The sequence below is a fragment of the Stenotrophomonas sp. FR012 genome (assembly GCF_047520565.2).
In the GTDB taxonomy this organism is placed as follows: Bacteria; Pseudomonadota; Gammaproteobacteria; order Xanthomonadales; family Xanthomonadaceae; genus Stenotrophomonas; species Stenotrophomonas sepilia.
This window is the reverse complement of sequence record NZ_JAXBQL020000006.1, coordinates 263552-309755: the sequence shown is the minus strand read 5'-3', so window position 1 is coordinate 309755 and position 46204 is coordinate 263552. Positions and strand designations below refer to the sequence as shown.

The following is a 46204-nucleotide window of genomic DNA, read 5'->3' as shown; positions in this document are numbered from 1 at the left end:
GGGGGCGCGCGCCGACAGGCGCAGGGATCAGGTGGAATGCGCGACCAAATTAAAAGCAAAAGGCCAGATCTTTCGATCTGGCCTTTTGCTTTTAATTTGGCTGCCCCGGATGGATTCGAACCACCGAATGCCTGAGTCAGAGTCAGGTGCCTTACCGCTTGGCGACGGGGCAAAACGTGCAACTATTTTCTCACTTTTCACACTGAAAAACAACTTGATTTTCAGTGTGGTGGCTATGGGTGGACTCGAACCACCGACCCCAGCATTATGAGTGCTGTGCTCTAACCGGCTGAGCTACATAGCCTTGGTGAGCCCGCTATTCTGCGGATGTGTATCGGCCCTGTCAACACTTTTGTGCCGTGCTTGTGGGCCGACAGAGGGCATGGGATAGTCCCGACCAGTAGATTTTCTTAGGAGTCCGCATCGTGATCGATCCGGACGGCTATCGACCGAACGTCGGCATCGTGCTGATGCGGCAGGACGGCCAGGTGTTCTGGGCACGACGCGTGCGCCGGGACGGCTGGCAGTTCCCGCAGGGTGGCATGAACACCGACGAGACGCCTGTCGAGGCCATGTATCGTGAACTGCAGGAAGAGACCGGCCTGCTGCCTGAGCACGTGGAAGTGCTCGGGGCGACGCCCGGCTGGCTGCGCTACAAGCTTCCGGCGCGGGCCATCCGCCGCAATGAACGGCAGGTCTGCATCGGGCAGAAGCAGGTCTGGTTCCTGCTGCGCCTGACCGGCGATGAATCGCATGTGCAGCTGGACCATACCGACTCGCCCGAGTTCGACCACTGGCGGTGGGTGGACTTCTGGTACCCGGTGGAGCACGTGGTGATGTTCAAGCGTGGCGTCTATGCGCGCGCGCTGCGACACCTGGCGCCGTTGGCGCGTGGGGTGGCCGGGCAGGGCGTCAGCGCCATGCCCAAGAGTGCCGCCGAGGCCTGGATGCCGGGCCACGCGGCCGGCCATGACAGGCCCCGGAAGCGCACGCCCAAGCGCGGCGGCTACTGGCCGCGCAAGGCCAAGGGGGAGTCCGGGGCGGTTTGAATGGGAGGCCACGCAGGCTGCGGGCCGATCCGTCACAACGCGTCCCCGCCGGCTGTTTCCAGCAGGACCGGGCTGTCCGGCGGGCCGGCCAATCCGACTGTGAACGGTATCGAGAATGGTTCAGGTCTCTGATTGACAACCATTCTCGTTTCCATTGGAATAGGCAACAGGCCGCTTCTGGCCTGCCAGCCCGGTTCCCCCTGTGTACGTCTGCATCTGCAACGGAGTCACCGACCACCAGATCCGCGAAGCCGCCCACCATGGTGTCAGCACGGTGGCCGAACTGACCATGCGTACCGGTTGCGGTGCCACCTGCGGTTCCTGCCTGGACATGGCCGGCGACCTGCTGGCCAAGGCACGCGCGACGCACGATCTGCCGCTGCCGGTATTGGGCCTGGCCCAGGTTGCCTGATCGTTTCCTCGCGGCCTGTTGACGCCGCGCTTTCGCGTCCTTCACCTGCAACCGCGCAGGCCAATGCGCACGATTCGCGTTCCTTCACCACCGCACGCAAGGCGTTACAGTGCCTGCGTTTTCAGCGTGCAGGAGCATCCCCATGAAGGGCGACACCAAGGTCATCGAATTCCTCAACAAGGTCCTCTACAACGAGCTGACCGCGATCAACCAGTACTTCCTGCACGCCAAGATGCTGAAGAACTGGGGCATCAAGGAACTGGCCGAACACGAGTACAAGGAATCGATCGACGAGATGAAGCATGCCGACATGCTCGCCGACCGCATCCTGTTCCTCGAAGGCCTGCCGAACTTCCAGGCGCTCGGGAAGCTGCGCATCGGCGAGAACCCGACTGAAATCCTGCAGTGCGACCTGTCGCTGGAACGCGATGGCGTGGTCACCCTGCGCGAGGCGGTGGCCTATTCCGATTCGGTTGGCGACTATGTCAGCCGCCAGCTGTTCGTGAAGATCCTCGACTCGGAGGAAGAGCACATCGACTGGCTGGAAACCCAGCTCGACCTGATCGAGCGCATCGGCGAGCCGAAGTACCTGCTGAGCAAGCTGGAAGAGTGAATCAGCGGTCCTGGCCGGCGCGATGCTGTGCCAGGTAGCCCGTCAGTGCAACGCGCGCCCGGGCGAATTCCGCAACCAGCAGCGCCACCGCGACTGCGGGGCGCTGCAGGCTGCCACTACGGGCCTCGTGCTCGATCCGCTGCGCGATCGCCGACAGCGACAATGCCCCCACGTTCGCGCTTGATGATTTCAGGCTGTGCGCGACGGCCTGCATGCGCGGTTCATCGCTGTTCCGCGCGGCCAGCTGCAACTGCTGCACCATCGCCGGCGCATCTTCAAGAAATACCGTGACGATCTGGGTGGCAGCATCGCCGATCACCGCGTGCAGTTCATCCAGTACATCGCGGTCGAGCACCGGTTGTGCTGCTGGCGCCACCTGCTTTTCCGGATTCGGTAGAGCCGAGCCATGCTCGGCTGATGGCGTGCGACTGCAATTGGCCGTCAGCCGAGCATGGCCCGGCTCTACAGAAGGCCGTGCAGGTGCTGCGGCTTTACCGCCACCCCAGCGCTGCAGCAGCGCATGCAGCGTGGCGCGTGCGATCGGCTTGGACAGGTAATCGTCCATGCCAGCCTGCAGGCAGCGCTCGCGGTCGCCGGCCATCGCATTGGCGGTCATCGCGATGATCGGCAATCGCGCATGCCCGGTTTCCGCTTCTTCGGCGCGCCAGCGGCGCGTGGCGGCGTAGCCGTCCAGCACTGGCATCTGGCAATCCATCAGCACGATGTCCAGCCCGCCTTCGCGGAGGGCGGCCAGGGCCTGTTCGCCATCGGCGACGTTGCGCACCTCGCACTGGAACACCCGCAGCAGCTGCTCGGCCACCATCCTGTTCACCGTATTGTCCTCCACCACCAGCACGCGCAGATGCAGCGGCGGCAGCGTGGCAGCCGGTTGCTCGTGTTCCGCGCTGGCCAGCAGCGCAGCGGGGCGGGCAGAGGCGACCGGTGCTGCCAGCAGTGCATGCAGGGCGGCGTCGTCGAAGTGGGAGGGCAGCTGGCGCTGGCGGGGGCGTTGCGCAATCGCATCCTCCTGCAGCCACAGTACCTGCAGTGCATCGTCGTCGCCGCGTTCCCCCAGTGCGAGCTGCAGCGTGGCCTCGCCGTTGCGGCGTGCGCGCGCATCGACCAGCAGCCAGGCGGGTGCCGGTTTTCCGGGCCGCGCGGGAGCGCGCAGGCGCTCGACCACGCTGTCCAGTTGCGCCAGCACCTCCACCTGCAGTCCATGGTGGGCAGCGATGCGCTCGATGCGTGCCTGCAGCGTTGCATCGGCACTGAACAGCAGCAGCGGTGCCGGCGCGCGCGTCATCGCCGGCAGGTCGCCAGGAACCTTCAGCAGCGGGATCTCGAACCAGAACGTAGCACCCTGGCCGGGCGTGGACTGCACACCAATACGCCCATGCATCAGGTCGATGATGCGTTTGCAGATGGCCAGGCCCAGGCCGGTGCCGCCGTAGATGCGCGTGGTGGATGCGTCGGCCTGGCTGAAAGACTGGAACAGGCGTGCCTGCAGCGCGTCGTCGATGCCGATGCCGGTATCGATGATCTCGAAGCGCAGCTGGTGCTGCGCGGCACCTTCGCCCAGGCGCAGCACGCGCAGCTGCACCTGGCCGCGGGCGGTGAACTTGATCGCATTGGCCAGCAGGTTGCTCAGCACCTGGCGCAGGCGCACCGGGTCGCCGCGCACCGGCAGGCGCACCGATGGATCCAGCTGCAGGCCCAGTGCCAGGCCCTTGGCGTCGGCGGCGCGCTGCATCAGCTGCACCACGCCATCGAGCAGATCGCGCAGGTTGAAGCTGGTGATTTCCAGCTCCAGCGCCTGTGCTTCCAGCCGGGAGTAGTCGAGGATGTCGTCGACGATGCGCAGCAGCTGCTGCGAGCTGGCCGAGGCGGTGGCCAGCATCTGCCGCTGGTCCTCGCTCAGTGGCCCGCGTGCGATCAGCTCCAGCATCGGCAGGATGCCATTGAGCGGGGTGCGGATCTCATGGCTCATCGTGGCCAGGAACTCGCCCTTGGCCAGCACGGCCGCCTCGGCGGCCTGCTTGGCCTGCAGCAGCTGTTGTTCCAGCTGGCCCTGGCGTTCAGTGGTATGGCGTAGCTGGTCCCGTTCAGCGGCCAGCGCTCCGTGCGTGCGCTGCAGCTGCGCCAGCGCACGGTCGCGCGCGCGAAGCCGCAGGCCCAGCACCATCAGCGCGATGGTGGCCGCGGCGAGGGCAACCAGCAGCACGCCCCACAGCGGCACGTCAGAGCACCGCGTTGTGGAAGTCGAAGTTCAGGTCGCTGCCGGCCGACTGCACCATGTTGCCCTGGATGTAGTCGACGCCGCCGACCCACATCGCCGCCGCAGCCTGCGGATCCTCGATCTGCTGGCCGATGATCTGCAGCCCGGCGGCATGGGCCTGATCGATCGCCTTGCGCAGCTCCTCGCGCGTGGCCGGATTGGCATGGCTGCTGGAAAAGCGCGCAGCCATGCGCACGAACGACAGCGGCAGCTGGTTCAGCAGGGCATCGGCCTCGCCGCTGGGTTCGAACTGGCTCAGGCAGAAGCGCACCCCGGCACTGGCCATGCGCTGGCAGAACTGCTGCAGCGGCACGGTGTGGATCAGTGCGTCCGGCAGGCGCACGTCGATCACCAGTGCACTGCCCGGCAGGTCGCGCTGCTGCAGTGATTCCAGCAGCCAGTCGGCGAAGGCGTCGCGCTGCAGGGTGCGCAGCGACTGCGAGACGAACAGGTTCAGTGGCTGCGTCGCGTGGCGGTACAGGTCCAGCAGCCCCAGCGCGTGATCCATCACCTGCTGGTCGAGATCGGCAATGCGGCCTGCGGCTTCCGCTGCCGGGATCACCTGCCCGGCCGCCAGCACGGTGCCGTCGGCCTGGCGAAGGCGCAGCAGCAACTGGTACTGCGCGGTGTTGCCGCCGGCAACAGCGACGATCGGCTGATAGGCCAGTTCCAGCTGTCCTTCCAGCAGCGCCAGGTGTTCCTGTTCGGTGACTGCCTGGCGGTGCACATGGCCGGCCACCCCGGCGCTGAGCAGGCGCGCCTGCAGGGTGGTGCGCTCGACGGCTTCCAACGCACTGTTGGCATCCTCGAAGCCCGGTGACAGCGGTGCATAGCCAACTACGCCGCGCAGGTGCACGGATTCGTCGTCGCGGATCACGAAGGCACGTGCCGACAGCTGCTCGCGCAGGCTGGCAGCGATGCTTTCAAGGGCGTCCTCGTCGGCGCTGCGGGCCAGCAGCAGGAAGCTGTTGTCGTTCAGGCGTGCCAGCAGGTGCGGATGGCCGGCTTCGGCCAGGCGCTGCCCGGCCTGCACCATCAGCCGTTCAAACGCGGCATAGCCATAGCGTTCGCGCAGGCCCAGCGCGCTGGCCACTTCGATGAAGAACACGCCGCCCTGATCGCGGTGGGCGAGTGCGGTGTTGAGCTGCTGCAGCACGTGGTGGCGCGTCGGCAGGCCGGTTTCCGGATTGCTGGTGGCCGGTGCGCCGGTGGCGCCGGGCAGGGTCGCGGCCTGGGCTCGTGCGCGGCGGATGCGGTTGGCCACCGCTGCGATCAGGTGGCGGGGCCGGATCGGTTTGCTCAGGTAGTCGTCCGCGCCGCTGTCGAGGACTTCGAACTGGCGCTCCGGATCCGGATCACCGCTGAGGAACACGATCGGAAGCAGCTGCAGGCCGGGCTGCTGGCGGATCAGCGCGGTCAGGCGCATGCCGTCCAGGCCGGGAAGGTGAAGATCCATCAGGATCAGGTCGGGGCGATGCTCCTTAATGGCCTGCAGCGCGGCATCGGCATCGTTGTGGACGATCGCCTGCATGCCGGCGCCGTGCAGCACGCTCTGCGCGAACAGGGCCTGCGCCCGATCGTCTTCAACGATCAGCACGCGGTAGGGCGAGTCCGATGGCGACGGGGCCAGATCGTTGTTGCCGGCGTCGGCCAGTGCGATCGGGCCGGGCAGCGGCGGCGGCGCGCTGTTGGCCGGCGTGGACGCATCGGCCGCGACAGGGGATGGGGTCGCCGCCATCGGTGGGTCCACGGCCGGAGGTGCCGTCTCGGGGGCCCAGCGTTGCCAATGGTCGGCCGGAGGGGTTTCAGCGCGTCCCGGGCGGGCGCCCGCGGGGGATTCGTTTGCGGCCATCGGTGCTCCTGGTGTTCGCGTCCATTATGCGACAAGCCCGGTGCTCAGCCGGTACCGGTGTGCCCTGGCGGTGCTGCCGATGCACCGCGCGCCAGCCAGCGCACGCCCTTCCACAGGGCGCGCCAGACCAGCCACACCAGCAGCGCACCGGCCAGGCTGCAGGCCAGTACCACGATCAGCGCGATCCACGGGTGTGCCAGGGCGAGGGCCAGGCCACCGATCACGACGGTGTCTTCGGCCGCAGAGGCGACCCAGTTGCTGGCCGGTTCCGGCGAGGTGTTGAGCAGGGCGCGGGTACCGGCCTTCAGGCCATGGCTGGCCAGGGCGACGCCGGCGCCGGCGGCGAGCGCACCGGTGCCCAGCTGGCCATCCGGCGACAGCGTGGCCGCCGCAAGGAATGCGCCGGCCGGTACGCGCGCGAGCGTCTGCACCAGGTCCCACACCGAATCCACGCCAGGGATCTTGTCGGCGAAGAATTCGGCCACCGCCAGCGCCGCCGAGGTGCCCAGCACCCACCAGGATTCGGTGGCCTGCAGGGCGGGGGGGAGGTCGACCCAGCCAAGCAGCCCGGCCAGGCCGACACCGAACACGGTGAGGTAGACGCGGATACCGGCCAGCCAGGCCAGCAGGATGCCGATCACGAACAGGTGGGCTTCGGTCATGGCGGTGCTCCGGCGACGGAACTGTGCAGGGGGCCACACTATCGACGATGGCGTGCCTGAACGCCACCGACCGTGGCCGGCCACTGCGCAGGAAACCCACCCGTCCTGTCATACACTAGCCCGTCGTTTGCCACAGGGGCCGTACCGGTGTCGCCCTTGCGATACCCCGGAAACCACCCATGACCAACCGTCCTCCCATGCGCGTGCAGGTCCGCCTGCCCGGCGCGCCGCAACCGCCTGCCGACCGTCGCCGCCTGCTGGTGATCGGCGGCATCTGGCTGCTCAGCCTGGTGCTGGCGGTGCTTGGCGGCTGCTGGATGGCCACCCCGCGCGATGCCCAGGGCCAGCGCCTGCAGGCCGCCGAAAAGCGTGCCGAGGCGCTGCAGGCACAGCTGACCGAGCTGCGCCAGAAGCAGGCCACGCTGGAAGCCTCTGACCGCATCAGCCGTGCCGCCAATACCGAGGTGCAGTCCTCGCTGGCAGAGCGCGATGAGGAAATCGCCGGGCTGCGCGCCGATGTTGCCTTCTATGAGCGGCTGGTCGGCTCGACCAGCCAGCGCAAGGGCCTGAACACCCATTCGATCGAGTTCAGCCCGGAAGCGGCCGGCACCTGGCAGTACACCGCCGTGCTGACCCAGAACCTCAACCGCGGGGCCATCAGCCAGGGGCAGATGCGCTTCACCGTGGAAGGCGTGAAGAACGGCAAGCTGGCCACGATCAGCTGGGATGATCTGCACCAGCGCAGCAAGGTGCCGGGACAGGACTACTCGTTCCGGTACTTCCAGCAGCTCACCGGCAGCGTGATGCTGCCGGCTGACTTCACCCCGCAACGCGTGCGGGTGACATTGGGGAGTGGTACGGGGGGTACCACCCAGGTATTCGACTGGAAACAGGCCGGTGCGCCGGCCAGCAAAGGGGAGTAGGCAGATGTTCGGAAGCAGCAAATCCAACCGTGAAGGCCAGCTGGTGGTGGATGCCCTGATCGGCAACCAGGTGGTGATCCGCGGGGATGTGGAATTCAGTGGTGGCCTGTATGTGGAAGGCCGCATCCACGGCAAGGTGATCGCCGCCGAAGGCGCCAGTGGTGCGACCCTGACGGTTGCCGAGCACGGCGTGATCGAAGGTGAGATCCGGGCCCAGGTGGTGGTCATCAGCGGCCGCCTGGACGGCGATGTACACGCCACCGAGAAGGTCGAGTTGACCCCGAGCGCACGGGTCAATGGCAACGTCCATTACCAGGTGGTGGAGATGAACGCGGGCGCGCAGCTGAACGGCCGCCTGATCCATGCCAGCGCCCCGATGGCAGCCTTGCCGGCGCCGGAAGGCGAAGACGCCCATGATGGCAAGGGCGATACCGCCGCGCGTCGCAAGCTGGCCGAGGCGATGGCTTGAAAGCCGTCGTCGGCACCCCCATGCTGGCAGCATGAGCACGCTAGTCTCCCTGCCCGGCGCCACCCCGGTTGCCGCGCCCGATTACCAATCGCTGGAGCGCCCGCTGAACTTCACCGAGTCGGCGGCCGCCAAGGTCAAATCCCTGATCCAGGAAGAGGGCAACCCCGACTTGGCCCTGCGTGTGTACATCGAGGGAGGCGGCTGTTCGGGCTTCCAGTACGGGTTCGAGTTCGACGAGAACCGTGCCGAGGATGACCTGGCGGTACAGACCAGCGGGGTGACCCTGCTGGTCGATCCGCTGAGCCTGCAGTACCTGATGGGCGCGGAGGTGGATTACACCGAGAGCCTGACCGGTGCCCAGTTCGTGATCCGCAACCCCAACGCAAAGACCACCTGCGGCTGCGGCAGCAGTTTCAGCATGTAACCAGGGCGCGGGACCTGTGTCCCGCGAGACAAGGTGTGTGGAGCAAGCTCCGGACCCACAGGCGGTTTCCGCAAAGCCTGCGGCTTGCCACCTGCATCGATTGGCGGCACGCTTGGCGGATGCCCAATACTCCTTCGCCGCTTTCCGGTTTCGCCTTCGTTGGCGAACCGTTGGAGCGCGCCGATGCCCTGCGCGAAGATGCTGATGCACTGGCGCGCCTGTGGCCGGGCGCGCGCATCCTCGTCCTCGATCACGATGGCAGCGCCTTCACCGGCGATGACGACCAGCCGCTGGCGCTGACCGGCGCCGACGTCGGCGGTGGCCCGGGCGCCGCAGTTTTCCTGGGGCTGCGCGGTGATCAGGCATGGTTCTCGGTTGAAGCCAGCAATGTCACCGTGAGCGCGCCACGCCGACTCGATCTGCGCCAGGCTGCGTTGTTGTGGCCGATGGCCGATGCCACCGCTTTCAGCTATGCCCGTGGCATGTCCTACTGGCACTCGCGCACCCGCTTCTGCGGCGTATGCGGCGGCGCGGTGGCGTTTGCCCGTGGCGGCTTCGTCGGCCGTTGTGCGCAGTGTTCCACCGAACACTATCCGCGCGTCGATCCGGCGGTGATCGTCGCCGTGGAAAACCAGGGCCGGCTGCTGCTTGGCCGGCAGTCGAACTGGGCCCCGCGCCGTTACTCGGTGCTGGCCGGCTTCGTCGAACCCGGCGAGACCTTCGAGCAGACCGTGGTGCGCGAAGTCCATGAGGAGAGCAAGGTGCGGGTGACCGCCTGCCAGTACCTCGGTTCGCAGCCGTGGCCGTTCCCCGGCGCGCTGATGGTCGGCTTCCGTGCACAGGCGCATGACGACCTGCCGACCGTGGATGGCGAGCTGGAAGACGCGCGCTGGTTCAGTGCCGACGAGGTCGGCGCCGCGTTGGCGCGCGATGTGGAGGACGACGGCCAGGGCATCCGCCTGTCGCCACCGATCTCGATTTCGCGGGGCCTGATCGAACACTGGTACCGCCAGCAGCGAGGCTGAGTCGGCGTTTCGGCCGGGCCGGTCGTGGCAGCTGTATTGCCGCCACCTGAACACGGCCCGGGTTACAGTCCGGTTCACCCGCGAGGGCACCGCTGCGACAGGTAAGGTAGCGGCGCCGAGCGTTCTGTTTCGTAGGGAGACCTGCCATGTTCACCACTCTGGCCGCCGTGCTGGTGGCGCTGGCCCTGGGCCACGTTGCCCCGGCCGCTGCCGCCTCGATGCGCCGTTTCGACGGCTTCCGGCGCTGGCTGGGCTGGCTGGACGCGCGTGGTGGCAAGGCCTGGCAGGGACCGGCTGGAGTGGCGCTGGCGCTGCTGCCGCCGCTGCTGCTGATGGGGCTGCTGGCGTGGCTGCTGCGCGGAGTGCTGTTCGGCCTGCCGTCGCTGCTGCTGGGTGTGGCCGTGCTGGCCTGGTGCTGGGGGCCGCGCGACCTGGATCGGGATATCGAAGCGATCATTGATGCGGACGACGCCGCGACGCGGCAGGCAGCCGTGCGCAACCTGCAGGCCGCCGGTGGCAGCCTGCGCGAAGACGTGCCGTCGCTGGTCGAGGCGACCGTGCTCAATGCGCTGCGTCGCTGGTTCGCGGTGCTGTTCTGGTTCCTGCTGCTGGGCCCGGCCGGTGCGCTGGGCTACCGCTTGCTGGCGTTGATGGCGGAAAGCCCGATGCGTGCACGCGTGCCGGTGGAGCCGCTGGCGCTGGCGCAGCGCCTGCTGGGCTGGATCGAGTGGCCGGTAGCGCAACTGATGGCGTTCTCGATGGCGCTGGTCGGCAACTTCGATACGGCGTGGAAGGCCTGGCGCCAGGCCCATGGCGAACGCCTGGTCGGCACCATCGGGTTCCTGGGCGCGGTGGCGCGGGCCAGCGTCAACGCCGAGCTGCGCGAGGACGCGCACGATTACACCGAGGCGGGGCTGTTGCCGGTGTGGCAGCGGCTGCCGGACCTGCGTGATGCGATGAGCCTGGTGTGGCGGATGCTGCTGCTGTGGCTGGCGATCCTCGCCCTGCTGGTGATTGCGGGCTGGGTGACGTAGTTGCTGTTGCAGGGCTTGTAGCCCTGCACCTGCAGAGGCAACAGCAACAGCGGCTCTGGGTTGCTGACGGTTGGGCGGGGCGGTGTGGGGCTGCAGGACACGCCGTAAACCCCCAAACCGGCCCAGCCGCTGGCGGCTGTGCGTTCGGGCGCTTGCGAAGCAGTGCTTCGCAAGCAAAGCGCCCTCACCCCTGGGGGCTCGATGGCGCCATCCATGGCGCCAACGGTCCTGCGGCCCCACACCGCCCCACCCCCGACAGTTTCGCGGTGACGGTGGGTCAACTGCGACTGCCGGTGGGTGTCGACCTTGGTCGACACGGTAGATCCACGCCATGCGTGGATGCAGAGCGAAGCGATCCGCTTCCGCTTTTGATCTTCTCTTTCTTTTCCGTGGTGGACGCACACGGAAACTGTCCGTGGCCGGGCGGGTGGGCTGCGCAGGGGCGTGAGCCGCATGGATGCGGCGACCGAGCTTACATGGACGTACTTGCAGCGCCCCCTGCGCAGTCCACCCGCCCGGCCAATCCCATGACCGACAAACGCCGCCCACCACGAGGGGCTGCGCCGTTGGCTGGAAACTAGACCGGTGCCAGCGCCGTGAACGGTGCCCACGGCAGGTTACGCAGCAGCGCATACCCAGGCAGTACCCAGAGCCAGAACGTGGGATTGGCCAGCACCCGCATCAGCGGGTCCAGCAGGCGCGGACGGATGCCGGCGATGTTCAGCAGCATCAGCAGCAGGAAGGGCAGGCTGATGACCAGCAGCGGGTTCATCGCCATCGCGCCGGGCAGGTCGAAATGGACCAGCGAATACAGGCAGCGGGTGCTGCCACAGCCCGGGCAGTACAGGCCGGTCAGCGCGTACAGCGGGCAGCTCGGCAAGGGATTGCCGGCGACATACGGATTGACGTTGCGCAGCACCAGCGCGGCACCGGCGGCCAGGCCGGTGGCGGCCAGCAGCGGTGCCCAGCGGGCCAGTCGGGATCGGGTGGGCAGTGCGGACATGCAGCAACGGATCCGGCGCAGGCGCCGGATCCGTCCACGCGGATCAGTAGCCGCTGTTGCTCATCGCACCCATGCCGCCGAGAGCGACGATCAGGATGCCGTACAGCACGCCGACCACGACGGCGGCAATGGCCGACCAGATGGCCCACTTCTTGGCCTTGGCCGAGGATTCCTGGGCACCGGCGATGTCGCCAGCGGCCAGCTTGCCGTTGACCTGGGCGGCGTAGACGATCGACACGATGCCGGCCGGCAGGCAGCAGAACAGGGTGCTCAGGATGGCCCAGACCAGATTGTTCGGGACCTGCGGAGTGGCGGTATTCACGGGTTCAAGCTCCTTGATGGGTGGTGGTGGTGAATCATTGGTCGGAAAGAGCGCCCAGTACGGCCAAGCCGCCGAACAGCCCGAACCACAACAGCAACAGGACCGGCAGGGCCACGGCCGAAGCCACCGCCCACCAGCCCGCCTTGCGCGACGCGCTGTAGGCCCCCGGCAGGTCGCCGGCCGCGCGGCGGCCATCGACCTGGGAGGCATAGACGATCGACACCACGCCCAACGGCAGGCAGCAGAACAGCGTCGTCAGGATCGCCCAGACCAGATGGTTGGGGATGTAGACCGGACGGCTGAGCGGTGGCGGTTGATTCAAAGCAAGACTCCATTCCTTGGTGGCCGGCCTTGGTGCATTGGCCGAACCTCCCCCCTGTGGGTGCGTAATCTACCTCAACCTGCGCTGCATGTATGCGTTTACAGTCAGATGATGGCGTGTATGGCCCTTGACTGGGCGCTATTTGACGGGCCTCTGTCATGAGACAGAGGCCGTCATTCCGGGGATTGGGGCTATCGCCTGGAAGCGCTACCGACGGCCGCCGGGCCGATCAGGCGTGATCGCCACGCAGGGCCCGCACCTGCGCCTCCAGCACCGGGGCGCGGGTGGCGTGGCCATCAACGGCCGGTGCCGCCACCACCTCGACCGTGGCGCGGAAACGGCGCGGCACCCGCATGCGGCCGAGGCGGCTGTCGCGGCGACTCCACATGCTCGACCACATGCCGCGCAGCGCCATCGGCACCACCGGCACCGGCCGCCGCTCGAGGATCTTCTCGACGCCGGACTTGAACGGCGCCATCTCGCCGTCGCGGGTCAGCGCACCCTCGGGGAAGATGCAGACCAGTTCGCCTTCGGCCAGCGCAGCGTCGATCTCGTCGAACGCCCGCTGCATCAGTGCCGGGTCTTCGCGCGCACCGGCGATCGGGATTGCCTTGGCGGTCCGGAAGATCCAGCGCATTACCGGGATGTTGAAGATCCTGTAGTACATGACGAAGCGCACCGGACGCGGAATCGTCGCCGACAGGATCAGCGCGTCCATGTAGCTGACGTGGTTGCAGACCAGCAGCGCGGCGCCTTCGTCGGGCACGTTGGCCTCGATGCCGTGCGGGCGCAGCCGGTACAGGGTGCGCACCATCAGCCAGCTGAGGAAGCGCATCAGGAATTCAGGGACGATGGTGAAGATGTAGATCGCCACCAGCGCGTTGGCGATTGCCAGCGCCAGGAACTGCTGCGGAATGGTCCAGTGCAGCAGCGTGTGCGCGGCCAGCGACAGCAACGCCGCAGCGACGATGAAGCCCGAGTTCTGGATGTTCAGTGCGGCGAACACGCGCGACATCTGCGCCTTCGGCGTGCGGCTCTGGATCAGCGCGAACAGCGGCACCACGAAGATGCCGGTGAACAGGCCGATGCCGATCAGGTCGATGACGATGCGGATGCTGCCGGGCTGCTGCAGGAACGGACCAATGGTCAGCCCGTGCACGGTCGCTTCGCCGCTGCGGGCGAAGTACAGGTCCAGCAGGAACGCGGTCATGCCGAACGCACCCAGCGGCACCAGGCCGATTTCCACCGTGCGTGCCGACAGCTTCTCGCACAGCAGCGAGCCGACGCCGGTGCCGACCGAGAACAGGGCCAGCGCAAAGATGTACAGGGTCGGCTCGCCGCCCAGGTTGGTCACCGCGTAGGCCGGTAGCTGCGAGGTCAGCACGGTGCCAACGAACCAGAACCAGGACACGCCCAGGATCGAGTTGCGCACGGCCTTCTGCTGGCGCGCCATGCGCAGTACCGCCAGCGATTCCGGCAACGGGTTCCAGTTGATCTTCAGGGTCGGGTCGCCTGCATCGACCCTGGGAATCAGGCGCGCGGCGATGTTGCCGCAGATCGCCAGGGCGATGATCGCGCACGCAGCCACCACCGTACCGTGGCTGCCGGCCACGGTGAACACCAGGCCGCCAACGATCATGCCGGAGAGAATCGACATTGAAGTGCCCATCTCGACCAGGCCGTTGCCGCCGGTCAGTTCCTCGGGCCTGAGCACCGACGGCAGCACCGAATACTTCACCGGGCCGAACAGGGTGGACTGCATGCCGGTACAGAACAGCGCGACCAGCAGCACCGGCAGGCTCTGGGTGAGGAAGCCGGTGGCCGCCAGCGACATGATCACGATCTCCATGGTGGTGGTGATCACGATCAGCCGCGATTTTTCCAGTTTGTCGGCGATCTGCCCGGCCAGCGCCGAGAACAGGAAATACGGCAGGATGAAGATGGCCGGTGCCAGGGTGGCGTACAACCCCAGTTCTTCCTCCGGCACGGCCATGAACAGCAACATGCTGATGATCGCCTGCCGGTACACGTTGTCGTTGAACGCACCGAGCGCCTGTACGACGAAGAACGGCAGGAAACGGCGCTGGCGCAGCAGGGCGAATTGGTTGTGACCGGACATGGAGCCTCCTTGACCGGCGCAGCCTAGCATTCCTGCCCATCCGCTGTGGGTGCGGACCTGTGGGTGCGGACCTGTGGGTGCGGACCGCTGGTCCGCACACCTGCCAGCACCCTCAGACGATATCGTCGACCACGCCGCCGTCCACGCGCAGCGCTGCCCCGGAAGTCGCCGAGGCCTGTGGCGAGGCCAGGTACACCACCATGTTGGCCACTTCCTCGACCGTAGCGGTGCGCTGGATCACCGAAGACGGCCGGTGCGCCATCACGAACTCGCGGCCGATCTGTTCCAGCGGCTTGCCGCTGCGCTGGCGTTCATCCTCGAACATCGCGGCGAAGCCATCGGACAGGGTCGGGCCAGGCAGCACTGCGTTGACGGTGACGCCACTGCCGGCCACGCGCTTGGCCAGGCCGCGTGACAGTGACAGCTGCGCGGTCTTGCTGACCCCGTAATGGATCATGTCGGCCGGAATGTTGCGCGCCGATTCGGACGAGATGAACAGCACGCGGCCCCAGCCGGCATCGACCATCGCTGGCAGCAGCGCACGCGACAGGCGTACGCCGGACATCACGTTGGTCTGCCAGTAGCGCTCCCAGGTGGCGTCATCGGTCTCGAAGAAGTCCTGCGGGCCGAAGATGCCGGCGTTGTTGACCAGGATGTCGATCTTCGGCAGCCCAGCCAGCAGCGTATCGACACCGGCCGCATCGGAGAGGTCGGCGGCGACACCGAATACGTCGGCTCCCGGGACGGCCGCGAGCAGATGCTGGCGGGCGCGCTCGACGCTGTCGGTGCTGCGGCCATTAAGGACGACGCGTGCGCCTGCGGTGGCCAGGCCCAGGGCGATGGCCAGGCCGATACCGGCGGTGGAGGCGGTCACCAGCGCGGTGCGGCCGCTAAGTTCGATTTTCATGGTGATGATCCGGGGCGGGAGCTGCCCAGTATCCGCGTGGCGGCGTGATCGAACTGCATCGCCAGGTGCAACGCGCCGTTGCACGCGGCGCAGCAGAGCCACGCCCTGCGTGGACGGGATGCCCGCAGCGATGACGGATCAGGTCAGGTTGGTCACCGCCTCATTGGCCGCGGCACGCACCTTCGGCAGCATGCGCAGTACCAGCGCCATCTGGGTACGGATCAACTGCAGTTTCGGCGGCATCGCCTCGTCGATCTGCTCCAGCTCGGCGGCCACCGCGCGGTCGGCGTCGTTGTCATCGTCCGCGACCGGTTGCCGCGCGGTCAGCGCCGTCGCCAGCTGCTGAAGTGCCTTGCGCACGCGATCGCCCGCGGCCAGCGCCAGTGGATCGCCTGCGTAGCTGTCCACCTGGTCGCGGTGCGCACCCAGCGCCGACAGATGCCCCAGCAGCGTGTTGGACAGCGCCAGGAAGCGGAAGCCGGCATCCAGGTTGCGGCGCACGTGGCCGGGTTCGCGCAGCATGTTCGACAGTGCGGTGGACAGCGCGGCGTCGGCGTTGTGCATGTCGCGGCGGGCGATGCGGTAGGCCAGGTCGTCGCGCATGCCGCTGCGGTACTGGCCCAGCACCGAATCCAGGTAGCGAGCCGCAGTGTCCAGCACGCGTGCCAGGACGAGATGCAGCTGCCGGCCCTGCCAGTCAGGCAGGATCAGGAATGCTGCCGCTGCTGCGATCGCGCAGCCCAGCAGCGTATCGACCATGCGCGGTACGATCAGCACGAAGCCATCACCGATCAGGTTGAAGCAGGTCAGTGCCATCACGGTGATCGCGGCTGATGCCACCAGGTAGCGGTCGGTGCGGGTGAAGAAGAACAGCAGCGCAGAGAGCAGGGCGATCAGCAACTGCACGTGCAGCTGCGGGAACAGCTGCAGCAGTGCCCAGGTCAGCACCAGTCCGGCGACGGTGCCGACGATGCGCTGTGCCAGGCGCTGGCGGGTGGCGCCGAAGTTGGGCCGGCACACGAACACGATGGTCAGCAGCACCCATGAACCGTTCTGCGCATTGAACAGCCGGATCGCTGCAAAGCCGGCGATCAGCGCCAGTGCCATGCGCAGGCCATGGCGGAACAGAACCGAGCCGGGCGTGAACTGCTGGCGGATGCGCACGCCCATCTCGCGCAGGGTATGCGGGTTGCTGTCGCGCAGGCGGGTGTCGACGTTGTCCAGGCTGGCTTCGGAACGTTCGGCATCCAGCAGGCGGCGCTCGATGCTGCGCAGGTTGTGAACCAGCAGGTCCAGCGAGCCGAGCAGGCGCTGCCACTGCGGGCGCTGCTGGTCACGCAGGTAGGCCAGCGCGTCTGCCAGGTCGCGCCCGGCCTGCTGGTTGCTTTCACCGTATACGAACGGACGACGCAGCCGGATCGCCTCGCCCAGGCGGGCACAGGCCTGGCCCTGCAGGTCGAGCAGGCGCTGGCAGCGGTAAAGCACATCGCTGTGGAAGAAGGCGTCCACCAGCGCGCCATACGGGTAGTGCGAGGAACTGGCGCGCTCGTGGAAATCCTGCGCCATGTAGTACAGGCGCAGGTACAGGCCGGAGTTCACCCCGGGCCGGCCGGAGCGGCCGAAGCGGGCAAGGATCGCTGTCTTGGCCTCGTTCAGTGCACCCACCACACGGCGGTTCTGTTCGGCCAGGTCGAGCTGGCGACGTTGCAGGTCGGCTTCGCGCACCGGCTCGAACAGCGCAGCCTTCAGCTGCAGGTAGCGGCCCAGCTCAAGGTACAGCCGCGCCACGCGTTCGCGCACCGGCCGGTTGGCGAACAACGCGGCCCACAGGATCGACAACAGCCCGTACCAGACCGCACCGGCCAGCAGATGGCTGACCGCTTCCAGTGCGCTGTGCAGGTCGCTGGCACCATGTTGCTCCAGGCCGATCATGGTGTAGATCGCCAGCGTCACCGTGGCCTGGGCAATGGATGCGTAGCGCTCGCCGAGCGCGCCAAGCAGGGTCAGGCCGAAGGTGGACAGTGCCAGCGCGCCGATGAAGATCCACGGCCACGGAAACAGCCAGATCACCGAAGCCGCCGCAATGCAGAAGCACAACAGGGACAACACCACGGCCTTGGTCCGGCCCCACCAGTTGTCGTCGGTTTCTGCGATGGCGCTTGCGATGATGCCGAGGAACACGCCGGGCAGGGCGGTCAGCGCCTCGAACTGCCAGCACACGGCCACGGCCGCGGTCAGCGCGATGAACACGCGCAGGCCGTAGCTGGCCTTTTCGTGGGCCCACAGTCGGCTGAGGCGGGATTGGCGGGCGGACATGCAGGCTCGGTGGAAGGGTCTTCCACCATTATTGCGGGCTGCGCGTGAAATATGGAGTGCGGACCAACGGTCCGCACCCACGGTGCTGCCGGACCCTACATGTCGAACCGCACGCTCACAGCGAACGTACGTGGCAGGCCTGTGCCGGCGTTGGACCAGTACTTCCGGTTGGCCAGGTTCTCGACGCTGGCGCGCACGGTCAGCGGATGACCGGAGGCGAGCAGGCGGTAGCCGATGCCTGCATTGACCAGCGTGTAATCGGGCAGCTTCAGGGTGTTGTCGGCGTCGTACCAGACATCGCCGTAGTAGCGCACCGCGGCGTATGTTTCCAGGCCATCCACCCACGGCAGCTGGTAGGTGGCGTGCACGACCCCGCTCCAGCGCGCCGCACCGGCGGTACGGTTGCCCTCCTGTGCAGCGCTGGCCGGGGACAGCCTGTCGTAGGTCGGGTCCAGCCAGGTGACGCCTCCGCCAACCGTGAGGACATCGCTGAGGTGCAGGTCGGCACTGGCCTCGATGCCTTCGTACAGCGTGATGCCGTCCTGCACCAGGCGCTTGCCGGCCGGTGTGAGTTCATCGATGTTGGCGCCACGTTCCAGCCGGAACGCCGCCACGTTCGCGTTCCAGCGCGCGGCCTCGGCCTTCGCGCCGATCTCATACTGCTTGCTGAGGGTCGGGTCGAGCACATCACCGGCGTTGACGTAGTTGTTGCCTACGCGGCTGCCCGCTTCCAGCGATTCGATGTAGCTGGCGTAGAGGGTGACCGCCTCGCTGGGCTTGAACATCACGGCATAGGTCGGTGTGACCGGATAGGTGTGGTAGCGACCCTTGGTCTCGTAATCGTTGTAGCGCCAGCCCGCCAGCACCGACCATCCGCTGCCGAGATCGACGGTATCGCTTGCGAACACGGCCTGCTGCACGGTCTCGTCGCCACGGGTCATCATCCGTGAACCGACGGCGTCATGGCGGATGTCATGGCGCTGGTACAGGTTGGCGCGGCCGATCAGGCTCCATTCGTAGGGACGGTCCCAGCCCAGCCCGGTCTGGTGACTGATGCCTGCCACCACCTGATGCTGCAGCGGACCGGTGCGGAAGCTGCCCTGCAGCATCGCCTGGGCCAGCCTCCACTCGCTCTTGCCACCCAGTTCATAGACGTTGACGTCATAGTCGCCATTGGGCGAATCGATGTAGGCGAAGATCTTGTTGACGTCATTCCACGAGGTGGTGACGCCGTAACTCAGGCTGGTTTTCCAGTCGCTGTTGATCTGCCAGTCCAAGCGGGTCGACAACAGGCTGGAACGAGTGTCGTAGTAGGTGCCGGGGACACTGTTGCCGGTATTCCCGGCGATCGGTCGCGGCAACGAGGTCAGTCCGCGGAAGTAGTACTGCTGCGATTCCTCGCGCAGGTCGCGTGACTGGAACACGCCGTCGAAGGTCCAGATCAGTGCGTCGCTCAGGCGCGCGTCCAGCGACAGTGCGCCCACCTTGCGATCGACGTGGCCACCATTGAAGGTCTCACCCTTTTCCTCGAAAGCATTGAAGCGATAACCGAACATCTGCTCGTTGCCGAAGCGGCCGCCGACGTCCATCCCGGCACTGACGATGCCCTGCTCGCGCCAGCCCAGCTGGGCGGAGAAGGTGGGCGTATCGGTCGGCTTCTTGGTGATGTAGTTGACGATGCCACCGGGGGCACCGAAACCATAAAGGAATCCACCCGGGCCTTTCAGCAGATCGACCTGTTCCATCACTTCCAGCGGCCACTCGGTACCCCACGAGGAAACCTGCAGGCCATTGACGCGATAGCTGTCGAAGTTCAGGTCGATGCCACGGTTGCGGATCGGCGAACTCCAGCCACTGGCATACGCGTTGACCTGGGTGGTGACCGAAGGGTCGAGCAGGAACGCTTCGCCCAGCGAGACCACTTGGCGCTGCTCGATCTGCTCGCGGCCCACGGCGGTGATCGCGAACGGGGTATCACGCAGCACGCGATCACCAAGGGCGCCGGTATCGGCGTGGGTGCGTTCGGCGGTGACCTTCACCGCATCCAGATCGGTGGCACTGCGGTTCCGATGGGTGCGCTCGGGTACGGACTGGGCATGCGCGGCACAGGCCAGTGACAGGGAAACGGCAAGCAGGGCCGGGCGGCAGAGTGGGTGCAGGAGCATGGTTCAGTCATCCTCGGCGAACGGCCACGCGCCATCCGCCCGCATGGGGGGAAAGGTTGATGGCTGGGATCACGCAGGCTTGCCGGAGAGGGCAGCGGGGCGCCGCGAAGGGGCGCAGGACCATGGCTGGAGGGGAATTGTTCTCTTTTCGTTACAGCACGTCAAACCGGGAGGCGTGCGGACCAACGGTCCGCACCCACCCTCCGCGCCGGTGGTAGTGCCGGCCGCTGGCCAGCAGATTCGCAGTACCGAGAACTAGATCCACGCCATGCGTGGATGGGCTCTACTACGCCCGCTGCGCGCGCTTGAGCAGCTTCGCTTCGCGCCTGCGCGCGCGACGGGCGCGCCAGCGCTCGGCCAGGCAGGAGAAGATCACGTACAGTGCCGGCGTACTGAGCAGGGTCAGGCTCTGCGAGAACAGCAGGCCGCCGATCATCGCGATGCCCAGCGGGCGGCGCAGCTCGGACCCTTCACCCAGGCCGATCGCCAGCGGCACTGCGGCCAGGATCGCGACCATCGTGGTCATCATGATCGGGCGGAAGCGCACGATGCTGGCCTCGCGTGCGGCATCGCGCGGCGCCAGCCCATGCTCGCGCTGCGCCACCAGTGCGAAGTCGATCATCATGATCGCGTTCTTCTTGACGATGCCGATCAGCAGCACCAGCGCGATCATCGAGATCACCGACAGCTCGGTGTTGGTGCCGAACAGGGCCAGCAGCGCACCGACACCCGCCGCCGGCAGCGTGGACAGGATGGTGACCGGATGGATCAGGCTCTCGTAGAGCATGCCCAGTACCAGGTACACGGTCAGGATTGCGGCGAACACCAGGATCAGCATGTCGCTGGGATCGGAGTTGAAGCCGAAGCCCGCATCGTCGGCCAGGCGGATGTCGCCGGGCATGCGCATGCCGGCCACGGTCGCGTCGATGATCGCCTTGGCCTCGCCCATGCTCACGTTGGGAGCCAGGTTGTAGCTGAGGTCCATCGTCGTGTACTGGTTCTCGTGGGTGATCTGCGATGGGGCCAGGCCAGGCATCTGCGTGGCCACCGCGGTGATCGGCACCATGTCGCCGTTGCGCGCACGCACGTACACCTCATCCAGCGCCGCCGGGGTGGCGGTCTGCGAGGGCAGGGCATTGACCACGACGCTGTACTGGTTGATGTCCGAATAGATGGTAGAGATCTGGCGCTGGCCGAACGCACCATACAGCGCGCCGTCGATGGCGCCCACTGTGATGCCCAGGCGCGCGGCCTTTGCGCGGTCGATCTGGATGTTCTGGCGCAGGCCGGCATTGTCCACGTCGGTGCCGACGTCGCGCAGCTTCGGGTTCTTCTTCAGCTCCGCCTGCAGCTTGGGCAGCCATTCCTGCAGTGCGGCCAGGTCGTTGCCCTGCAGCGAGATGCGGTACTGCGCGCCCTGGCTGGAACCGCCGCCATCGTTGCTGGGCAGGTCCTGGATCGCGCGCAGGCGCAGCTGCAGGTCGGGATAGCGATCGGCCTTGGCGCTGAGGCGCGCCAACGCATGCGCGGTGGTTTCGCGGCGGCCGTCGCTGCGTGATTTCAGCTCGATGTTGAACTGTGCACTGGAGCCCTGGCGGCCGCTGCCCAGGCGTACACCCACCGTCTTCACCGCCGGGTCGGCCATCAGCATGTCGGTGATGCGGCGCTGGCGCGCGACCATGTCCTCGAACGACACGGTGGCACTGGAGTTGGCGCGGCCCCAGATCAGGCCGGTGTCCTGCGGCGGGAACGCGCCCTTCTTCACCGCGCCGAACAGGAAGATGGTGACGCCGATCAGGATCAGTGGCGTCAGCGACAGCAGCAGCGCGTGGCGCAGCGAGAAATCGAGGAACACGGTGTAGATGCGCAGCATCCGCTCGTGGCCGGCATCCAGCCAGCGGCCGAAACGCGACGGCGGCGCGCTGTGGTCGTGCGCGCTGAGGAAGCGGCTGCACAGCGCCGGGGTCAATGTCAGCGAGACGATCATCGAGACCACGATGGCCGCCACCAGGGTCACGGTGAACTCGCGGAAGAACGCGCCCATCATGCCGCTGGCGAACAGCAGCGGGATGAACACCGCCACCAGCGAGGCGGTGATCGAGACGATGGTGAAGCCGATCTCGCGCGCACCGGTCAACGCCGCCTGCATGCGCGGCATGCCTTCGTCGAGGTGGCGCATGATGTTCTCGATCACCACGATCGCATCGTCGACCACGAAGCCGATCGCGATCACCAGCGCCAGCAGGCTCAGGTTGTTCAGGGTGAAGCCCATCACGTACATCACCAGCGCGGCGCCGGCCAGCGACAGCGGCACGGTCACCGCCGCGATCAGGGTGGGTGCCAGCCGGCGCAGGAACAGCGCCATGGTCAGCACCACCATTGCCAGGCTGATCAGCAGGGTGACCTGCACTTCATGCAGCGACGAACGGATGGTCGGCGTACGGTCGAAGTACGGCGTCATCGTGGTGCCCGGCTGCAGGTAGTCGCGCAGGGTCGGGATCTGCGCCTTGACCCGGTCCACGGTCTCCACGATGTTGGCGCCGGCACGGGTGAACACGTACATCACCACCGCCGGCTTGTGGTCGAACCACGCCGCCTGGTAGGCATCCTGCTGGCCGTCGTAGACGTTGGCGATGTCCTTCAGCCGGATCACCCGGCCGTCGCCCTGGGTCTTGACTACCAGGTCGGCGAAGTCGGCGGCGCGCGCCACCGAGTCGTTGGCGATGATCGCCGTGGTGGTGTTGCCATCGCTGAGGAAGCCGGTGGGCGAGGTCACGTTGGCCGCGCGCACTGCGTTGCGCAGGTCATCGGCGGTCAGGCCCAACGCGTTCATCAGGCGCAGGTTGACGTCCACGCGCACCGCTGGCGTCGACGCGCCAGCGATGTCGACCGAGGCGACGCCGCTGATCTGGCGGATGCGCTGCGCCAGCAGCGAGTCGGCCACGTTGTAGAGCTCGTCGGCCGACTGCGTCTGCGAGGTCAGCGCGATGGCGATCACCGGGTCGTCGTTCGGGTTCGCCTTCTGGTACATCGGCGAGCCCATGCCCGAGGGCAGGTCGGCCTGAGCCGAGTTGATCGCCGTTTGTACATCCAGTGCCGCCGAATCGATGTTGTGGCCGCTCTGGAAGATCATGAACACCAGCGAGCTGCCTTCCGAGCTCGACGAGCGCATGCGATCGATGCCCGGCAGCTGGCCGAGATGGCGTTCCAGCGGCGCGGTGACCGTCGAGGCCATGGTCGCCGCGTCGGCGCCGGACTGGCTGGCATGCACGAAGATCACCGGGATCTCGATGTTCGGCAGCGCCGATACGCCCAGGCGCAGGTAGCAGATCAGGCCGACCATGAACAAGCCGATGGCCAGCAGTGCGGTGCCGATCGGGCGGCGGATGAAGGGGCCGGACAGGTTCATCGTGCGGCCCCCCACGGCAGCGGGGCGTGGATCATGCCTGCGGCTCCTGCAGCGAACCGTCGCGCAGCGCACGCTGTTCGCGGCGGCGCGCCAGCCACTCGGAGAAGCGCTCCATGTACAGGTAGATCACCGGCGTGGTGTACAGCGTCACCAGCTGCGACAGCAGCAGGCCACCGACGATGGCGATACCCAGCGGGCGGCGCAGCTCCGAACCGATGCCGGTGCCCAGCGCCAGCGGCAGTGCGCCGAGCATGGCCGCGGCGGTGGTCATCATGATCGGGCGGAAGCGCAGCAGGCAGGCGCGGCGGATCGCCTCGTGCGCGTTGGCGCCGGCGCGGCGGGCTTCGATGGCGAAGTCGACCATCATGATGCCGTTCTTCTTGACGATGCCGATAAGCAGCACGATGCCGACGATGCCATCCACCGACAGGCTCAGCCCGCACAGCATCAGCGCCAGCAGCGCGCCGACACCGGCCGGCGGCAGGGTGGAGATGATCGTGATCGGGTGGATGTAGCTCTCGTAGAGCACGCCCAGCACGATGTAGATCACCACCAGCGAGGCCAGCAGCAGCCACACCACGTCGGTCTGGCTGCCGGTGAACTCGGCGGCCTTGCCGATGAATTCGGCATGCAGGTGTGCCGGCATGTCCAGGCTGTCCTTGGTCTCCTGGATCGCACGCACCGCTTCGGACAGCGAATAGCCCGGCGCCACGTTGAACGACACGGTCACCGCCGGCAGCTGCTGCTGGTGGCTGACCACCAGCGGGGCGCTGCTGACCTTGCCTTCGGCCAGCGCCGACAGCGGGATGATGTTGCCGGCGCCGACGGTGATGCCGGTGTTCTGCGCGCCGATGCCGGTGGCGGTGGACGAGTTGGAGGAGGTGACCTGGCCGAAGCTGGTGGCATTGGTGCCGGTCAATGCGCCGGCGCCGTTGGAGGCGACCGCCAGCTGTTCCATCAGCGCGGTGCTGGTGCGGAACTCCGGTGCCACTTCCAGCACCACACGATACTGGTTGAGCTCGGTGAAGATGGTCGAGATCTGGCGCTGGCCGAACGCATCGTAGAGCGTGTCGTCGATGGTCTGCATCGGCACGCCCAGCACGCTGGCCTTGTCGCGGTCGATGTTCAGCTCCAGGGCGCGGCCCTGGTTGGACAGGTTGTTGTCGACGTCGGCCAGTTCCGGGCGCTTGCGCAGCGCTTCGGTCAGGCGCGTGGCCTGGGTCGCCACCGTCGCCGAATCCACGTCCGACAGCGAGTACTGGTACTCGGTGGCGGCCACGCGGGTATCCAGGGTTACGTCCTGCACCGGCTTCAGGTACAGCGCCACGCCCGGAATGCCGGCCACTGCCTTCTGCAGGCGCGGCAGGATCTCATCCAGGCCGTCGCGCTGGCTGCGCTCCTTCAGCACGATCGACAGCTGGCCCTGGTTGAGGGTGGGGTTCATGCTGCCGGCGCCGATGAAGGCCGACACGCCGGTCACGTCTGGATCCTGGCGCAGCGCTTCGGCCACCTGCCTGGTGCGCTGCTCCATCTGCGGGAAGGCGATGTTCTGGTCGGCCTGCACCACGCCGGTGATCAGGCCGGTGTCCTGTTCGGGCAGCAGGCCCTTGGGAATCAGCACGTACAGCAGCACGGTCAGCACCAGCGCGCCACCGGCCACGGCCAGGGTCAGCCGCTGGTGGCCAAGCACCCAGTCCAGGCTGTGCTCGTAGAGGCCGACGGTGCGCGTCCACAGGTTCTGCTTGCCGGCCGCCGCCGCGCGCTCATGCGCGTCCTCGCCCTCGGGCAGGGCATCGGGCTTGAGCAGGTAGGCGCACATCATCGGGGTCAGCGTCAGCGAGATCAGCATCGACAGCACCACGGCGATGCTCAGCACCCACGCGAACTCGTGGAACAGGCGGCCGGTGACGCCGGGCATCAGCAGCAGCGGCAGGAACACCGCCACCAGCGAGACCGTCAGCGACAGCACGGTGAAGCCGATCTGGCGTGCGCCGATCTCGGCCGCTTCCTTGCCACTCTTGCCCTGCTCGATGTAGCGCACGATGTTCTCGATCATCACGATCGCATCGTCGACCACGAAGCCGGTGGCCACCACCAGCGCCATCAGCGAGAGGTTGTCCAGCGACATGCCGGCGAAGGCCATCACCGCGAAGGTGCCGGCCAGCGACAACGGCACCGCCACCGAGGGAATGATCGTGGCCCACAACCGGCGCAGGAACACGAAGATCACCGCCACCACCAGCCCGATGGTCAGGATCAGGGTGAACTGCACTTCATGCACCGAGGCGCGGATGGTCTCGGTGCGGTCGTTGAAGATCTCCAGGTGCACGTCGGCTGGCAGCACGCCCTGCAGCTGCGGCAGGATGGCACGGATGCGCTCGACGGTCTGCACGATGTTGGCACCGGGCTGGCGGCGCACTTCCAGCAGTACCGCCGGCTTGCCGTCGGCCCAGGCGGCAAGCTGGTCGTTCTCCACGCCATCGATCACCTCGGCCACGTCCGACAGCCGCACCGGGCGGCCGTTCTTGTAGCTGATGATGGTGTCGCGGTACTCGGCGGCGCTGGCCAGCTGGTCGTTGGTGCCGATGCTGTAGGACTGCGTCTTGCCGTTCAACGAGCCCTTGGGCGCATTGACGTTGGCCTGGGTCAGCGCGCTGCGCAGCTGCTCCAGGGTCAGGCCCATGTTCGACAGCTGCGCCGGATTGACCTGGATGCGCACGGCCGGGCGCACATTGCCGGCGATCGAGACCAGGCCCACGCCCTGCACCTGCGACAGGCGCTGGGCCAGGATGGAATCGGCGTAATTGTTGACGTCGCGCAGCGGGCGCGTGTCAGAGGTCAGTTTCAGGGTGACGATGGCCGCGTCGGCCGGGTTCACCCGGTTGTAGACCGGCTGGTAGGGCAGCGACGAGGGCAGGGTGGCCTGGCGGATCGCCGCCTGCACGTCCTGCGCGGCGATGTCGATGTCGCGGTCCATCGAGAACTGCAGGATGATCGTCGACAACCCGGCCGACGAGTCGGAGGTCATCAGCTCCAGCCCGGAAATCTGCCCGAACTGGCGCTCCAGCGGGGTGGTGACCAGCGAGGCCATGGTGGTGGCGTTCGCACCGGGGTACTGGGTGGTGACCACCAGGCTGGGCGCATCGATTTCCGGCAGCGCCGACACCGGCAGCTTGCGGTAACCGAGGATGCCCAGCAGCAACAGGCCCGCCATCAACAGCGAGGTGGCGATCGGGCGGCGGATGAAGATCGTCGAAAAGCCCACGGACTGATCCTTGCTGGCACTTCAATGTCGGCGCCGGCAGGTCCGCCGGCGCGAGGGAGATCAGTGGCCTGCGCTCAGCGCGGGCCACCACCGCGACGGCCACCGCCGCCTGCGTTCTTCTGCTCGGCTGCCTTCAGTTCGGCCTCGGTCGGTGCGGCCGGGGTCTCGCCCGGCTTCAGTGCGGTGACCTTGCTGCCCGGCTTCAGGCGGAACTGGCCTTCACTGACCACCCGCTCGCCGCCCTTCAGGCCTTCGGCGATCTGCACCTGGCTGTCGCCCACTTCCACGCCGCTGCGCACGGTCTGCATCTTTACCGTGTTGTCGCCCTGCACGATGTAGACGTACTCGCCATCCGGGCCACGCAGTACCGCCTGGGTGGGGATCACCACGCCGCCGGCAATCGTGCGCAGCTGCATGCGCACGTTGACGAACTGGCCCGGCCACAGGCCGTTGTCGGTGTTGTCGAACAGGGCGCGCGCCTTGAACGTGCCGCTGTCGGCACTGATCAGGTTGTCGACCACATCGAGCTTGCCGTCGCCGGACAGCACGTGCGAATCGGCGCGGTCCAGCGCCGCCACCGGTACCGTGCCGGCGGCCTGCGCCTGGCGCACATCGCCGAGCTGGCGCTCGGGCAGGTTGAACAGCACGTGGATCGGATGGATCTGGGTCAGCGTGACCAGCGCGGTACCGGCGCTGACCACGTTGCCGGCGTCGACCGCACGGATGCCGGCGATGCCTGAGATCGGCGCGGTGACCCGGGTGTACTGCAGCTGCACCTGCGCCGAGCGCATGCTGGCCTCGTTGGCGGCCACGGCGCTTTCGTACTGTGCCACTTGGTTTCGCTGTGTATCCAGATCGGTCTTGGCGACGTACTGGCGATACTCCGGCGCGTTCGAGCGCTGGTAGTTGGAGCGCGCGGTGGCCAGCAGGGCCTCGTTCTGGCGCTTGGCTGCAGCGGCCTGGTCGTAGCTGGCCTGGGCGGTGCGCGGGTCGATCACCGCCAGCACATCACCCTGCTTCACTTCCTGGCCTTCACGGAAATTCAGGCTCATCAGCTGACCGCCGACCTGCGGGCTGACGGTGACGGTGTTCATCGCGGTCACCGTACCCAGCGCGCTGGCATACACCGGCACGTCCTGGCGCGTGGCCTCCACCACGGTCACCGGCACTGGACCGGCATTCGGATCTTCGCCGCCCTGGCGCGCGCCCGCAGCAGGTTTTCCAGCCTTGTCCTTGCCCCCGCCAATGACGCGCAGGCCGACCACGGCCAGCACCAGGATCGCCACGACCAGCAGCACGATCTTCCAAACACGTGACATTACGAGGACTCCGAGAGGGCTGGACCGGACGGGACGCCGGGACAATGCGCAAAGCATACCTGTGCCACATCACGTTTCCTGCATGACGGATGGGACGGGCGCTAAGACCGGATGCGGCACCGGAGGTTCCCGTGGCGCCGGTGTTGCCCTACATTCAGCTGGAACCCTCTTGCTGTGGAGATTGCGATGCGCCGTTCGCTGCTGCTGTCCGCCCTGCTGCTGGCCCTGCCGGCGCTTGCCCATGCCCAGGACGGGCAACGCCCGGAAGTGACCGCCGCCGCGCAGCGGCTGCAGGCCCGGGTGGTCGAATGGCGCCGTGATTTCCACCAGCACCCGGAGCTGTCCAACCGCGAGGCGCGCACCTCGGCCGAGGTCGCCAAGCGCCTGCGTGCGATGGGCCTGAAGCCGAAGACCGGCATCGCCCACCACGGCGTGGTGGCGATCATCGAAGGCGGCAAGCAAGGCCCGAAGATCGCGTTGCGTGCAGACATGGACGCGCTGCCGGTGACCGAGCAGACCGGCCTGCCGTTCGCCTCCAAGGCCACCGACCAGTACCGCGGGCAGACCGTGGGCGTGATGCATGCCTGTGGCCACGACGCGCATACCGCCACCCTGCTCGGCGTGGCCGAAGCGCTGGTATCAATGAAGAAGGACCTGCCGGGCCAGGTGATGCTGATCTTCCAGCCGGCCGAGGAAGGCGCGCCGCCGCCGGAAGAGGGCGGTGCGGCACTGATGCTGAAGGAAGGGCTGTTTGCCGATTTCAAGCCGGAGGCCGTGTTCGGCCTGCATGTGTTCTCCAGCGTGCAGGCCGGCCAGATCGCGGTGCGCGGCGGCCCATTGATGGCCGCCTCGGATCGCTTCGGGATCAAGGTGATCGGTCGCCAGACGCATGGCTCGGCACCGTGGAACGGTGTTGACCCGATCGTCGCCACCGCCGATCTGGTCGGCACCGCGCAGACCATCGTCAGCCGCCGCGCCAACCTGTCCAAGCAACCGGCAGTGCTGACCTTCGGCGCGATCAACGGCGGCATCCGCTACAACATCATTCCCGATGAAGTGGAGATGGTCGGCACCATCCGCACCTTTGACGAAGGCATGCGCCAGCAGATCTTTGCCGACCTGCGCAACGTGGCCGAGCACACGGCCGCCGCGCACGGTGCGAAGGCGGTGACCGACATCTACGAGTCGGAGGGCAACCCGGCCACGGTGAACGACCCGGCGCTGACCGCGAAGATGCTGCCGAGCCTGCAGGCGGTGGTGGGCAAGGACAACGTGTACGAGCCGCCGCTGCAGATGGGCGCGGAGGATTTCTCGCTGTACGCGAAGGAAGTGCCGGGCATGTTCTTCTTCGTCGGCTCCACCAGCGTGGGCATCGACCCAGCGACGGCGCCGGCCAACCATTCGCCGAAGTTCCTGCTGGATGAGAAGGCACTGGATGTGGGACTGCGGGCGTTGCTGCAGGTGAGCCTGGATTACCTGCACGGTGCCGGCACCCCGGCGGGGTGAGGGTTTCCGGCAGGGCTTGCAGCCCTGGGTACGCGACATCGCATGCGCGCTGTCGCTCCCACAGTTCGCTGCGCGAACGGTGGGCCCCCCTTACCAGCTTCCAGACCCCTGCCGCTTCGCGGCCGCCCCCTGACTCAGGGGGCCTTCCTCCAGACCCGATCCCGTGGCTTGCCGGTAGATCCACGCCATGCGTGGATGGCAGACATCGAAAATGTCCGAAGGATCGGATTTTGATTTTCTGATCTTTCCCGTGGTGGATCGGCGGCAGAAATGTGTCGGGGGGCCGGGCGGGTGGGGCTGGCGGGGTATCCGCGCCATGGATGGCGCGGCTAAGCCTCCAGGGACGGATTCACGGCGTCCCCGCCAGCCCCATCCGCCCGGCCCACTCCCGGGAATCCAGGCTTTCGACGACCCAACACCCCACCACGGAGGGGCTCCGCCGTTGGCCGGCCCGGCCGAAGGCCCGCCCTCCGCGCGATACAATGACCTCCATGAACACCCCACAGGATTCCAGCCTCGGTCGCGAGGTCAGTTACCCGTCGCAGTACGATCCCGGCCTGCTGTTCCCCATCCCCCGCAGCGGCGCCCGCGCCGAGATCGGCCTCGATGAGGCCGCGCTGCCGTTCGTCGGCCACGACCGCTGGCACGCCTTCGAGCTGAGCTGGCTCGACCCGCGTGGCAAGCCGCAGGTCGCCGTCGCCACGGTGCAGGTGCCATGCACCTCGCCGCGGCTGATCGAATCGAAGTCGTTCAAGCTGTACCTCAACTCCCTCAACAGCACCCGCATCGACAGCGCCGAGGCACTGCGCGCGCGCCTGGTGGCGGATCTGTCGGCCTGCGCCGGTGTGCCGGTCCAGGTCGAGTTCGGCCTGCCAGGCCTGCGCGAGACGCCGCTCGGCGAGTCCATCGACGGGCTGGAACTGGAGATCGACTGCTACGGCCCGCCGCAGGCGGACTTCCTCGCCGCCGATGCGGGTGAGGTGGTGGAAGAGACCCTGGTCTCGTCGCTGCTGAAGTCCAACTGCCCGGTCACCGGCCAGCCGGACTGGGCCACGGTCAGCCTGCGTTACCGCGGGCCGAAGATCGATCGCGCGGGCCTGCTGCGCTACTTGGTCAGCTACCGTGAACACGCCGAGTTCCACGAGCAGTGCGTTGAGCGGATCTTCAGCGAGGTATCTGCGCGCTGCCAGCCACAATGGCTGGAAGTGGAGGCCCGCTATACCCGCCGTGGTGGCCTGGACATCAACCCCTGGCGCGCCAGCCCCGGCATCACCGCCCCGGCTGCGACCTACCGCGAACTGCGGCAGTAACCGGTAGTGCCGGTCGCTGGCCGGCAACCGCAAGGAACCCGCGTCCAGGGCAAGGGAAAGCCGGCCAGCGGCCGGCACGACCGGACACCGTCTCTCCCGATTGTTCAGCCGCCCCCGGGGGCGGCTTCACATCTGCACCATCCCCATTTAACAACCGCCATGGCACCGTGCCAATCACGTAGTCATGCAGACGGGAGTTGTGGATGAGTACCGAGAAGAAAGCCGATTTCTCCGGCGTCAGCAGCAGCGTCGACAGTACCGCCGAACAGGCACCGAAGGCGGACTTCTCCGGCGTCAGCGCTTCGGTGGACAGCACCGCAGACGTTGTCAGCGGCGGCACCTATACCGTGCAGAAGGGTGACTCGCTGTCGAAGATCGCCAAGCAGCATCTGGGCGACGCCAATGCCTGGAAGAAGATCTTCGAAGCCAACCGCGATGTGCTTGATGACCCGGACAAGATCTTCCCGGGCCAGACCCTGAAACTGCCGCCGAAGTAAGCCGGCCAGAACGCCGTCCGACAATCCCTGGGAGGAACCCCGAATGATCAAGACCACCCCGCTCCAGACCGCCCTGATCGCCGCCCTGCTGGGCAGCGTCGCCCTGGTCGGTTGCAAGAAGAAAGAAGAGTCGACCGACAACAATGCCGCTCCGGCAGCGACTGCTCCGGCCGAACCGGCAGCACCGGCCCCGATGACCGGCGCGCCGCCGCCGATGGCCGAAGCCGCCGCCGTCAGCGTCTCGTCGGTCACGGTCGGCAAGACCGCAGCCGCCGACAAGTCGGTTGCGACGGCGGCTTTGTTCGCGCCGAAGGACGACATCATCGTCTCGGTCAAGACCGACGGCGCTGCCAACAACGTCGCCGTGGGCGCGAAGCTGACCTACCAGGACGGCCAGGTGGCCGGCGAACAGAATGCCACGCTGAACACCAGCGGTGCGGAAACCACCAACGTCACGTTCAAGAATGCAAAGGGCTGGCCGGCCGGCAAGTACCGCGCCGAAGTCACCGTCGATGGCAAGGCGGCCGGAACGCCGCAGGAGTTCGAGGTCAAGTAAGTCCAGCCGACTCTCTCCCGGCAGGGCTCACGATGGACGCGGCCGCGAGGCTGCGTCCTTTTTTGTTGGATGATGGTCGGCTTCATCCAGGCGTCGATGGATCACAGCGTTGCCGGCATGCAGTACCGCCGCGTATGGCGTGGCTTTGCCCCGCGCGGCTGAAAACGCGACAATGCAGGGGTTTCCCCGCCGCGCGCCCACCCTGACGGCGACGGGGGAAAGCGCGGGGGCCAACCCCGCGCGCGACACGGTTGCACGTGGCCCGGCGCTGGCGCCGGCCTTCCCCTGAGCATTGCTACAGAGTCCAAGTCCCCCATGTCCAAGATTCTCTACACGCTGACCGACGAAGCACCGTTCCTGGCCACCCAGTCGCTGCTGCCGATCGTTGACGCCTACACCGCCACGGCCGGCATCGTGGTGGAAACCCGTGACATCTCGCTGTCCGGCCGCATCCTGTCGCAGTTCCCGGAACTGCTGTCCGATGCACAGAAGGTCAGCGACGACCTGGCCGAGCTGGGCCAGCTGGCGACCACCCCGGACGCCAACATCATCAAGCTGCCGAACATCTCCGCCTCGGTGCCGCAGCTGAAGGCGGCCATCAAGGAACTGCAGGACCAGGGCTATCCGCTGCCGGATTACCCGGAAACCCCGGCCGACGACCAGCAGCGCGACTACAAGGCGCGCTACGACAAGGTCAAGGGCAGCGCGGTGAACCCGGTGCTGCGCGAAGGCAACTCCGACCGCCGTGCACCGCTGTCGGTGAAGAACTACGCGCGTAAGCACCCGCACCGCATGGGTGCCTGGTCGGCCGATTCGAAGTCGCACGTCGCGCACATGGCCGCCGGTGATTTCTACGGCAGCGAGAAGTCGGCCACCCTGGGCAACGCCGGTTCGCTGAAGATCACCTTCCATGGCAACGACGGCAGCACCGTCGTGCTGAAGGAAAAGACCGCGGTCAAGGCCGGCGAGATCGTCGACGCCGCCGTGATGAGCCGCAAGGCGCTGGCCGCGTTCCTCGGTGAGCAGATCGCCGATGCCAAGGCCCAGGGCGTGCTGTTCTCGCTGCACCTGAAGGCGACCATGATGAAGGTCTCCGACCCGATCATGTTCGGCGTGGCGGTCAATGAGTTCTACAAGGACGTGCTGGCCAAGCACGCCGACGTGCTCAAGCAGGCCGGTTTCGACGCCAACAACGGCATCGGTGACCTGGCTGCGCGCCTGCCGTCGCTGCCGGAAGCCACCCGTGCTGCGATCGAAGCCGACCTGGCTGCCGAGTACGCACAGCGCCCGGGCGTGGCCATGGTCAACTCGGACAAGGGCATCACCAACCTGCACGTGCCGAGCGACGTCATCGTCGACGCCTCGATGCCGGCGATGATCCGCGACTCCGGCAAGATGTGGAACGCCGAAGGCAAGCTGCAGGACACCAAGGCGGTCATTCCGGACCGCTGCTACGCCGGCGTGTACCAGGCCGTCATCGACGACTGCAAGGCGCACGGCGCCTTCGACCCGGCCACCATGGGTTCGGTGCCCAACGTCGGCCTGATGGCACAGAAGGCCGAGGAGTACGGCTCGCACGACAAGACCTTCCAGATCGCTGCCGATGGCGTGGTCAAGGTCACCGACGATGCCGGCACCGTGGTGTTCGAGCACGCCGTGGAAGCCGGTGACATCTGGCGCATGTGCCAGACCAAGGACGCGCCGATCCAGGACTGGGTCAAGCTGGCCGTCGAGCGTGCCCGCCTAAGCAGCACCCCGGCCGTGTTCTGGCTGGATGCCGCCCGCGCCCACGACGCGCAGGTCATCGCCAAGGTCGAGCAGTATCTGAAGGACCACGACACCAACGGCCTGGACATCCGCATCCTGCCGCCGGTGGAAGCCACCGCGTTCTCGCTGGACCGCATCCGCAAGGGCGAGGACACCATCTCGGTGACCGGCAACGTGCTGCGCGACTACCTGACCGATCTGTTCCCGATCATGGAGCTGGGCACCAGCGCCAAGATGCTGTCGATCGTGCCGCTGATGGCCGGTGGTGGCCTGTTCGAGACCGGCGCCGGTGGTTCGGCCCCGAAGCACGTGCAGCAGTTCGTCGAAGAGGACTACCTGCGCTGGGATTCGCTGGGCGAGTTCCTGGCCCTGGCTGCGTCGCTGGAACACCTGGGCAACCGCTATGACAACGCCGCCGCCCGCGTGCTGGCCAAGGCGCTGGACGAAGCCAACGGCCAGTTCCTGGACAACGACAAGTCGCCGTCGCGCAAGCTCGGCGGCATCGACAACCGTGGCAGCCACTTCTACATCGCCCTGTACTGGGCGCAGGCCCTGGCCGCGCAGGACGAGGATGCCGCGCTGAAGGCACGCTTCGCCCCGCTGGCCAAGGCGCTGACCGACAACGAGCAGAAGATCGTCGACGAGCTGATCGCAGTGCAGGGCAAGGCCGTGGACATCGGCGGCTACTACCGTCCGGACGTGGCCAAGGCCAGCAAGGCGATGCGCCCGAGCGCGACCTTCAACGCCGCGCTGGAGCTGCTGCGCGGCTGATCCGTCGCCGTTCGGCCGTGACCCCGGAACCCGCGCTTCGGCGCGGGTTTCTTTTTTGGCTCTGGGGTCAGATCCCTTTTGCCACGCAAAAGGGATCTGACCCCAGGCGATGAAACCGTGACTTCCGTCGGCTGTCGGAATGCCGTCAACGGGGCATGAAACTTGCCCGCGATAGCCGTCGCAGAACCGATCGGACACCGCCTGCAACCGCTCCCGATCTGAGCAGTCGATCACGACGGCTGCCGCTGGCGATGCCCTAGCCTTGGCGACGCGAGACCACCGGGGAGGTGGTCGCCCGGGGACACGGATGGCACGCGTGCTGGTAGTGGGAACCGATATCCAGGGCGAGCAGGCCCTGCTGCAACGGCTGCGCCTGGCGTCGGCACTGCCGGACGGCCAGGTCCGCCGCAGCCGGGACCTGGACGATTGCGATCTGCTGGTCATCCGCGATACCCCGGCACTGCGCAACGCGGCCCAGCGCATGCGCCAGCAGCGACCGCGCCTGCAATGCTGGATCGAGGACAACGGCGGCCAACTGCGCGACGGCGACGGACACCAGGATGTGCTCGACGACGGTGCCATCGGCCGCGCGCTGCGTCGCATGCAGTTGGCACCGGAGCCCCTGGCCATGCCCGCACCGGCGCTGATACGTCTGGCCGATGGCGCACACGCCATTACCCGCCTGCTGCGCGAGCGGTTGCCGCTGCGCCATGGCCAGGCACTGTTGAGTGATGCGGGCGAGCCTTTGCTGCTGATGGATCTGGAGCACGACCAGGCCGTGCTGTTGCAGGAACCCGCGAGCGCGCTGGTGGAGCGCCTGGCCGATGCCTTCGAACGCCTGCAGCTGGATGCACTGACGCCAATGCGCCTGCAGGCGCTGGCTGGTGAGCGACCACGCCAGCCGCTGCGGCCGCTGTTGTGGCAATGGGCGCAACGCAGCCGCCACTGGCAGGCACTGGACGAACGCCTGCGCGGCGCTTCGGTGAAGCTGCTGCGCTGGCCGGATTTCCGCGTACTGGGGCACGACCACGATGGATTCCGCCTGTGCTCGTTGCTGCTCAAGCGCGCGTGCACGGTTGAAGAATGCGCGATGCTGCTTGAGCTGCCGGCGGCGGCCGTTCGCGATTTCATCCACGCGGCCTACCTGTGTGGCTACGCGCAGCTGCAGGCCGCCCCGGCGACGCCGATGATGGCGACCGGTGGCACCCGCACCGACAACGGATTGCTTGCCCGCCTGTGGCGGCACCTGCGCGGGAGTGAGCGCAATGCGTGAGCACAAGGTGGTGGTGCTGGGCGGCATGGGCAGCGGCAAGTCGACGCTGGTGCGCAGCATCGCGGCCGGCGCGGTAGTCGACACCGATGTGGCCAACAGTGATCGCCTCGGTGCCGACAAGGCCTCCACCACCGTCGCGCTGGACTATGCAGACATCGACCTGCCCAACGGAGAACGCCTGCGTCTGTACGGAACGCCCGGCCAGCAGCGTTTCGATTTCCTGTGGCCGATCCTGCTGCAGGGTGCACGGGGCGCGGTGCTGCTGCTGGACGCACGTCGCGCCGGCATTGCCAGCGAGCTGCAGGACTACCTGCAGGTGCTGCAGCCGTTCGCATCATCCCTGGCACTGGTCGTGGCCGTCACCCACCTGGACCAGGCACCACAGGCGGCGCTGGATGACTGGGCCACGCACGCCTGCCTCGACGACCAGCCGCTGCCGTTGCTGGCCGTCGATGCCCGTGACCGCGAACAGGGACTGCTGCTGATGGATGTACTGATGAGCGAAATGGAAGCGCACGCATTGGTGGCCGCGTATGGGTGACGGGCAGATGGCGGTACTGCCCGATGCGGGCCAGCGTGAGCGCCTGCAGCCGCTGCTGCAGGACCTGCAGCAGCGGGTGGAAGGCGTCCGCACGGTGGTGCTGGCCAGCGTCGATGGTTTTGCCCTGGTCAGCGCCGGTGCCGAAGGGCGCGGCGAACGGCTGGCGGCGATGACCAGCGCGATGCTGGCGTTGGCCGCAGCGGTGGGGCGCGAACTGGTGCTGGGCGATCTGCAGACGCTGATGCTGGAAGCGATGGGCGGGAAGGTGCTGATGCTGGCAATCCAGGCCGAAGGGCGTGCGCCGCTGCTGCTGATGGCGGCCTGCGACCAGCGCAGCGTGATCGGGCAGGTGCTGTGGCAGAGCAGGGAATGTGGCCAGGCGATCCTGGCCGAACTCGGCGGATCGTGAGCCCGGCCGCAGGGGAACGAGGGGCTCGAACCAACATCGACAAGGGGTGCGACGTGGCTGGATTGAATGAATCGTTGAACGCACTGATGGGCATCGACGGCGCGCAGGCAGTGGCGCTGGTCGACTACGAAAGCGGCATGCTGCTGGGCGAGGCCGGTGCCGGCATGGACATGGAGGTGGCCGCCGCCGGCAACACCGAAGTGATCCGGGCCAAGATGAAGACCGCCGCCTCGTTGAACCTCAATGACAGCATCGAGGATATCCTGATCTCGCTGGGCAAGGCGTACCACATCATGCGACCGGTCGCGAAGAAGAAGGGACTGTTCTTCTACATCGTGCTGGACCGGACCAAGTCCAACCTTGCACTGGCCCGACGCAAGGTGCAGGACGTGGAGGCCGAACTGGCGATCTGAGCCGGTAGTGCCGGCCGCTGGCCGGCGTCTGCATCGATCCATCGACGGTCCAGGTGCTGCCGGCCAGCGGCCGGCACTACCTTCGCACTCGACGCCATTGCACACGCCAGCGTATGGTGAAGCCGGTCCTCCCGGATGAGTCCTGCATGTCCGAGCCTGATATCGATGCCGAGCTGGCGTCGCGCATCGCTGGCGCCATCCACGCTGGCTTCGAGCAGTACCACGCCCGCTTTGCGGCGATCACCGCTCGTGCGCGGCAGCGTTTCGAGCAGCGCGACTGGGCGGCTGCGCGCCAGGATGCAGTCGAGCGCATCGCGCTGTACGACCTGTGCATTGCCGAACAGATGGATGCACTGCGGCGCCTTGCCGGCGAAGCAATCGGGGAGCGCGCATTGTGGCTGCAGGTGCATGCACGCTACAGCGCATTGCTGCGGGGGCTGATCGATGCCGAACTGTACAAGACCTTCTACAACACGCTGTCGCGGCGCTTGTTCTCCACCCGTGGCGTGGACCCGGCGCTGGAGTTCATCGCCTTTGACGTCGAGCCGTCCGATGCGATCACCCATCCGGTTGCGCGGCATACCTACGCGGTTTCACCCACGCGGCCGGTGGAGGCCCTGCAGCGCGTGTTGGCCGATTACCGCTTCGACATTCCGTATGCGCACCAGCTGCGCTGCGCGGCGGCCATCGCCGTGCGCCTGCAGGACGATCTGGTCCACTGGGGCGATACGCCGGTGCGCAGCATCGAGCTGCTCGACACCGTGTTCTATCGCGAGCGCCGCGCCTATCTGGTGGGCCGCGTGTTCGGCGAGCACCGCTTCTCACCCTGCGTGATCGCACTGGTCAACGATGAGCGTGGACTGCGTGCCGACGCGGTGCTGACCCGGCGCCGCGACGTCGCCCATCTGTTCGGCGTGTCTCGCAGTTATTTCCAGGCCGACCTTGCCACGGTGGGCGATGCGGTGGTGTTCCTGCGCAGCCTGCTGCCGGGCAAGCCCATCGATGAGATCTACACCGTGCTGGGCCGTGCCAAGCAAGGCAAGACCGAGCGCTACCGCACCTTCTTCCGCCACTTCAACGAACATCCGCAGGAGCGGCTGGTGCCCGCCGAAGGCACGCCGGGCATGGTCATGGCGGTGTTCACCCTGCCCAGCTATCCGCTGGTGTTCAAGCTGATCCGCGACCGCTTCGCCTGGCCCAAGGCGATGTCGCGGCGGCAGGTGGAAGAGAAGTACGCGCTGGTGTTCAACCTCGACCGTGTCGGCCGCCTGCTCGATGCGCAGCCGTATCGCCACCTGCGCTTCCCGCGCGATCGCTTCGCACCGGCCTTGCTGGAGGAGTTGCTGCAGCAATGCGCGCAGACCGTGCGGGTCGATGGCAACCATGTGGAAGTCGCACTGTGCTACGTGCAGCGCCGTTTCCGGCCATTGAACCTGTACCTGCGCGAGCAGGGTGGCGAGGCGGTGCGCGCAGCGGTACTCGACTATGCGCAGGCGATCACCGACATGGCGCGCAACAACATCTTCCCCGGCGACATGCTGCCGAAGAACTTCGGCGTATCGCGGCATGGCCGGGCCGTGTTCTACGACTACGACGAGCTGTGCCTGGTCAGCGACTGCGTGTTCCGCGCATGGCCGCAGCCGCGTACGCCGGAGGAAGCCATGGCCGATGAACCCTGGTTCCATGTCGGTCCACGCGACGTGTTTCCCGAGCGCTTCGGCCCGTTCATGGGGCTGCCCGCCAGCGAACTGGCGGCGGTGAGGGAGCACTACCGGCACCTGTTCGATCCGGCGTGGTGGCAGGACCTGCAGGCGCGCTTCGCCGAGGGGAACTATCCGGATACGCCGCCCTACGCGGCGGCCCATCGCCTGGCCTGAACGGCGTGGCGTGAAGCACGTGCCGGTCCGGTCAGGATTGCGGTACGCTCGGTGCTCACTTCATCACCACGGATCCGGCAATGATGCGTTCCCCCCTGTTCCTTGCGCTGGCCCTGGCGTTCTCCGCAGGTGCCCCGCTGCTGCCATCCGAGGCCGTCGCCCAGAACGCGCGCGCCGTGCGCGCCACCGCCGAGATGAGCATGGCGCTGTCGGGCAGTATCGATGTGGCGGCCGACGGCTCGGTCAGCGCGCTGGTCCTGGACCAGCAGGCGATGCTCGCACCGGGTATTGCATCGTTCGTGGAGGGCACCATCCGTGGATGGCAGTTCGAGCCGACGCTGCGCGATGGCAAGCCGGTGGCGGTCCACGCACCACTGCGGGTGCGCCTGCGTGGCAAGCAGCAGGACGACGGCAGCTACCAGGTCAGCATGACCAGTGTCGACTTCAGTGAGTATGACCCGAAGGCTACCGATTCGGTGACCCGGAAGAACATGCCGCCACCGCGCTACCCCGAGGATGTCTTCCGCAGTGGCGGGCAGGGTGATGTGCTGCTGCTGGTCAAAGTGGCCCGCGACGGGACCGTGGCCGACGTCATTGCCGAACAGGTGAACATGACCGTGGTCGCGCCGGAGCGGACCCTGGCCAAGATGCGCGACCTGCTCGCCAAGGCCAGCATCAGCGGCGCGCGCAAGTGGACCTTCGTCCCGCCCACGACCGGCGAGAACAGCACGCGCGACTTCTGGACCGTACGCGTGCCGGTGAACTTCGCCCTGAACAGCGACACCGGCAGCAACGGCAATGCCCAGCCGGAGCGCTATGGCCGCTGGCGTGCCTACATCCCCGGCCCGCGCCAGGCCGCACCGTGGCGCAAGCCGGATGCCGTCGAACAGGTGGGCAGTGATCTGCTGCCTGCCGGGGGCGTGTACATGGTCGATGGCACCCAGCGCGGCCTGCGCCTGCTGACACCGTTGGCGCAGCGCTGAGCCCGGCGCGGTGAAGCGGTCGGCCAGGCCGGCCGCTTTTCAGTCCGCGTACGGGTAGACCACCACCCGGTTGCGGCCCTGTTCCTTGGCCATGTACAGGGCCTTGTCGGCCAGCCGCAGCGCCTGCTCGGCATCGACATGGAAGCTGGGGAAGTGGGCCACGCCCAGTGACACGGTGATGGTGCCGACCGGCTCGAACGGGTGATCGGCGATGTGCTGGCGCAGGCGCTCGCCGGCCTGGCGCGCAGAGTCGGTGCTGATGCCCGGCAACAGCAGCAGGAATTCCTCGCCGCCGGCACGGCAGAGGATGTCGCTGTCGCGCGAGTAGCGGCGCATCTGGTCGGCGATATGGACGATGGCCGCGTCGCCGACGTCATGGCCATGGCTGTCGTTGATCGATTTGAAGCGATCGATGTCCAGCGCCAGGATCGCGAACGGAATGCCCTGCACCTGCAGCGCATCCAGCGCCTGCTGCAGGCCGCGGCGATTGAGCAGGCCGGTCAGCGGATCGGTACGGTTGGCGCGGCTGAGCGTGCCGATGCGGTCCTGCAGCGCGTTGAAGCTGTGCAGCACGGCCTGCTTGAGCTGGGCCACCTCGAAGTACCAGGCGCGGATGCCGCTGACGTGGCTGATCGCGTTGCCGGTGTCCTCGCCACCCTGCACGTTTCGCGCCAGCTGCCACAGCGGCATCGAGATGCGACGGGCGAACCACCAGGTGACCAGCAGTGACAGCAGGCCGAGCGGGATCGCATTCCAGATCACCGCGGTCATCAACCGTGACAATGGCTGCAGCGTGGCCTCGGTCGGCCGCTGGGCGATGATGCCCCAGCCGGTGGCCGGCACCGGTGCATAGCCGGCCAGCATCGATACGCCCAGGTTGTTGCGGACCTGCTGCGCACCGCGTTCACCGCGCACGACTGCCTTCACCGCCGGGTTGCCGACCACGTAGTCGCCGACCCGCTTGCCATCGGCGTGGTACAGCAGGCGGCCATTGCGGTCCACCACGTACAGGTACGAGCCGTCGCGGTAGTAGTGCTTGCCCAGCAGCGTGTGCAGCGCACTGCGCTGGCGCAGGTAGAGGGTGCCGCTGACGTAGCCGCGATAGCGGCCCTGGCGATCGAAGATCGGGTGCGACAGCGAGACCAGCAGCTTGCCGGTGGTCGACTGGTAGGGATCGCTGATCATCGGCTGGCGCGCGGCCAGTGCGGCGTTGTTGCCGGCGCTGTGCAGGATCTCGCCCTGCAGCTGCAGGGTCTGCGGCGAGGTGGCGATCACCAGGCCGTCGGCGTCGACCACCAGCGAGGAGTTGAAGCTGTTGGTCTGCAGCTGCAGCCGGCTGGCTTCATCCTGGGCCTGTGCCGGATCGAGATCATTCTGGCCGAGCCGGGTGGCGGCGTAGGCCAGCTCCTGCTGCGCGGCCAGCAGGAAATTCTGGGTGGTCTCGGCCAGTTTGGTGGCATAGACGCGGTTGGCCTCCAGCGTGTTGCCGACCAGCTGGTCGCGCTGCACGCGGTAACTGGCCAGCAGGGTATTGGCCAGGGCGATGATGGCGCTGAGCAGGGCCAGGGCGAGGATCAGCTTGCCCAGGTTGAGGCGGGGGGACAGCGTTCGCATGCGTCGACGGATCCGGCAGGAGGCTGGACCCGACCGGTTCTCCGGAAGGGGCGACAGCGGGAATCGGTGGCCACGCCCTTGGGGCCGGGCAGGGTATGGGGCGAATTATCGCCAAAAGTCAGCGGCGGCAAAGTGAAACAGGTCGCCCTGCAGGCGAAAAAAAACCTGCCGCAGCGGGCGGCAGGTTCTCTTCAATGCAATGGCGTGGATCAGCGCTTCATCGAACCGAAGAACTCGTCGTTGGACTTGGTGTTCTTCATCTTGTCCAGCAGGAATTCCATCGCGGCCATTTCGTCCATCGGATGCAGCAGCTTGCGCAGGATCCAGATCTTCTGCAGCAGTTCCGGTTCGATCAGCAGGTCTTCGCGGCGGGTACCGGAACGGTTGATGTCGATGGCCGGGAACACGCGCTTTTCAGCGATACGACGGCTCAGGTGCACTTCGCTGTTGCCGGTGCCCTTGAACTCTTCGTAGATCACCTCGTCCATCTTCGAGCCGGTGTCGACCAGCGCGGTGGCGATGATGGTCAGGCTGCCGCCTTCTTCCACGTTGCGCGCGGCACCGAAGAAGCGCTTCGGGCGGTGCAGGGCGTTGGCGTCCACACCACCGGTCAGCACCTTGCCCGAGCTCGGCACCACGTTGTTGTAGGCGCGGGCCAGGCGGGTGATCGAGTCGAGCAGGATCACCACATCCTTCTTGTGCTCGACCAGGCGCTTGGCGCGCTCGATGACCATTTCGGCCACCTGCACGTGGCGCGCGGCCGGCTCGTCGAAGGTCGAGCTGATGACCTCGCCGCGCACGGTGCGCTGCATTTCGGTCACTTCTTCCGGGCGCTCGTCGATCAGCAGCACGATCAGGTGCACGTCCGGATGGTTGGTGGTGATGGCGGTGGCGACCTGCTGCATCATCATCGTCTTGCCGGCCTTCGGCTGCGACACGATGAGCGAGCGCTGGCCCTTGCCCTGCGGCGCCATCAGATCGAGGATGCGGCCGGTGATGTCTTCCGACGAACCGTTGCCACGCTCAAGGGTGAAGCGGCGGCGCGGGAACAGTGCGGTCAGGTTCTCGAACAGCACCTTGTTCTTCGACGCTTCGATCGGCTCGCCGTTGATGGTGTCGACGATGTTCAGCGCGAAGTAGCGCTCGCCGTCCTTCGGGAAGCGGATGCGGCCGGAGATGTGGTCGCCGGTGCGCAGGTTGAAGCGGCGGATCTGGCTGGGCGAGATGTAGGTGTCGTCCGGGCCGGCCAGATAGCTGGCTTCGGCAGCGCGCAGGAAACCGAAGCCATCCGGCAGGATTTCCAGCACACCATCGGCGGCGACGCCGTCACCGTGGCGGGTCAGCACCTTCAGCAGGGCGAAGATCACGTCCTGCTTGCGGGCACGGGCCACGCCTTCGGAGATCTGCAGCTGCTCGGCGATTTCCAGCAGCTTCTGTGCCGGCATGCGCTTGAGGTCGCTCAGCGAGTAGACCGGGAAGCCCTCGGGCACGTTGGCGTGCGGGCGCGGCACGAACGGCTGCTGTTCGCCGCCGTCATTGGACATGCCATCGTCGCGGAAGCGGTTGTTGCGGTCACGGTCGCGGCGGTTGCGGAAGCGGTCGCGTCGGTTGCCCTGACCTTGCCCCTGGCCCTGCTGGCCGTTCTGGTTGTACGGGTTCTGGCCCTGGTTCTGGCCACCCCCCTGGTGATTCTGCTGCCGCGGCTGGCCGGATTCGCGGCCCTCGCTACCCTCGCCACCGCCACTGCTGGCAGGGGCCTCGGCGGCGGGCGCGCTCGGCGCAGGTGCTGCGGCCGGCGCCGGTGCTTCGGGCGCGGCGGCCAGCGGCAGGGTCGGCTGCGCCGGAGCGGCGCTGGTTTCTGCGGCTGCCGGGGCGGCGGCCTTGCTCACGCGGGGCTTGCGCACGCGCTTTTCGGCGGGCGCATCAGCGCTGCCGGTTTCGGAAGTGTTATCGGACAAGAGCGTTATTCCTCGCTTGACGGTGCGAGCGCCCGGCTGGGGCGGCGAACGTTGGGAATGGGTCTGGAAGAAACTGCGTCCAGAGGGTGCGGCACGCGAACGCGGCCGGATATGCCGACACTATCATCGGCCTGCGGCGCCATGCAAGGGTCGCCGGGAACAGCATTCATCATGGGCGTGGTGCGCCCGCCGGCAGCCGCGCTCGGCGGCTGCCGGAGACCGGCAGGATCAGGCCAGGGCCTTGTCCAGCAGGCCGGCCAGCTGGGCCTTGCCCACTGCACCGATCTGCTCGCCGACCTTTTCGCCATCCTTGAACACGACCAGGTACGGAATCGAACGCACGTGGTACTTCGCGGCCAGCGCACGGTTGTGGTCAACGTTGACCTTGGCGATCTTGGCGCGGCCCTGGTAGGCATCGGCCAGCTCGTCCAGCGCCGGGGCGATCATCTTGCAGGGGCCACACCACTCGGCCCAGAAATCGACCAGCACCGGTTCCTTGGAATTCAGTACTGCGCTATCAAAGTCGGCGTCGCCGACATGTACAACCTTGTCGCTCATCTTGGTTTCTCGTCTTGGATTGCACCCGGCCATGCCGGAGGTGGGTGAACTGGGCCTTGCCCGGTGGCGCGACCCTCGTCGTTGCCTCGCGGCGCACTGCCGCGGTGCGTTCGGCGGGATGCCTGGACGCTCACGGCCGGCAGTGTACCCCTATCGCGGGGCAGGGACAGGCGCCGTCTGGAACCCAGCGTATCGTGATCGCTTCGATGGCCGGTATGTGTCGGATTTCACTGTCCTCCTGTACATGGGGCTGGCAGTGCGCGACACCAGCGCCCCAGACCGGGCCGTTCAAGTCCAGTGTGGCTGGGTGAAGGTGGCGTCTCCGGGTGCCGTGAGACACCGCATTCCGGTTTGCCTGCCCGAGTGCGTTAAACTGGGACATTGTGCGGCGCACGGACCGAGGGGTCCCGGCCTGCCAACCCGCCGCAGGGGCCGCAGTTTGCGACGGTTCCCCTAGACGCTGAAGTGCCAGCCGCCCCAAGGGCCGGCGGCCATACCAAGACGGACTCATGAGCGACAAACCGCTGACCGATTTGACCTTTTCCTCCTTCGAGCTGCATCCGGCCCTGCAGGCCGGCCTTGAAGGAGCCGGATTCACCCGCTGCACCCCGATCCAGGCGCTGACCCTGCCGGTCGCGCTGCCCGGTGGTGATGTTGCCGGCCAGGCCCAGACCGGTACCGGCAAGACCCTGGCCTTCCTGGTCGCTGTCGTGAACCGCCTGCTGACCCGTCCGGCGCTGGCCGACCGCAAGCCGGAAGACCCCCGCGCCCTGATCCTCGCCCCGACCCGCGAACTGGCCATCCAGATCCACAAGGATGCGGTGAAGTTCGGTTCCGACCTGGGCCTGCGTTTCGCGCTGGTCTACGGTGGCGTGGATTACGACAAGCAGCGCGAGCTGCTGCAGCAGGGTGTGGACGTGATCATCGCCACCCCGGGCCGCCTGATCGACTACGTCAAGCAGCACAAGGTGGTTTCGCTGCATGCCTGCGAGATCTGCGTGCTCGACGAAGCCGACCGCATGTTCGATCTGGGCTTCATCAAGGACATCCGCTTCCTGCTGCGCCGCATGCCGGAACGCACCATCCGCCAGACCCTGCTGTTCAGCGCCACCCTCAGCCATCGCGTGCTGGAGCTGGCCTACGAGCACATGAACGAGCCGCAGAAGCTGGTGGTCGAAGCCGAGACCATCACCGCTGCCCGCGTGCGCCAGCGCATCTACTTCCCGGCCGACGACGAGAAGATCCCGCTGCTGCTGGGCCTGCTGTCGCGCAGCGAAGGCGCGCGGACCATGGTGTTCGTCAACACCAAGGTGTTCGTCGAGCGCGTTGCCCGCTCGCTGGAAAAGGCCGGCTATCGCGTCGGCGTGCTGTCCGGCGACGTGCCGCAGAAGAAGCGCGAGAGCCTGCTCAACCGCTTCCAGAAGGGCCAGCTGGAAATCCTGGTGGCCACCGACGTCGCCGCGCGCGGCCTGCACATCGATGGCATCAAGTACGTCTACAACTACGACCTGCCGTTCGATGCCGAAGACTACGTGCACCGCATCGGCCGTACCGCGCGCCTGGGTGAAGAAGGTGATGCGATCAGCTTCGCCTGCGAACGCTACGCGATGGGCCTGCCGGACATCGAGGCCTACATCGAGCAGAAGATTCCCTCCGAGCCGGTCACCAAGGAACTGCTGACCCCGCTGCCGCGCCCGGAACGCCCGGCCCCGGCTGCAGGCGAGGAAGGCGAGGACAACGAAAGCGTCGGCCAGATCTTCCGTGAAGCGCGCGAAGCCCGCGCCGCCGAGGAAGAGCGTCGGGGTGGTGGCCGCAGTGGCGGTCGTTCCGGCAGTGGTGGTGGTCGTGGTGGCCGTGACGGCGAGCGCAGCGGCGAACGCCGTTCGCGCGGCCCGCGCAAGCCGCGCGTGGAAGGCGAGCAGGGCGCTGCCGCCCCGGTCGCGGGTGCTGAAGGCGCCGCTGCCCAGGCCCCGCTCCCGCCGCGCGCCGAAGGCGCACCGGAAGGTGCCGTGGATGGTGAGCACAAGCCGCGCAAGCGCCGTCGTCGTCGCCATGGCCGTCCGGTCGAGGGTGCCGAGGGCGTGCAGGCCAACGCCGGCAACGGCGCGAGCCCGGTGACCCCGGTGCAGGTGGTGGCCAAGCCGGTGCGTACCGCCGCCGATACCGGCGATTCGTTCCTGACCCGCATCGGCCGCAAGATCCGCCGGATGCTGTCGGGCAACTGATCCTGTAGCACCCGACCGTTGGTCGGGTGGCTTCATGGGCGTGCGGGCCCGCCGCCCCCCC

Annotated in this window: 36 protein-coding genes and 2 tRNA genes; 20 read left to right on the top strand and 18 right to left on the bottom strand. The window is 67.1% G+C overall.

Annotation, left to right across the window (positions count from 1 at the left end; all coding sequences use genetic code 11):
* Nucleotides 1-97: 97 nt before the first annotated feature.
* Nucleotides 98-172 (bottom strand) — tRNA-Gln (locus ACM0O9_RS12860).
* A gap of 55 nt (nt 173-227) precedes the next feature.
* Nucleotides 228-304 (bottom strand) — tRNA-Met (locus ACM0O9_RS12855).
* A gap of 121 nt (nt 305-425) precedes the next feature.
* Between ACM0O9_RS12855 and ACM0O9_RS12850 the strand changes: the two genes are divergently transcribed.
* The 3 genes from ACM0O9_RS12850 (at nt 426) to bfr (ending at nt 2074) form a co-directional block, all read left to right on the top strand.
* Nucleotides 426-1049: an RNA pyrophosphohydrolase gene (locus tag ACM0O9_RS12850; RefSeq protein ID WP_005419809.1), complete on the top strand. Its 624-nt coding sequence runs from the start codon at nt 426-428 to the stop codon at nt 1047-1049.
* A gap of 202 nt (nt 1050-1251) precedes the next feature.
* Nucleotides 1252-1461, top strand: coding sequence for a (2Fe-2S)-binding protein (locus ACM0O9_RS12845; RefSeq protein WP_065178881.1), 210 nt, complete (start codon nt 1252-1254; stop codon nt 1459-1461).
* A gap of 142 nt (nt 1462-1603) precedes the next feature.
* Nucleotides 1604-2074, top strand: a complete 471-nt coding sequence (gene bfr, locus ACM0O9_RS12840) for a bacterioferritin (RefSeq protein WP_005419804.1) — start codon at nt 1604-1606, stop codon at nt 2072-2074.
* A gap of 1 nt (nt 2075) precedes the next feature.
* On the opposite strand, the gene ACM0O9_RS12835 is transcribed toward bfr, so the two are convergent.
* From ACM0O9_RS12835 to ACM0O9_RS12825, 3 genes are read right to left on the bottom strand one after another with little or no spacing between them, the layout of a single operon-like run.
* Nucleotides 2076-4310, bottom strand: coding sequence for an ATP-binding protein (locus ACM0O9_RS12835; RefSeq protein WP_414603692.1), 2235 nt, complete (start codon nt 4308-4310; stop codon nt 2076-2078).
* Nucleotide 4311: 1 nt separating this feature from the next.
* Nucleotides 4312-6201 (bottom strand): EAL domain-containing protein, encoded by a 1890-nt coding sequence (locus tag ACM0O9_RS12830; protein WP_032954585.1) that lies wholly within the window; start codon nt 6199-6201, stop codon nt 4312-4314.
* Nucleotides 6202-6245: 44 nt separating this feature from the next.
* Nucleotides 6246-6863, bottom strand: a complete 618-nt coding sequence (locus ACM0O9_RS12825) for a DUF4126 domain-containing protein (RefSeq protein ID WP_005419792.1) — start codon at nt 6861-6863, stop codon at nt 6246-6248.
* A gap of 179 nt (nt 6864-7042) precedes the next feature.
* On the opposite strand from ACM0O9_RS12825, the gene ACM0O9_RS12820 reads away from it, so the two are divergent.
* The 5 genes from ACM0O9_RS12820 (at nt 7043) to ampE (ending at nt 10738) form a co-directional block, all read left to right on the top strand.
* Nucleotides 7043-7786, top strand: coding sequence for a DUF6776 family protein (locus tag ACM0O9_RS12820; RefSeq protein ID WP_005419791.1), 744 nt, complete (start codon nt 7043-7045; stop codon nt 7784-7786).
* A gap of 4 nt (nt 7787-7790) precedes the next feature.
* Complete coding sequence (locus tag ACM0O9_RS12815) at nt 7791-8255, top strand: bactofilin family protein (RefSeq protein WP_053497672.1); 465 nt, start codon at nt 7791-7793, stop codon at nt 8253-8255.
* Between the two features lie 31 nt (nt 8256-8286).
* Nucleotides 8287-8679 carry an iron-sulfur cluster insertion protein ErpA gene (gene erpA / locus ACM0O9_RS12810; protein ID WP_005419789.1) on the top strand — a complete coding sequence of 131 codons (393 nt, stop codon included), beginning with the start codon at nt 8287-8289 and terminating at the stop codon, nt 8677-8679.
* A gap of 119 nt (nt 8680-8798) precedes the next feature.
* A complete protein-coding gene (gene nudC / locus ACM0O9_RS12805; RefSeq protein ID WP_065178883.1) occupies nt 8799-9704 on the top strand; it encodes an NAD(+) diphosphatase in 906 nt (301 codons plus the stop codon).
* A gap of 146 nt (nt 9705-9850) precedes the next feature.
* A complete protein-coding gene (gene ampE / locus ACM0O9_RS12800) occupies nt 9851-10738 on the top strand; it encodes a regulatory signaling modulator protein AmpE (protein WP_072168916.1) in 888 nt (295 codons plus the stop codon).
* A gap of 577 nt (nt 10739-11315) precedes the next feature.
* On the opposite strand, the gene ACM0O9_RS12795 is transcribed toward ampE, so the two are convergent.
* The 10 genes from ACM0O9_RS12795 to ACM0O9_RS12750 all read right to left on the bottom strand — a co-directional run bounded on the left by ACM0O9_RS12795 (nt 11316) and on the right by ACM0O9_RS12750 (nt 27885).
* Entirely contained in the window at nt 11316-11741 is a 426-nt protein-coding gene (locus tag ACM0O9_RS12795; RefSeq protein ID WP_095378401.1) for a DUF2752 domain-containing protein, read from the bottom strand.
* A 43-nt stretch (nt 11742-11784) separates the two neighbouring features.
* Nucleotides 11785-12063 (bottom strand): CD225/dispanin family protein, encoded by a 279-nt coding sequence (locus ACM0O9_RS12790; RefSeq protein ID WP_005419785.1) that lies wholly within the window; start codon nt 12061-12063, stop codon nt 11785-11787.
* A gap of 34 nt (nt 12064-12097) precedes the next feature.
* Nucleotides 12098-12385, bottom strand: coding sequence for a CD225/dispanin family protein (locus tag ACM0O9_RS12785; protein ID WP_005419784.1), 288 nt, complete (start codon nt 12383-12385; stop codon nt 12098-12100).
* A 229-nt stretch (nt 12386-12614) separates the two neighbouring features.
* Nucleotides 12615-14504, bottom strand: a complete 1890-nt coding sequence (locus ACM0O9_RS12780; RefSeq protein ID WP_414603693.1) for an MFS transporter — start codon at nt 14502-14504, stop codon at nt 12615-12617.
* 112 nt (nt 14505-14616) lie between these two features.
* On the bottom strand, nt 14617-15411 hold the full coding sequence (locus tag ACM0O9_RS12775) for an SDR family NAD(P)-dependent oxidoreductase (protein WP_414603694.1): 795 nt from the start codon (nt 15409-15411) through the stop codon (nt 14617-14619).
* A 138-nt stretch (nt 15412-15549) separates the two neighbouring features.
* A complete protein-coding gene (yccS, locus tag ACM0O9_RS12770; protein WP_053500204.1) occupies nt 15550-17727 on the bottom strand; it encodes a YccS family putative transporter in 2178 nt (725 codons plus the stop codon).
* Nucleotides 17728-17822: 95 nt separating this feature from the next.
* Nucleotides 17823-19892 carry a TonB-dependent siderophore receptor gene (locus ACM0O9_RS12765; protein ID WP_414603695.1) on the bottom strand — a complete coding sequence of 690 codons (2070 nt, stop codon included), beginning with the start codon at nt 19890-19892 and terminating at the stop codon, nt 17823-17825.
* A gap of 286 nt (nt 19893-20178) precedes the next feature.
* On the bottom strand, nt 20179-23301 hold the full coding sequence (locus ACM0O9_RS12760) for an efflux RND transporter permease subunit (RefSeq protein ID WP_065186763.1): 3123 nt from the start codon (nt 23299-23301) through the stop codon (nt 20179-20181).
* Between the two features lie 31 nt (nt 23302-23332).
* On the bottom strand, nt 23333-26566 hold the full coding sequence (locus ACM0O9_RS12755) for an efflux RND transporter permease subunit (protein WP_414603696.1): 3234 nt from the start codon (nt 26564-26566) through the stop codon (nt 23333-23335).
* A gap of 74 nt (nt 26567-26640) precedes the next feature.
* A complete protein-coding gene (locus tag ACM0O9_RS12750; protein ID WP_005419777.1) occupies nt 26641-27885 on the bottom strand; it encodes an efflux RND transporter periplasmic adaptor subunit in 1245 nt (414 codons plus the stop codon).
* A gap of 186 nt (nt 27886-28071) precedes the next feature.
* Between ACM0O9_RS12750 and ACM0O9_RS12745 the strand changes: the two genes are divergently transcribed.
* The 11 genes from ACM0O9_RS12745 (at nt 28072) to ACM0O9_RS12695 (ending at nt 39788) form a co-directional block, all read left to right on the top strand.
* Nucleotides 28072-29391: a M20 family metallopeptidase gene (locus ACM0O9_RS12745; RefSeq protein WP_111200490.1), complete on the top strand. Its 1320-nt coding sequence runs from the start codon at nt 28072-28074 to the stop codon at nt 29389-29391.
* Nucleotides 29392-29882: 491 nt separating this feature from the next.
* Complete coding sequence (gene queF, locus ACM0O9_RS12740) at nt 29883-30701, top strand: NADPH-dependent 7-cyano-7-deazaguanine reductase QueF (RefSeq protein ID WP_095378207.1); 819 nt, start codon at nt 29883-29885, stop codon at nt 30699-30701.
* 203 nt (nt 30702-30904) lie between these two features.
* Nucleotides 30905-31198: a LysM peptidoglycan-binding domain-containing protein gene (locus ACM0O9_RS12735; protein ID WP_049410686.1), complete on the top strand. Its 294-nt coding sequence runs from the start codon at nt 30905-30907 to the stop codon at nt 31196-31198.
* Nucleotides 31199-31241: 43 nt separating this feature from the next.
* Complete coding sequence (locus ACM0O9_RS12730; RefSeq protein ID WP_414603697.1) at nt 31242-31754, top strand: hypothetical protein; 513 nt, start codon at nt 31242-31244, stop codon at nt 31752-31754.
* Between the two features lie 315 nt (nt 31755-32069).
* A complete protein-coding gene (locus tag ACM0O9_RS12725; RefSeq protein WP_111128666.1) occupies nt 32070-34292 on the top strand; it encodes an NADP-dependent isocitrate dehydrogenase in 2223 nt (740 codons plus the stop codon).
* Nucleotides 34293-34599: 307 nt separating this feature from the next.
* Entirely contained in the window at nt 34600-35565 is a 966-nt protein-coding gene (locus ACM0O9_RS12720) for a hypothetical protein (RefSeq protein ID WP_005419765.1), read from the top strand.
* Nucleotides 35558-36106, top strand: a complete 549-nt coding sequence (locus tag ACM0O9_RS12715; RefSeq protein ID WP_005419763.1) for a GTP-binding protein — start codon at nt 35558-35560, stop codon at nt 36104-36106. The genes ACM0O9_RS12720 and ACM0O9_RS12715 overlap by 8 nt, the downstream gene beginning before the upstream one ends.
* Nucleotides 36099-36515, top strand: coding sequence for a roadblock/LC7 domain-containing protein (locus ACM0O9_RS12710; protein ID WP_005419762.1), 417 nt, complete (start codon nt 36099-36101; stop codon nt 36513-36515). The genes ACM0O9_RS12715 and ACM0O9_RS12710 overlap by 8 nt, the downstream gene beginning before the upstream one ends.
* A 53-nt stretch (nt 36516-36568) precedes the next feature.
* Nucleotides 36569-36928 (top strand): hypothetical protein, encoded by a 360-nt coding sequence (locus ACM0O9_RS12705; protein WP_005419760.1) that lies wholly within the window; start codon nt 36569-36571, stop codon nt 36926-36928.
* Nucleotides 36929-37074: 146 nt separating this feature from the next.
* On the top strand, nt 37075-38805 hold the full coding sequence (gene aceK / locus ACM0O9_RS12700) for a bifunctional isocitrate dehydrogenase kinase/phosphatase (RefSeq protein WP_095378203.1): 1731 nt from the start codon (nt 37075-37077) through the stop codon (nt 38803-38805).
* 80 nt (nt 38806-38885) lie between these two features.
* A complete protein-coding gene (locus ACM0O9_RS12695; protein WP_065196831.1) occupies nt 38886-39788 on the top strand; it encodes an energy transducer TonB in 903 nt (300 codons plus the stop codon).
* Nucleotides 39789-39827: 39 nt separating this feature from the next.
* Here the strand turns inward: ACM0O9_RS12695 and ACM0O9_RS12690 are convergent, their stop codons facing one another.
* The 3 genes from ACM0O9_RS12690 to trxA all read right to left on the bottom strand — a co-directional run bounded on the left by ACM0O9_RS12690 (nt 39828) and on the right by trxA (nt 43918).
* Complete coding sequence (locus ACM0O9_RS12690; protein WP_005419756.1) at nt 39828-41402, bottom strand: sensor domain-containing diguanylate cyclase; 1575 nt, start codon at nt 41400-41402, stop codon at nt 39828-39830.
* A 209-nt stretch (nt 41403-41611) separates the two neighbouring features.
* A complete protein-coding gene (rho, locus tag ACM0O9_RS12685) occupies nt 41612-43360 on the bottom strand; it encodes a transcription termination factor Rho (protein WP_414603698.1) in 1749 nt (582 codons plus the stop codon).
* Between the two features lie 228 nt (nt 43361-43588).
* Nucleotides 43589-43918 (bottom strand): thioredoxin, encoded by a 330-nt coding sequence (trxA, locus tag ACM0O9_RS12680; RefSeq protein WP_005411275.1) that lies wholly within the window; start codon nt 43916-43918, stop codon nt 43589-43591.
* A 509-nt stretch (nt 43919-44427) separates the two neighbouring features.
* On the opposite strand from trxA, the gene rhlB reads away from it, so the two are divergent.
* Entirely contained in the window at nt 44428-46143 is a 1716-nt protein-coding gene (gene rhlB / locus ACM0O9_RS12675) for an ATP-dependent RNA helicase RhlB (RefSeq protein WP_235649042.1), read from the top strand.
* Nucleotides 46144-46204: the final 61 nt, after the last annotated feature.

What these genes read in the sequence shown, in the direction of transcription:
- bfr (WP_005419804.1), top strand. Translation starts at nt 1,604, where the DNA reads ATGAAGGGCGACACCAAGGTCATCGAATTCCTCAACAAGGTCCTCTAC.
- ACM0O9_RS12830 (WP_032954585.1), bottom strand. Translation starts at nt 6,201, where the DNA reads ATGGCCGCAAACGAATCCCCCGCGGGCGCCCGCCCGGGACGCGCTGAA.
- ACM0O9_RS12825 (WP_005419792.1), bottom strand. Translation starts at nt 6,863, where the DNA reads ATGACCGAAGCCCACCTGTTCGTGATCGGCATCCTGCTGGCCTGGCTG.
- ACM0O9_RS12820 (WP_005419791.1), top strand. Translation starts at nt 7,043, where the DNA reads ATGACCAACCGTCCTCCCATGCGCGTGCAGGTCCGCCTGCCCGGCGCG.
- ACM0O9_RS12815 (WP_053497672.1), top strand. Translation starts at nt 7,791, where the DNA reads ATGTTCGGAAGCAGCAAATCCAACCGTGAAGGCCAGCTGGTGGTGGAT.
- erpA (WP_005419789.1), top strand. Translation starts at nt 8,287, where the DNA reads ATGAGCACGCTAGTCTCCCTGCCCGGCGCCACCCCGGTTGCCGCGCCC.
- nudC (WP_065178883.1), top strand. Translation starts at nt 8,799, where the DNA reads ATGCCCAATACTCCTTCGCCGCTTTCCGGTTTCGCCTTCGTTGGCGAA.
- ampE (WP_072168916.1), top strand. Translation starts at nt 9,851, where the DNA reads ATGTTCACCACTCTGGCCGCCGTGCTGGTGGCGCTGGCCCTGGGCCAC.
- ACM0O9_RS12795 (WP_095378401.1), bottom strand. Translation starts at nt 11,741, where the DNA reads ATGTCCGCACTGCCCACCCGATCCCGACTGGCCCGCTGGGCACCGCTG.
- ACM0O9_RS12780 (WP_414603693.1), bottom strand. Translation starts at nt 14,504, where the DNA reads ATGTCCGGTCACAACCAATTCGCCCTGCTGCGCCAGCGCCGTTTCCTG.
- ACM0O9_RS12775 (WP_414603694.1), bottom strand. Translation starts at nt 15,411, where the DNA reads ATGAAAATCGAACTTAGCGGCCGCACCGCGCTGGTGACCGCCTCCACC.
- yccS (WP_053500204.1), bottom strand. Translation starts at nt 17,727, where the DNA reads ATGTCCGCCCGCCAATCCCGCCTCAGCCGACTGTGGGCCCACGAAAAG.
- ACM0O9_RS12765 (WP_414603695.1), bottom strand. Translation starts at nt 19,892, where the DNA reads ATGCTCCTGCACCCACTCTGCCGCCCGGCCCTGCTTGCCGTTTCCCTG.
- ACM0O9_RS12760 (WP_065186763.1), bottom strand. Translation starts at nt 23,301, where the DNA reads ATGAACCTGTCCGGCCCCTTCATCCGCCGCCCGATCGGCACCGCACTG.
- ACM0O9_RS12750 (WP_005419777.1), bottom strand. Translation starts at nt 27,885, where the DNA reads ATGTCACGTGTTTGGAAGATCGTGCTGCTGGTCGTGGCGATCCTGGTG.
- ACM0O9_RS12745 (WP_111200490.1), top strand. Translation starts at nt 28,072, where the DNA reads ATGCGCCGTTCGCTGCTGCTGTCCGCCCTGCTGCTGGCCCTGCCGGCG.
- queF (WP_095378207.1), top strand. Translation starts at nt 29,883, where the DNA reads ATGAACACCCCACAGGATTCCAGCCTCGGTCGCGAGGTCAGTTACCCG.
- ACM0O9_RS12735 (WP_049410686.1), top strand. Translation starts at nt 30,905, where the DNA reads ATGAGTACCGAGAAGAAAGCCGATTTCTCCGGCGTCAGCAGCAGCGTC.
- ACM0O9_RS12730 (WP_414603697.1), top strand. Translation starts at nt 31,242, where the DNA reads ATGATCAAGACCACCCCGCTCCAGACCGCCCTGATCGCCGCCCTGCTG.
- ACM0O9_RS12725 (WP_111128666.1), top strand. Translation starts at nt 32,070, where the DNA reads ATGTCCAAGATTCTCTACACGCTGACCGACGAAGCACCGTTCCTGGCC.
- ACM0O9_RS12720 (WP_005419765.1), top strand. Translation starts at nt 34,600, where the DNA reads ATGGCACGCGTGCTGGTAGTGGGAACCGATATCCAGGGCGAGCAGGCC.
- ACM0O9_RS12715 (WP_005419763.1), top strand. Translation starts at nt 35,558, where the DNA reads ATGCGTGAGCACAAGGTGGTGGTGCTGGGCGGCATGGGCAGCGGCAAG.
- ACM0O9_RS12710 (WP_005419762.1), top strand. Translation starts at nt 36,099, where the DNA reads ATGGGTGACGGGCAGATGGCGGTACTGCCCGATGCGGGCCAGCGTGAG.
- aceK (WP_095378203.1), top strand. Translation starts at nt 37,075, where the DNA reads ATGTCCGAGCCTGATATCGATGCCGAGCTGGCGTCGCGCATCGCTGGC.
- ACM0O9_RS12695 (WP_065196831.1), top strand. Translation starts at nt 38,886, where the DNA reads ATGATGCGTTCCCCCCTGTTCCTTGCGCTGGCCCTGGCGTTCTCCGCA.
- ACM0O9_RS12690 (WP_005419756.1), bottom strand. Translation starts at nt 41,402, where the DNA reads ATGCGAACGCTGTCCCCCCGCCTCAACCTGGGCAAGCTGATCCTCGCC.
- trxA (WP_005411275.1), bottom strand. Translation starts at nt 43,918, where the DNA reads ATGAGCGACAAGGTTGTACATGTCGGCGACGCCGACTTTGATAGCGCA.
- rhlB (WP_235649042.1), top strand. Translation starts at nt 44,428, where the DNA reads ATGAGCGACAAACCGCTGACCGATTTGACCTTTTCCTCCTTCGAGCTG.